The following is a 57,413-nucleotide window of genomic DNA, read 5'->3' on the forward strand; positions in this document are numbered from 1 at the left end:
CTCCAAAAATTAAAATATATCCCAATATTTCTATTGGTCTATAAATCAAAACTCTCCCCCTGTTAGATATTTTGTGTTCCTCCTTATCTGAGTCTCCGGCGTAATACTCTGTTGTATTCTCGTTTTTTATTGAAAAATTCCATTTATTTTGGTAATAAAAGCGGATTTCCCTGAACTCGGCCACCATAAAACGAATCACAAAGAACAAGTACATCAATAAAAGTACGACTTTCATAATTCATAAGCCCCATCCACGAACCGCGCCCCCGCTGCCCTCATCAGCCGACCAGTCGCCTCGATTTCAGTCATTTCAGTGCCTCTTAACGTCGACAAATACAGCTATATCAAAAATGCTTCCATCCTCTCTGGGACTTACGACGACTGAGGCACCCGACGGATATCGTCCCTCCTGATCCGAAAAGAAAGCCACAGAACAAAGTCCAGATCGCGTCTTCAAGCGCTGGCACAATACAAGCTCGTCAAAATTATCAGGATCTATATTATCGACCTTCTTCGAAATCTCACGAAATATGGCCCGCGCCATATGTTTCATTTCCGAGTTCTCGGAAATTGCATTCCAAGTTAGTTCTTCATACAGAAATATTGTTAATCCCTGTTGATTGCAATCTATCGATCTGTTTGCGCTTGAAGGGAGATTGCAAGCGTGTAGAAAATTCGCCATGCCGCCTTTAAGCGGCGGTATCTGGTCAGTTACCTTTGCCAGATCGCTAGCAACGGCAATTTGCGCGGTTCCGGCCAAGGTGGCAATCAACCCAAGCACCAATACCAATCTACACCACATACGCCTCACCCTCGAACCTCGCGACGCCGCGTTGATATTCCACACTGTCATCACATGGATAACCGGGTGGCATTCAGCGAATTCGGTCCATTGCCGGATGGCGGCCACCAGCTCCGCCTCGTCAAAATCCTCCGCCAGTATCTCATCCTTGTCCAAGGAATCGAGCGAACGGAACTGCAGCAGTCTTTCGCCATCGGCGAGGAGGCCATAGAGCGAGCCAATTGCAGAAACACAGCTTGGCAAATCGGGGAATGACAGGCCGGAGTCACCATCCTGCCCGCGAACAAGTGCCTCGATCTACATCACATCAGGCCTTTGTAGGAAATAGTACGTATCGGCAGTCGCAAGGTCAATCCGAACGCCCCAAAGCTCCTTTGGCGCTTGACCTTTTGCCCCCCCGCCCTTAACCGCCAGACAAACACAGGCGCCAGGAGGGCAAGCGATGAAGGTTCTGTTGATCGGATCGGGCGGACGGGAACATGCGCTGGCCTGGAAGATTGCGCAATCACCCTTGCTATCCAAGCTTTACGCCGCGCCCGGCAATCCCGGCATCGCCGATCATGCGGAACTGGTCGCTCTTGATATCGACAGCCACGATGCGGTCGTTTCCTTCTGCAAGGAGAACGACATAGATTTCGTCGTGGTCGGGCCGGAAGCGCCGCTGGTAGCGGGGTTGGCGGACAGCCTGAGGGCAGCGGGTATCGATACCTTCGGGCCATCGGCGGCGGCAGCCCAGCTTGAGGGTTCCAAGGGCTTCACCAAGGATGTCTGCGCCCGCTTCAATATTCCGACCGGCGCCTATCAACGCTTCAACAATGCGCCGAAGGCCAAGGCCTATATCCGCGCCCAAGGCGCGCCGATCGTGATCAAGGCGGATGGGCTTGCCGCCGGCAAGGGCGTGACCGTCGCCATGACGGTCGAGGAAGCGCTTGCGGCGATCGATGACTGTTTTGAAGGCGCCTTTGGCGCGGCCGGTGCGGAAGTGGTGGTCGAAGCCTATCTCGACGGCGAGGAGGCGAGCTTCTTCTGCCTCAGCGATGGCAAGACCCTTTTGCCGCTCGCGACCGCGCAGGACCACAAGCGCGTGGGCGATGGCGATACCGGGCCGAATACCGGCGGCATGGGCGCCTATTCGCCCGCTCCTGTGATGACGGCAGAGCTTGTCGAACGGACCATGAAAGAGATCATCGAGCCCACCATGCGCGGCATGGCGGAGATGGGCATGCCGTTTTCCGGCGTGTTCTTCGCCGGCCTGATGATCACCGCCAAGGGGCCGGAGCTGATCGAGTACAATGTGCGCTTCGGCGATCCGGAATGCCAGGTGCTGATGATGCGCCTGAAAAGCGATCTTCTGCCACTCTTGCATGCCGCGGCAACGGGCCGGCTGCATGAGGTCACGGCGGAATGGCATGACGATCCGGCGCTGACCGTGGTGCTCGCCTCCAAGGGTTATCCCGGGAATTACGCCAAGAATACCGCGATCGGCACGCTCCCGCCCGAGACCACAGGGGCCAAGGTGTTTCATGCCGGGACGGCGGTGAAGGACGGTCAGCTCGTGGCGACGGGCGGGCGGGTGCTGAATGCCACCGCGATGGGAGAGGATATCGCCGCGGCGCAGACTGCGGCCTATAAGCTGGTGGACGGCATTTCCTGGGATAACGGCTTCTGCCGCCGGGATATTGGCTGGCGGGCGCTTGCCCGCGGCGAATGACTTAAAAATCCTTGGTTACCGGGGTAAATCCGCCGATTCATTCAAATTTTACCGAGTGCCCTGACCGGATGGCAATAAACCTCCGCTAGTGTCTCCCCAATCGGTAGGGAGTCCAGCGGATGCGTGCCTTGATCTTGACCTCAGTAGCGCTGCTCGTCAGCGGACCGGCGATGGCCGGCTCCATCGAGACGATCGTTCCTGCGCCTGATACAGGCAACAGCATCGTGAAGGTCACCTGCGACACCTGCCCCCCGCCGAAGAGCAAAGAAGAGACTAGCGGCTACCGCGTGCCGAGCCTGCCGGCCGGCACGCAGCAGGTCGAAATCCGCGAAATCGACGGCAAGAAGAAGGTGGTGCGCACCGAGGCCTGGATGGGCGGCTCGCCTGTCAACTATGTGAGCTCGGCGCCGATCTGGCTGGACGACAAGGGCACCGCGCTTGCCGGCGCCAAGCGCCCCGAGGGCGGCGACGGCATCGACTTGAACGCCCAGACGAGCGCAGTCGACACATCCGACGCCAAACCCGTGATCGCGGCATCGGCCGGCTCGATTATCGATCCGCCGCCGCTTGATGTTTCCGGCTTCCAACTACGCCTGAACTGATCCCTTGCGGGCTCTGCCCCACACACTTCCCTGCCCCAAGCAGCCATACGATCCGGGCTGCCGGGCGATCCGCGAAGAGCGGAAGAAGCGCTCCGGCTAAACCCCGGGGCGCTGCCTTTTGGGGCAATCACGCAACATTACTGCGCCAATTAATAATGCCAAATGATTTATCTATTCGCATAGAATTGAAATTCATCAATTATGAACATGCGGCCAAACTAAAATATATGTTAGTTTTTACATATTTTATTGCAGTAGGCCGAATTTAATTCAATTTTTACTGGACTCACCTCCAGATATTGACAGGCATCGGATTTGCTTTGGCGCGTTATACGGCCCGAAGTCTCAAGATCACGAGATGCTCGGTGCATTATCTAGCCCTATGGCGAGGACTCATGAAGAACCTAAAAATTTCCCAGCAGTTGTTTATGCTGATAGGCGCACTTATGCTTGCATTTGTTGCAGTCACATATTTCCAGATCAGGTCTGCCGCCGATTCCATTTATGCGGAACGCTATGATATGCTTCGCACTCAGGTCGAAGCGGGCATGTCTACGATCAAGGCCATCGACGCCAAGGTAGCAACCGGAGAACTGACACCCGAGGCTGCCCGTCAGCAGGCATTTGCCATCCTTTCCAATGTTAAGTTTGAGCCCAACGGCTACCTCTTCGGCATCAGCTATGAGGCGACCACCGTCTTCCACCCGAATTCGAAGCAGGTCGGCGTGAACGCAAAGGGCCAGCCCGACAAGCGCGGCAACATGTTCCGCGAGGAGATGATTGAAAAGGGCCAGAAGGGCGGCGGGATCACGCGCTATTTCTGGGAAAAGCCCGGCGATACAAGCGGCGAAGTGTATGAAAAGGCCGTCTACAGCCTGGCCTACGAGCCCTGGAAGATGATCGTTGGAACCGGCGTTTACATCGACGACCTGCAGGTCAAGATCAATGCAATGATCTGGGACGCCGTTGCCCTGGGTGCTGCGGTCTTCGTGCTTGGCCTCGCAGCCGCATTCGTCGTCATCCGCGGCATCACCCGTCCGCTGGCGGCAATCCATCAGTCGCTGGAGGCGGTGGCGGATGAGAATGTCTCGATCGCCATTCCGCACACCGACATGGGCAATGAGGTCGGTCTGATGGCTAAGGCCACGGAAGCACTGCAGGAGAAGGTGCGCGAGCGCCATGCGCTGACCGAGCGCCAGGCGCAGCAGGAAGCCACCATCAATTCCGAACGGCAGCAGAACCTAAATCTGCAGCGGCAGGAAGCCGAGCAGCAGGCCCGCGTCGTCACCACCATCGGTGCCTCGCTTGCAGAACTTGCCCGCGGCGACCTCACCGTTCGCTGTGGCGATCTCGGTCCCAAGTACCAGGGCTTGCGCGACAACTTCAATGAGGCGCTGTCGCATCTGGAAGCTGCCATGTCCAAGGTCAATGCCAAGGGCATCGACATCTCCGGCTCCAAGGAAGAGATCCGTCGCGCCTCCAACGAGCTATCGCAGCGCACCGAACGCCAGGCCGCCAATCTCGAGGAAACCTCCGCAGCCCTTGACGAGCTCACCGTCGCAGTCCGCCAGACGGCAGACGGCGCGCAGGAGGCGGCAAAGCGTGTCATGACCGTCTCGACCGAAGCCTCCCGCTCCGACGCCGTCGTCGCCCAGGCGATCTCGGCGATGAGCGGCATCGAGCAGTCCTCGGCGGAAATCACCAAGATCATCGGGGTGATCGACGAGATCGCCTTCCAGACGAACCTCCTGGCGCTGAATGCCGGCGTCGAGGCCGCCCGTGCGGGCGAAAGCGGCAAGGGTTTTGCCGTTGTCGCCCAGGAAGTGCGCGAACTGGCCCAGCGCTCCGCCGCCGCGGCAAAGGAGATCAAGGAACAGATCTCCCGGTCCTCGGGTCAGGTTCAGAATGGCGTGCAATTGGTCGGTCAGGCCGGCGAAGCGCTGAAGCGTATCTCCGACCAGATCAAGGCTGCCAACGACATTGTCACCAAGATCGCCCATTCGGCAACCGAGCAGGACACCACGCTGCGCTCGATCTCGTCTTCGATGAACCAGCTGGACTCGGCCACCCAGCACAATGCCGCCATGGCGGAGGAAACCACCGCATCGGCGGAAGCGCTTGCCGCAGACACCGAGGACCTGCTCAACCTCATCCGTGGGTTCCGCGTCTCGGGCTCGGCCTCCAATCCCCTGGCCGGAATGGCGCAGAAAATGCGCATGGCCGGCTAAAGACGAAACTCGGTATTGAAACGCCGCCCGGAGTAATTCGGGCGGCGTTTTTGCGTCTACTGGTAGGACACAGACAACAACCCTGTGTAGTACCCACGTTGAAGTCTCGCGAATTGGAGCGCCGCAATATTTGAGATCGCTTAAATCTATCTAAATATTTCTCACTGAATATCACACTCAACAATCGGCACATGATGCGCCGGTCCATGAGCCTGATCTTCCCCTGGGCGTTCGACCGTTCGACAGACGAAAGCTAGTCCCGCCATGAAAAACCTTAAAGTATCAATCCAGCTTGCCATGCTGATCGGTGGATTGATGGCGGCATTCGCCGTGGCCACCTTCTTTGAAGTCCGCTCTTCCACTGCCACCATCTACCAGCAACGCTACGAACTGCTACGAACGCAGGTGGAAACGGCGATATCGGTCATGAAGGACTTCAACGATCGCGCCGTCGCCGGCGAATTCTCAGTCGATGAGGCCAAGACGCGGGCCTACGACATGCTCAACAAGCTGCGCTTCGAGCCGGATGGCTATTTCTACGGCTATGACTACGACGTCGTCCTGGTCTTTCACCCGACGTCAAAGGATGTGGGCAAGAGTAACAAGGGCAAGCCGGACTCCAATGGCTACGCCTATCGCGACGATCTTGTCCGTCTCGGACAGGCCGGCGGTGGCTTCGTGGAGTTCCTTGGCCCGAAGCCCGGCAAGGATCCGGAAGACCGGTCCTATCCGAAAGCCTCCTATGGCAAGGCCTTTGAACCCTGGAAGATCGTCGTGGCGACAGGCCTCTACACCGATGACCTGAAGGCCGAGGTTCGCAGCAGCATCATCAAGACGGTGAGCTGGTCGGTTGGCATCTTCGTGCTTGCACTGCTGGCAGCCTATGTCGTGGTGCGCAACATCACCAAGCCGCTGCAGGCCATCCACCAGTCGCTTGAAGCCGTCGCTGACGAAAATGTCGAGATGGACATTCCGCATGTCGACATGAAGAACGAAATCGGCCTGATGGCCAAGGCAACCAAGAGCCTGCAGAACAAGGTGCGCGAACGCCACGCGCTGTCCGCCCGCCAGGAAGAGCAGCAGCGCGAACTGGACAACGAGCGGAGCCAGAATGCCGAGGCGCAGCTAGCAGAAGCCCGGCAACAGGCCAATGTCGTCTCTACCATCGGCATGGCGCTGGAAAAGCTGGCGCATGGCGACCTGACAGTTCGCTGCGCCGATCTCGGCTCCAAATATGCGGGCCTACGTGACAACTTCAACGAGGCTCTGTCCAGGCTCGAACAGGCCATGACCCGGGTCAGCCTCAAGGGCAATGACATTGCCGTCAGCAAGGAAGAAATCCGCCGCGCGTCAGGCGATCTGGCGCAGCGCACGGAGCGCCAGGCCGCCAGCCTGGAGGAGACCTCCGCCGCACTGGATCAGTTGACCGTTGCGGTTCGCCAGACGGCCGATGGCGCCAAGCAGGCGGCCGGCCAGGTCAAGTCGGTCAGCGTCGAAGCACGCGAAAGCGATGTGATCGTTGAGCGCGCCATCTCGGCCATGAGCGGCATCGAACAGTCCTCCGCGGAAATCTCCAAGATCATCGGAGTCATCGACGAGATCGCCTTCCAGACGAACCTTCTGGCGCTGAATGCCGGCGTCGAGGCGGCCCGCGCGGGCGAAAGCGGCAAGGGCTTTGCCGTCGTCGCCCAGGAAGTGCGCGAGCTGGCCCAGCGTTCGGCCGCCGCCGCCAAGGAGATCAAGGAGCAGATCGCCCGGTCCTCCGCGCAGGTCGATCAGGGTGTCCAACTCGTCGGCCAGACCGGGGAAGCGCTGAAGCGCATCTCCGACCAGATCGAAAAGGCCAATGACGTGGTCTCCAAGATCGCCCATAGCGCCCAGGAGCAGGACACCACCCTGCGGTCGATCTCGTCGTCCATGAACCAGTTGGACACCGCGACCCAGCAGAATGCCGCCATGGCCGAGGAAACCACGGCATCCGCGGAAGTGCTGGCCAACGACACCGGCGACCTGCTCGACCTCATCCGCGGCTTCAAGGTCTCGGATGGACAAGCCGGAGGCTTGGCTGGCATGGCGCAGAAGATGCGCATGGCCGGGTAAGGCTTCACCCTTCACCAACGGAATATTTCAAACGCCGGGTGCAGAGCCCGGCGTTTGATTTTTGGGCGGATCTCTATTGGGCGGCTGCGACGACTGCGGCCAGCGCCTCGACCTCCCGGTCCGAATAGACCCGGATTCCAGCGGCTCGCATCAGGGCCGCGGTCACTCCAGCGCCGGGATGGCGTCTTGAGGAAAAGCTGCCGTCATAGATGAAGCCGGAACCGCAGGACGGGCTGCCATCAATCAGCAGGGCGAAGCCGCAGTCATGGCCCCGGGCGAAGGCAACAGCCCGCTCGGCGCCGGCGATGAATTCGGCGGTGACATCGCCGCCCGTGATCTCCAGCACGCGCGCACGGCCGGCCAGCACATCCTCGCCCGTCAGGCCCAGTTCCACCTCTGCCGGCGGACGCGGCGTCGGCAAGCCGCCGGCTTGCTCGGGACAGAAGGCAATCAATCGATCCTCCGCCATCCATTTGTCGATCGCGGGATGGTGCAACGGCTTGCCCTTGCCGTCATAGCGGACGGGGCGGCCAAGCAGACAGGCACTGATGAGGATTTTGGCGGGCATCAATCGAACCTGAGATGGCGGAGCATGTCACTTTTTTCGTGCAGGATGCGGATGATTTCGACGCCTTTGCCAGCGGCCGGCTTATAGAAAATCAAGTGATGTCCGACCCGGTAACGCCTGTAGCCGGCCGTGACACCATGCCCACGTTGCGCCATTGACGGATTGTCGGCGAGCAGTTCAAACGCGTCAAACAAATCGTCAATGTATCTGTCGGCTTGAGCTGAGGACCAATTCTCAAAGGTGTATCGCCAGATCTGTTCAATATCGGCTTCCGCCAGCGGACTGAGCCGATAGAATTTCATCGCCCATATCGCTCGCGCATGAGGGCCTTGAACTCTTCTCGATCGATGTGGCGAGGCTCGCCGCTCTCTTCCCCTTCCAGCAGCGCCTGGCGAAGGGGCTCATATTTCGCCCGCTCTTCTTCCAAAAGGCGAAGGCTTGCCTCAACGACCTCTTGGGCCGAGGCGAAGCGACCGCTTTCGATCTCGGCATCGATAATGCTGTTGAAAGGCTCACCCAGGGTAATCTGGAGCGGCTTGTTCATGGGCGATGGCTCCGGTCAATCACGATCGGCACGATATCACAAGGCCCGGGAACCGCCAAATGCATGGCGGCACCCCGCACTGGCTGGGGTGCCGTATTGCCAAGCTTACCCCGTAATCTTGGAGAAGTCCGCAACCGTTGCCGTCGCCTCGCGAATGGCCTTGAGCAGAGCCAGGCGGTTGGCGCGGATGGCAGCGTCCTCATCATTGACCAGAACGTCCTCGAAGAACTTGTCCACCGGACCGCGCAGCTTCGACAGCGCCTGCATGGCCGAGCGGAAGTCTTCGCCGGCAACGGCATCGGCCGCAGCCTTCGTCGCCTCGGTGACGGCGGCATAGAGCGCCTTTTCCGCATCCAGCGTCAGCAGTTCCGGCGAAACGCCATCGGCGACGACGGTACCCTTCTTCTCCTCGGCGGCGAGCAATTGGGTGGCGCGCTTCGTGCCGGCGAGCAGGTTCTTGCCATCCTCGTCCGTGATGAAGGCGGTCAGCGCTTCGGCGCGGCGGGCGACCATCAGCAGGTCATCGGCCTCGGGCGTCAGCACGGCATCAATGATGTCGTGACGGGCGCCCTGATCGCGCAGATAGACCTTCAGGCGGTCGTGGAAGAAGGAGAGGAGGTCGGGATCCCTGGCCACCGATGACAGTCCAATCCGAATGCCCTTCTCCAGAATCATCCGCACCACACCCAGCGCCGCACGCCTTAGCGCATAGGGATCCTTCGAACCGGTCGGCTTCTCGTCGATGGCCCAGAAGCCGACGAGCGTGTCGAGCTTGTCGGCGAGCGCCACCGTCAGGCCGACCTTGTCCTGCGGCAGGCGGTCGGAGGGGCCGTTCGGCTTCCAGTGGTCCTCGATAGCGGCGGCGACGGACGCGTCTTCGCCCTGCAGAAGCGCGTAGCGGCGGCCCATCAGGCCCTGCAGTTCGGGGAACTCACCGACGGCTTCGGTACGCAGGTCGGCCTTGGCCAGGACCACGGCACGGTCGACCAGAGCGGCATCGGCGCCGATGACAGGCGCCAGTTCTTTCGCCAGCGCGCGGATGCGGGCGACGCGTTCGCCCTGGCTGCCGAGCTTGGCGTGGAAGGTGACATTGAGCGCATCGAGCTTTGCCATGCGCTGGTCGAGCGGCTTCTTCAGGTCGAGGCCGAATTTCTGGGCGGAGGCCTCCAGCGTTTCCAGATCCGGCAGGTTGCCCTGGTCGCGGGTCCAGAAATGCTTGGCATCTGACAGGCGGGCGCGCACCACCTTACCATTGCCATGCATGATCTCCTTGCCGCCATCCTTGGCCTCGATGTTCGAGATCAGGATGAAATGGTTGGAGAGACCGTCAGTGGCACCGGCTGGCCGGGTGACGAAGCATTTCTGGTTGGTCTTGATGGTCAGCCTGATGATCTCGGCCGGGATTGCCAGATACTCTTCCTCGAAGGTGCCTAGCAGCACGTTGGGATACTCGACGAGGCCGGAGACCTCTTCCAGCAGGCCCTCGTCTTCGACAAGTTCCAGCCCGTTGGCGAATGCAAGATTGGCGGCATCCTGGGCGATGATCTGCTTGCGGCGTTCGGCATCGAGGATGACGCGCGCCTTTTCAAGGCTCATCACGTAATCATCGAAGCGACGCACGGTGATGGCTTCGGGCGCATGGAAGCGATGGCCGTAGGTGACATTGCCGGCCGTGATGCCGTCGATCTCGAAGGGGATGACCACCGTCTCGTCATGTTCCGACCCGAAGGTGCAGACGATGGATTGCAGCGGGCGTACCCAGCGCAGGCTCTCCGAGCCCCGGCCCTCGATCCCGCCATAGCTAGCGCCTTTCGGCATGGAGGCCGCTCCCGAGCGCATCGATTTCGGCCAGGGGAAGGACCTGATGATGCCCGGCATCACATCCCGGATGATTTCCTCGGCGGCACGACCTGGCTTTTCGATATAGGCGACATAGAAATCGCCCTTCTTCGGATCGGTCTTGACCGTCGCCTGCTCGATCGAGGTGAGGCCTGCACCGCGCAGGAAGCCGTCGATCGCCTGTTGCGGCGCCGATACGGCCGGCCCCTTCTTTTCCTCGCGGGTATCGGCCGAGCGCGCGGTGAGCCCCCGGATATCGAGCGTCAGCCGGCGCGGCGTCCAATATTCCCGCGCGCCCTCATAGGTGAGGCCAGCCTCGACCAGCGCATCGGTGACCATCTTCTTGAGATCGCCGGCAGCCTTGCGCTGCATGCGTGCGGGAATTTCCTCGGAGCGAAGTTCAAGCAGAAGATCAGGCATTGTCATTCTCCGCAGCCCGCATGCTCACTGCTGTTTTGCACGTCCTCGCGCCTGCGGCGCTGCGGGCGCGCGGCGTGGCAGGAATTTCCTCAGAGCGAAGTTCGAGCAGAAGATCGGGCATGGAGAACTGACTTTTCGCTGGTTGCGTTAGGTTCGGGCGGACTTAGCAAGCCCGGGACAAAAAGTCATCCATGCTGTGAACGAAAAGGTAGTGTCAATCGACGGGAGGCTATGTGCGGGGCATCACCGAAATTGCCTCCAGTTCTTTCGCCTTCGCGGCCGCGCCGATTTTCAGGTCGTAACTGGTCTGGAGATTCATCCAGAACTGGGGCGACATATCGAAAAAACGGGCGAGTCTGAGCGCCGTGTCCGGGGTCATTGCGGTCTGTTCTGCCACAAGCCGCTCGATACGCGTGCGCGGAACATTCAGCTTTCTGGCGAGCGTACCTGCACTGAGGTCCAGGGGACCAAGAAACTCATCTCTGAGCACTTCGCCTGGATGAACAGGCGGCAACGCAACAACCATGTCCTATTCTTCCTTTGCTCTTCAGTGGTGGTAATCGACGATTTCGACCCGTTCGGCACCACCAGCGCTCCAAACGAAACATATTCGCCATTGGTCATTGATCCGGATCGAATGCTGCCCCTCGCGATCACCCTTCAGGGCTTCGAGCCGGTTTCCCGGCGGTCGCGTCAAGTCAACCAGGGTTATGGCGCTGTCAATCATCGCCAGTTTCACAACCGCCCTCCTGACCAGATCAGCGGGAAAGCCCTTCGGCGTCTTACCCTGGGCAACGAGTTCGGTTCGGGCATCGACATATGAGCGGATCATTCCAACCTCATATCGCTAAGGAATGTATCATCTCACGATACAGAATTCAATAACGACCCGCTCTCCTCTACCAGCCGCCTCCGCCGCCGCCACCGCCGCCACCGCCGGAAAATCCGCCGCCGGAGGAGAAGCCTGATGAGGAACTCTTCGGCGGCGGTGGAATGGTGGAGGCGATGGTTGAGGCCATGGAGGAGGAGAAGCCGCCGATGCGATCGCCGAATCCGCCGGAACTATCGCCGTGATACCAGGACGGCTGGTAGGCTGCTGCGGCGGCACCGGCGGCGGCCGTGGCGAGCCAGGTTTCGAAGGTGCGGGTCCAGGGCTTTTCCACGCCAAGGGCCACGGCATAGGGCAAGAGCTTTTCGAAATGCTGCGGCGACATGGTGGGCGCCTCGCGCATGTTCATGCGGTCCTTTTCGGCCAGCGTCATATAGATGCGCAGCCCTTCGATGCCATCCATCAGCTTGCGGCCGAGCGGGGTCGGCGCGTCCATCAGGAAATAGAACAGCGCGTTGATCAAGACGATGCCGCCCAGGGCCGCGGCGATCGGCAGGTCTTCCGGCTGCATCTCGGTAAAGACGACGATGAGGATGCCACCCAGCACGGCAATGGCGATGAAGGCCATGAAGGCGAGTGCGACGATCGCCAGAATGCGCATGATCAGTGACGACCCGCGCTGCAATCCGCGGCCGACCTTGACCGCGAAGCTGCCGAGAAACACCGAAACGAAGGCCATGACGCCGAAAATCGGAAAGATATCCTCGCCGTAATTGCCGAAGGCAAACAGCGCGAGCAGAACGACGATGCTGAGCGCCACGCCGCCGACGATATAGCCGGCATTGCCGCGGTAATATTTGCCGCGATGCTCCTTCTCGATCGCCTCGCGAAAGGCCTGGCCGACGCGCTGCACCCGGGTGCCGTTAGCCTTGTCGATGGTGAGGCTGTCTCCCGACCCGCCGATGGCGGCCAGCAGATTGGCTTGGCCCGAGGGCAGTTTCTCCGCCAGCGCCTTGTCGGTTCGCCGCAGCACGATGGACTGCTTGAAGTCATCCAGAACGATATAGCCCTTGACCGCGAGATCGAGCGCCGAGGCCGAAAGGGCCGTCCAGCCCTGACCGGAAAAGCCCTTGTTGTCGATATAATTGACCAAAGCGGGCGAGATACCATCAGGCGGATCCCAGCGCGGCACGATGATGCCGGACGCGGGATCGCGCCCGACATTGCGCCAGGCGGCAAAATAGAACAGGAAGACCAGGACCAGCCCGCCCACGCCGATCAGAACGCCGGCATGGTCACGCAGCCACCACCACCGCGTCTGGTCGCTGGAGGGAGCGGCGACCGCGCCCTTGGGCAGGCCGACCACGATGGTCAGCCCCTCACCCGGGCCTAGGCGCCGCGTGGTTTCGACATACGCGTCGCCCTGGCGCGACGAGATAACAGCGTCCGACCCCGTGTCACCAAAGGCACCGGTGAAGGCCGCCGTGCGGGTCGCGGAAACGCCTTCGGGCAGCATCACCCTCGCGCTGACCTTGTTGATCGGGAACAGCCAGCCATTGCCCGTGACGTTCCAGTACAGTTCGTCGTGATCATCGAAATAGCGGATCTGCCGCGAGGTCGCATAGGTCAGGCGGTAGGTGTGCAGGCCGGAGGACAACATCACCTCGGCCGAACCGGCATAGATGCGCACGCCGCCGGAAATGCTCTCGGTGTGATATGGCTCCGAGGCGCCATCACGCTCCACCGAAAGCAGTTCGAAATCGACCTTGACGCGCCGGCCGTCAGCATCCTCGGCATAAAGCGGAAAATCCCGGAAGATGCCGCGCTTGATGTCATTGCCCTCGGCATTGACGGTGATGGTTTCCGTCACCAGCAGCGAGGCATCCGGCTTGACCTCGATATCGGCGTGATAGGCGCTGATGACCTCCTCGGCCCCGGCACTGCCGGCCACGACAAAAGCGAGGAAGACAGCCGTGAAAAGACCGAGGAGAGATTTCATCCTGACTATCCCTGGGTGAAATTGACGCCGAGCGAGCCGAGTGCATCCCAATAGGCCGGGTAGGTCTTGCCGACGCAATCCGGGTCGAGAATGGTGATGTCCGCGATCTTCAACCCGGCAAGCGCAAAGCTCATGGCGATGCGGTGATCTGCAAACGTGTCGATTTCGGCGGACAGGCTCTGGCAGGCAAGAGCGGGGTCGGCATGGACGATCAGATCATCGCCCTGCTCTTCCGCCAGGCCTTCTCGGATATTGTTCAAGCCGGTCGACAGCGCCCGGATGCGGTCGCACTCCTTCACCCGGAGATTGGCGATGCCGACGAAGCGCACCGGCCTGTTGTTGAAAGCCGCCAGCACCGCGATGGTCGGGATCGCATCCTGCATCTGGCTGCCGTCGATCACCTCGGGCATGTCGGGAAAGGCCGCGATGACATCATAGGCCTTGGCATCGGGCTGGGTGAAGGCCTTGGCCGGCGTGCCGATATCGATCGTGCCGCCCGTCAACACTTCGGCGCCCCAGAGATAGGTGGCGGCCGAAGCATCCGGTTCGATATGGAAATCGGCAGCGGTGTAGCCGGTCGGCTCGACGCGCCACGTAGCGGGATCGAGCTGCTCGACCCTGGCGCCAAAGGCGCGCATGGCATCCAGCGTCAGGTCGACATAGCCGCGGGCACCGATCTCCGTTCCGGTTAGGGCGATGTCGAGGCCGGTTTTCGCCAGCGGCGCCGCCATCAGGAGCGCCGAGACATACTGGCTCGAAAGGCCGGCATCGATCTCGACCCGGCCGCTGCCGAAATGACCCTTGCCATGGATCGTGACCGGCGGGCAACCCGATGGCGCCTCGGCATCGATGCCGAGCGATTTCAACGCCGCCACCAGCGGGCCGATCGGCCGCTTGCGCATATGCTCGTCGCCATCCACAACGACAGTGCCGTTGATGCTGGCCACGGCCGCGGTCAGGAAGCGGGTCGCCGTGCCGGCATTGCCGAGGAAAAGCGGCGCCTCCGGCGGCCAGAGCTTGCCGGTGCCGGTGACCACGAAGGTGGTTGCGTCAGGCTCTTCCACCACCACGCCCATGGCGCGCAAGGCTTCCGCCATGTAGCGGGTGTCATCGCTTTTGAGCGCGCCGGTCAGGCGGCTGGTGCCTTGCGACAGGGCTGCAAGCAACAGCACGCGGTTGGTGATCGACTTGGAGCCGGGTGGGCTTACCTTGCCGACAAGCGGATGGGCGGGCGGCAGAATGGTCAGTTTCTTGGTCATGCACTCAAATCTCTGGATATCAGGCGGTGCGCCTCGGGCATGGGCGCCTTGCCAGCACCGGGCCTTAGAATTTCACCGTGGGGACGGCGCGGTCGGCATCATTGGCGATCTCGAAATAGCCGGCCTTTGAGAAGCCGAAGTTGCGGGCCACCAGGTTGGAGGGAAAGCTGTCGACCTTCACATTCAGGTCACGGGCCGCACCATTATAGTATCGGCGTGACATCTGGATCTCGCCTTCAATGGTTTCCAGCGATTTCTGCAGGTCGAGGAAGCCCTGATTGGCCTTCAGGTCGGGATAGGCCTCGGCCAGCGCCATCACGCGACCGAGCGCCTGGCCGAGCAGGCCTTCGGCCTCCGCACGGCCCTGGATATCGCCCGCCGGCACGCCCTGGGCGCGGTTGCGCAGGTTGATGACGTTTTCCAGCGTCTCCTTCTCGTGGGACGCATAGCCCTTGACGGTCTCGATCAGGTTCGGAACCAGGTCGGCGCGACGCTTCAACTGCACGTCGATGCCGGACCAGGCCTCCTCGGTCATCTGCCGCGATTTCACGAGACCGTTGTAGACGACAATGGCATAGACCGCGAGGACGGCGAGAATGGCAAGCGCAATATACATCAGCACGCTCCGGGCAAGGGATTGGAACAGCGCGACATTATGCGCTCAGCGCGGGAATGTCATCCTGGGGTGAGCACAGTCCCGGTAATAATCCGAAGGCGACTTCTTTGCCGCGTCACGACCAATATGGGGAGTAGCAAAGGCGTCAATTTGGCATCTGCGGATATTTCAGGCTTGCCCCTTGCCACGCTGGTTCGTACGGGGCCCCACCAGAAACGGCAAGGCACGCGTGCCAATGGTCCGTCCATTGCCGGTCGACGCCCAATGCAATGGCCATCGGGAGAAACCGCTCATAGGTATCGGCAGACATTTCTCGCGCAAGCAGCTCTGGCTTTTTCTGCAACACATCGCGGCAAAGCAGGACTTGTCTCCTGATATTTTTCTGCTTTGCCGACGGCCTCCCCAAGATTAACAGCCATGCACCTGCGGCCAAAACAGTCAAATAGGATAACAACCACGGAATTTTCAGACCGAAAACCGGTATGTGTTCCACAATATAAATGCCAAAAACTGCCATGCCCACAGGATACCCAATGCCCAGGCATAGAGCGGATTTCCAATCGCTAACTTGGAAGCCAGCCGCTATCGGCTGAAAAGGCATCATGAGCACGCTCAATAAAAGCAGACAAAACAACCAGCCAGAAAGCAATATAGAAAGATAACCTCCCCAATATCCTGCAAATGTCGATATAAAAAACAGAATAAAAACGACCGTCAAAAGCTGTTGAAGAGGCACTACGCTACGCCGTCCATTCTGCTGGTATTCCATCACGATTTCAGATTTAAAGAGATCCAGCATTTGAACCATTATGGTTCCGAACTGCAGAGGCTGCTTCGTCTTGTTCTTTCTAACGAGTGGACGCAGCGCGATTCTAACTGACGCTGCCATCATAAATCTTGCAGCGCGTGACGCCCTCTTTCCCGTTGGCAGGACTTCGAGACCGTCCTGCGCCTCCATCAACTGCCCATAGCCTCTTATCGCCAACCAATAGATCGACGCCTTGAAGGCCTGCCTCATCTCCGCAGGAGAATTGCCAAACACGAGAAATGCCGCCAAACCGGGGGATACGTGGTCCACAAGCCCAGGATCGAACTCTGCCGGATCGATCACCCTCGCCCGCCACAGAGTATGAAAGATCACGCCTGAATAGAGCAGAACAATTGCAACACCTGCACCACTTAGCACCACAATCAGATGATCCTGGAGCCACCATCCAACCAAGCTGAACAGCGAATGTGAGACATCGAACGTGTTGGCAGTAAACTCCACTTCGAGGCTCGCCATTTGGCTCACCAGCGCATTTGGTACCACGGAGATGGTGAAGAGACGCGGAGATCGTTCGATAACCTTGGTTGGCATCAGGGGTAGTCCTGATGCCAAAATCTTCCCATCAGCGGGAAATCGAAACGTTATGGTCTTGAGGCCGTCGATGCCGATTATGCTACTCAGATAGGCTGGCAGATTCAGAACCTGCTTTCCATCCCGTTCTTCGAGCAACCTGTCCAGCCTATAGGAAAGGCGAAAGACGTTGCTCCCCCTTGGCAAGTCCGTGGAACAACGCCTGCAATGCTCGTGACCGACATAGATGGTCCGGCCATCCCAGCTGCGCCTGTTCGTGTAGTAACCGTCACCACCTTGGTGCACCGCTTCCAGCAGTTCAAAGCCACGCTTGCGGCGCCAGCCCGCCTGATCGACGAAGGCAAGCGGGACGTCAAAAAAGACGCCGCCATAGTTGGTGTCGTCTTTGACCAGCAAAGTCAGTTCTTCGGAAACAACCGCCGATCCATCCGCCGCGACGTCAACGGTGGCCCGGAATTCGGTTATCGACAATCCAGTGGTGTCATTGCAGCCGGCAAGCAGGAAGCAGACAATGGAAACTAGGACCGCACGCAGGTTCACCATAGGCCAAACCAGAGACATCGCCGCTTCGAGGCGCTGACTGTCGCGAGACATCGTCACGTTGTTCAAGTGCCGATACCGCGCAGCCGTCAGTTCTTGTGATAGATCATGCAATAGAGCCGCAGGCCTGTCCGCTTTCGCTCGAACACCGTATGACTCACAAGCTTGTAGCCCATGGACTTCCAGAATTCCTGGTTTTCCTGAAGATTGACCCAGCCGTCGAGCCGCCATCCCGTCCTTTTGATGTTCGGGGCATAGGTAAGCCTGACATACGCGCTGTTGATGTCCAGATCCATCTTGCCGCTGTCTTTGCATTCCATGCGGGTGACGATCATGCCTTCTGCGGCGATCTTCAGGGTATAGCTATGAACGTCGCTTCCTATCATCCAATCCGACGTTCCGGCAAAGGCTGGGTTGCTGGCGCACAGCCCTACCGCCAGCGCCAGAAATAGTTTTACACCTTTAAAATACATCATGAAATCAGCCCCTCAACCCATTCGAAAACTATAGGCCAGCCCAAGTGAGCCAGGCAAAGGTGTCCGGCATGCATAACCAGAATTGTTTATGCGCCGATCGCCGCCGGACCGATTGATCGGATCGGGGCGCCAGCGCCCCCGTCCCCTCAACGGCAACTTCCGCCAGCGAACCGTCAGTCCTTATGAAAAAGGACGCAATAAAGCCTCAAGCCGGTCTTCTCACGGCGGAACATCGTGTGCTGCACGAGCTTATAGCCCTGCCGCTCGTATTTGCGCTGGATTTCCGGCAGGTTAGGCCACCCGGTAAACAGCCAGCCGATTTTTTTGGGGTTCTTTTCGTAGGTCAGCCGTACGAGCGCACTGTCATAGTCCAGCGAGACCTTGCCACTATCCTTGCATTCTATGCGCGTGATCAGCACGCCTTCCTTGCCAAGTTTATTATTAGCAAAGCGGAACGAATCGTAACCGTTCATCCAATCCGATGTTTCGGCAAAAGCCGCAGGCGCCAGGAAAAGCCCAGCCGCCAGGATCGACAATAGTTTCAAGCTATTAAACGTCTTCAAGAAATGCCCCTCCAAGTGTCTCCCTCTTTTGTATGCCAGAAGAGAAAACAACCGCCAAGGGGCAAACTCAACCTGAGGTCACCTATTCAGACGGGCAGGGCAAAGTGACCGGAACGGTTCACGCCGCCTTGCCGAAATTCACGCCGCCGGCGTCGGTCATCAGGAAGGCTTCGCCGCAGGCCTTGGCCAGGGTTCGGACGCGCAGGATGTAGCTCTGGCGCTCGGTGACCGAGATCACGCCACGCGCGTCGAGCAGGTTGAACACATGGCTTGCCTTGATGCACTGGTCGTAAGCCGGGAAGACGCATTTGTGCAGGCGCTGATTGTCGTTTTCGCCAGGCGCGCCGGCGGCCAGCAATGCCTGGCACTCTTTCTCCGCATCGATGAAATGGCGATGCAGCATCTCGGTGTTGGCGAATTCGAAGTTGTGGCGGGAATATTCCTGCTCGGCCTGCAGGAAAACCTCGCCATAGGAGATCTTCTCCTCGCCTTCGCGACCGTTGAAGTTCAGGTCGTAGACATTGTCGACGCCCTGGACATACATGGCCAGGCGCTCGAGACCATAGGTGAGTTCGCCGGCGACCGGCGAGCATTCGATGCCGCAGACCTGCTGGAAATAGGTGAACTGGCTCACCTCCATGCCGTCGCACCAGCACTCCCAGCCGAGACCCCAGGCGCCGAGCGTCGGGCTTTCCCAATCGTCCTCGACGAAGCGGATATCGTGGAGAAGCGGATCGAGACCGATGGCGGCCAGCGAGCCGAGGTAGAGTTCCTGCAGGTTCGACGGGTTCGGCTTCAGGATGACCTGATACTGGTAGTAATGCTGCAAGCGGTTGGGGTTTTCGCCATAGCGACCATCCGAGGGACGGCGCGAGGGCTGGACATAGGCGGCCTTCCAGGGTTTTGGTCCAAGCGCGCGCAGCGTGGTGGCCGGATGGAAGGTGCCGGCGCCGACCTCCATGTCATAGGGTTGCAACACGGCACAACCCTTGTCGGCCCAGTAGTTATGCAGCGTCAGGATCAGCGCCTGGAACGAGCGCTTCGGGTCCATATGGGGTGCAAGGCTGGTCGTGATCATGGGCAGCTTCCGCGTAATCGACATCGATTGAGGCCGTCTGGTGCCATGGAGCGCCCTGAGGGTCAAGACATGATGACCTGCCATCGGGCGTGAAAGCGGAGCATTGCCCGGCTGTCATTGCGCCAAATGCCCAGTCAGGACTTCGCCCAATGCCGAGACCGGTCATGGCGCGATCTGTTAGGCCATGGCGGTTTGTCGACGGCTGTTCGTGCTGAGGATGCAGGACTGCCAGTTAAAACGGGTCCATGACCGGAGCGCGACGGGGTCTGATGCTATTATTGTTCGGACGAAGGGCGAATGGCGAGCCGACGCCTGCCGAAGAGAAGCCCGACGATCGCTATTTCAATGCGCCGTGCTGCCGCAACTGCGGCAAGGAACTGACCACGCCCTACTGCGCCCATTGCGGCCAGAAGAAACCGTCGCGCCTTGGCCTGCCCGATCTTGGTGCGGAAGCCTGGGACAAGATCCGCTGGTTCGAGGGAGAGATCGTCAAGGGGGCGCTGAAGGTGTCGCTACGGCCCGGCGTCGTTGCCCGCGAATATGTGTTCGGCGCGCGCAAGAAGAACATCCATCCGCTCAAGCTGTTCCTGACCGGGGTGGTGGTGTTGCTCCTGGTGCTGGCCCAGACCAGCTACCTGACGTCCTCCAGCAAGACGGTCAGCAAGGCGCTGGCCATGGTGCAGGACTATTCCAAGTGGTCGTTCTCTCTCGGCATCCTCGCCATCCTCACGGCCTCCCTGGCCGTGTTCTCCTTCCGGAGAGCCTTCAACATCGTCGAGCATCTCGTTCTGGCGACCTATACGCATTTCGCGGTGATCCTGGCCAATGTCATCAACATCTCGCCGCTGATCATCTGGGGCGGGACCGAAGCCGTGATCGCCCATCGCGCCCGCTCGGCCTTCTACATGACCTGGATCGAAGGGCTGATCGTGTTCGTGGCCTTCGTGCAATTCTTCCGCATCGACCTCAGGCGCCGCTGGTGGCTGCCGCTTGCTGCGGCCGTGATCTTCACCCTCGTCAAGAAGGGTCTTGTCTACCTCTACGCACGAGCGGTGATCCGCATCGTGATGTCGCAACTTTCATGACGTTTTCAAGAAGGAGGATGCATCCATGCCGTTCGGCAAACCTCGAAACGCAGCAAATGCCAGGGTCGGAATTTTGGCAACCATTAGCGGCCTGGCACTTCCCCTGGCCTTGGCGGTCGGGCCCTCCCATGCGCTTGATCGACCGCGTGATGTCGGCCGCATGACGCTTTTCCCACAGCGAAACGCTGAGACGCTGGAATATTGCGCCGATCTTGCCACCGATTTGCGTCGCCACGAGCAGGGTATCGAACTCGCCCAGGTCTCCACGCCACCCAAGCTGGAGACCGAAAGCGAGGAGCAGTTGGCAGCGGAATTGAGCGACCTGCTGCAGGCCTGCTCTTATGACGGCTCGGCCATCAAGGTCTCCGCGCGTTCCCTCGGTGGAGCCAGCAGTTCGGATGGCGCCGCGGTGGTGAAGGCGATCATGCGCTTCACCGGACTGCCGCAGAATTTCAAGGTGATCGAAGGCCCCGTACCGAATGCCGCGGCCCTGATCATCAGGGGGCCGGAAGGCCTGCCCCAGCGGGTGATCGCCTATAATGTCGGCTTCATGGATCGGGTCAGGCAGGCGACCGAAAACAACGACTGGGCCAGCATCTCGATCATGGCACATGAGATCGGTCATCATCTGTCCGGGCACACCCTGATGCCGGGCGGCAGCCAGCCGCCGATCGAACTGGAGGCCGACAAATTCTCGGGCTTCGTGCTGCAGAAGATGGGCGCCCAACTGCAGGATGCCCAGAAGGCCATTTCCACACTGGTGCCGGAAGGTGACGGGCCGACCCATCCCGGTCGCGGCAAACGTCTCGTGGCCATATCCCAGGGTTGGACCGAATCATGCGAGCAGGCCGGCCAGAACTGCGACGGCGTGGCGGTCGAGACCGCGAGAACCGAACCCTCGACACAGGCAAGCCCAGCGACGCCGGCCCCGGCCAGCCCCTCCCCGCCGGCCGAACAGAACACCGCCGCGCTGCCGACGCTTTCGCCCTCGCCGGCAGCCGATGGCGGGGATCAGCCGGCTCCGATCGTCCGGGCAGGCCAGATCGACCGCCTGCCGGTTCCGGACCCTGAGGCCACGCCGGCGAAGTTCGACCGGTTTGTCTATGACGAGATCGGCATTCTCGATCCGGCAGCCAAGGAAAACCTTTCCAGGCTGAGCTTCGACTTCGCGGCAGAGCACAATGTCGAGATCGTCACCATCTTTGCCGAGAGCCTCCATGGACTCTCTGTCGAAGATTATGCCTACCAGATGCTGCGCCAACTCAGGGTCGGCAAGATGGATGTCGGCAATGGTGCTGTCATCGTGGTGGCACCGAACGAGAATGTCGGCGGCTATGCGCTTGGCACCGGGCTGCATGTCGCCATGGGCGAGCAGGCGAGCGAAATCCAGAGTGGCCTTGAGACCCACCTGATGCTGGCCAAGGTGAATGCCAAGAATGCCGCCTCGGCCGACCTGGTGTTCACGGCGGTCGAAAGCCTGATGGAGGAGGCCGCATTGTATGACTGGGCGGTTCGCTTCCAGTCCTTCGACGAACTGCTGGCCAAGGATGCGGCCGATACCCAGGCCCTCAACCAGAGCGGCGGCAGCTACGACCCCCGGAATGACGCCGTGCGGCAGAAGCTGCTGCGCATCGCCGCGCGCGTGACCACGCACACTCCCCAACGGGGCGGTAATGCACCTTATGTCGAAGAGGGCACCGAAAGGCTGGTTGGACCGGCCATGCAGGTGGAAATGCCGGGAGGGCGTATCGCCATGGTCTATGTCCATGACCGAATCCAGCAGTTAATGACGGCGGACCTGCGAGAGGGCCAGGCCTATTCCATGATTGTCCGCGAAATCTTCTTTTCTGGAGATACGCCCCAGCTTGCGCTCGTCAGCTACGACCTGATCGGCCCCTGATGGGCGTCATTCGTGTTGACCGGGCACGCGCCGCCATGTCGACGGCGTCTGTCCGGTCACGACGCGGAAACTGCGATTGAAGGTGGAAAGATCGGCAAAACCGCAGGCGAAGGCGATGTCGGCAAGACTGCGTCCGGCGCAGCGCGGATCGGCGATCAAGGCTATCGCCCGCTCCACGCGGCGGCGGCGCAGTTCATCGGAAAAGCTCGTGCCCATGCCCTCGAAAAGCATCTGGACATAGCGCCGGGAAATGCCCATCGCCTGGGCGAGGCGCGTCAGATCCACAGCAGGATCGGCGAGCTTCCTGTCAAGGAGCTGGTCGAGCTCACGGCGCCGAACGGCGCGAACCGCCTCCTCGGAATGCTCGGCCTGGTCACGACCGGGCTGCAACATAAGTCCGGCGAGATCGAGCAGATGATTGCCAACCTGGTGCGCCATTTCGGGCGAGACCGGCGCCTGACATGCGAGAAAACGCACATAGTTGCTGAGAAAGACATAGCCTGGGTCGTCGGGGGCAATCGCTCTCAGCGCCTGATCATCAGCGCGGCGCACCCGGTCGCGCAGTTTCTCCGCCGGAATTGCCAGGGAATAGGTCTCGCCGACGCCGTCATCTGGACGTTGCTGCAGGAGATAGGGGCTGTTGCCCGCCACCAACCGCGTACCGCCGCCCTCGAAATGATGCTCGCGGCCGGCCTGGTCCAGGGTGTAGGTTCCGCCGAAATGCAGCGGTAGGACGAAAAACTCATGAGCGTCCTGGCTAATATCGGCGCGGCTTCGGCTGACCGCCACGGGCGTTGTGCGCGAGCTTGCGACAGCAATGTCGCCGAATAGCGAAAACGAGGCACTGAGATGCCGGGGGCCATCTCCCAGCGGGCGAACGGTGACCTTGAAGCCGCGGGCGGCGCAGTCCATCTCCAGCGCACGGCACGCGGCATCGCCGTCCAAGAGGGCGCCACGGGAGGCCGTCACATCACCGTTTCCTTGCGCTGCGGATTGAGACAGCGGATCGCGTGGCATGCGGGCCTACCCCCGTCATTCGTCCTCCCGCTTGACGCGGTATTCGCCGGTCTTGGGATCCTGCACCAGCGTGTCGATTGCCCCGGTCTGGCGCTCGCGCTCTGCCTTCCTCGTTTTGGCCGCCAGCTTTTCGGCATCACCGACGAAGCGGCGATAGAGCAGCCAGCTGCCACCGACCAGGATCAGCAGAAATATCAGTTGGGCCATCGGCCTCTCTTTCCCCTCTTGAGCATGATGCCTTGAGGTGTCTGCGTTCTGCGCTCGGCACCATGCTCTTCTTTTTTTGATTCCAGACCCACTTCAGATTTCAGAGTCGATCCGACCTGATTTCATCCGGCTCTGGTGGTTTCTAGCGGACGCTTTCGCCTTTTGGTCGTTGAGCCTGCTCGTGCGTCAGAGTCCGTAGCGGCCCCACAATGCCTTTTCTTCCAGGGTCTCGGCAAGACCCGATGCGGCTGCCGCGACCATGTGGTCGGCGCTCAAGCCCATCGAGGCTGATACGCCGGGGATGCGCTTGCCGAACAGGGTCTTGGCGCCGCCGACGAGTTCCAGCCGCGCATCCTTGCCATAGCGCTCCTTGACCACTTGGCGCAGGTTGCCTAAGCCATCGACGAGGCCGAGTTCCAGTCCGCGCTGTCCCGTCCAGAACAGGCCGGAAAACAGCGTGGGATCGTCGGCGAGCTTGGCGGCGCGTCGCGACTTCACCATGTCGATGAAGATGCGGTGGATCTCGACCTGCAGCGACTTCAGGTATTCGATGTCGCCTTCCTTTTCCGGCTGGAAGGGGTCGAGGATGACCTTGTTGTCGCCCGAGGTATAGACGCGGCGCTCGACGCCGATCTTGCGCAGAAGCTCCGGAAAGCCGAAGCCGCCCGAGACGACGCCGATGGAACCGACGATCGAGGTGGCATCGGCGATGATCTCGTCACCGGCAAGGGCGATCATATAGCCGCCAGAGGCCGCGACGTCCTCGACGAAGACCAGCACCCGCTTGTCCTTTTCGGCCGCCAGCGCCCGGATGCGATCATAGATCATGCGCGACTGCACCGGCGAACCGCCAGGCGAATTGATCATCAGGGCAACTGCCGGGGCGTTCTTGTAGGAGAACGCCTTTTCCAATTGCGAGGCGACATTGGCGAGATTGAGCGCCGGCTTGAACTGGCTGCCACCCGACATGATCGCCCCATGCAGCCTGACGACCGGGATCGTCGTGCCTTCCTTGCGAAAGCGTTTGGGCAACAGTCGCTTCAAGAGCGGCGGCATCAGCGTCTCCTTGTCTGTGTATCTTGCAGGCTGATGTATGTATTCGCAGCGAAAACACAAGGTTCAGGCGCAGGATAGCCGTCCCGGCGACCACTTCAGCGTGCGGAGTCGAACGCCGTCCCGGTGTCAGCGGCCTTTGCGGGCATAGGCTGCGCGGCCATTGTTGAGATCATCAACATCGGCGGAGAAGCGATGACTTGAGGGATCGTCGTGCATGACCAGAGGGGACCTCAATGACAGTCTCGACCGGGAACCCTTGATGGCGGTGAGCAGAATGCGCACGGCGCTTTCTCCAGGACGCGGATGCACCGGGGTGATCTCGATTGCGCCGAAGCGCTTGCCGCAGGCGGCTATGATCTCGGCGATCGATTCGGGACGGGCGATGAGCGAAAGCTGGCCGCCGGGCAGCATGATGGCCCCGGCGGTGCGGATCCAGCTTTCGAACAGGTTCTCTGTCATGGCGTGGGCCGATGCCTTGAGACCGTCAGGCGTCACCCTGTCCCGCGCATCATTGAAGGGCGGGTTCATGATCACATGATGGAAGGCATCGTCGGCAAGACCGGCCGCCCGCCTGGCATTGCCGGTGAGCGAGGCATCCGCCTCAACCACATCAACGCGTCCATGGAGGGCTGCGTTCTGTGGAAGCGCGGCGCTGCGGCGGGCATAGGTGGCCATCTCAGCCGATAGCTCGAAGAGAGTCACCTCAGCCTGTGGCAATCGGGCGGCCACGGCAAGCCCCGCCGCACCCGCACCGGCCCCGAGATCGGCGACCCGGATCGGCCTCTGGTCGTCCACCAGCGCCGCCAGCAACATGGCGTCCATGCCGGCGCGATGGCCCCTGCCCCGGGGCTGGAGCAGATGGAAGGCGCCGCGATGAAAGGCGTCGAGCGTTTCGTCCACGGCCGGGTTCGCGAGTTCGATATCAGCGTCGTTCGTCACGCAATTCCTCACCAAGGCCCGCGTCGCGCAGAATGGCACGGGCTTCGTCCGCCCGCTCGGCATCCACAAGAAGCCGGCGCGGCAGCATGCCCAGCGAGCCTTCCAGGATGCTCATCGATTGATCGGCCACGAGGCATGAAATGCCGGCATCCTTCAAAAGGCTCTGCGCAAAAGACAAAAGCACGGCATCATTTGCGCGAATAAGCTCATACATTTTTGTGAAACCCTGCCAATTTCGTGGAGCGAGACAATTCGCCTCTTGCCGCGCCTGCCTGCCCTTTTTATGGTCAACGCTCAGAACTCAACAGGAGCAGGCAGCGTTGGGCGTCGTCATACCGCTTGAGGAAAATAAAAACAAACATGCTTCGGTCAAGCCGCTGGTCGACTTGACGAAGCCAGGCATGGAGCGCGTCAACCAGTTGATCCTCTCCAAGGCCGGCTCCGATGTGCAGATGATTCCGGAAGTGGCCAATCACCTGATTTCTTCAGGTGGAAAGCGTCTCCGGCCGATGCTGACCTTGGCATCCGCGGCCCTTTTCGACTACCAGGGCGATGCCGATGTGAAGCTGGCGACCAGCGTGGAATTCATGCACACCGCCACGCTTTTGCATGATGACGTTGTGGACGAAAGCGATCTTCGCCGCGGCAAATCCACCGCGCGGATGATTTGGGGCAACCAGGCCAGCGTGCTGGTGGGCGATTTCCTGCTGGGCCAGGCCTTCCGCATGATGGTGGATGTGGGCTCGCTTGAAGCGCTCGACGTTCTGTCGACCGCCGCGACCGTGATTGCCGAAGGCGAAGTGCTGCAGCTTTCCGTCGCCAAGAACATGGAGACGACGGAAGACGACTATCTGCAGGTGATCCGCGCCAAGACCGCGGCGCTGTTTGCCGCCGCCGCAGAGGTTGGCCCGATCGTCGCCAAGGCCGACAAAGCCGGGCGCAATGCCCTGAAATCCTACGGCATGAATCTCGGCCTCGCATTCCAGCTGGTCGATGACGCACTCGATTACGGTGGCAAATCCGCCGATCTGGGCAAGAATACCGGCGACGACTTCCGCGAGGGAAAGATCACGCTTCCGGTCATCCTGTCCTATCGCCGGGGAACGCCGGCCGAACGTGCCTTCTGGCGCGAGGCGATCGAGGGAGGCAAGTCGGATGATGCGCAGCTCGAAAAGGCCATGGGGCTGATCACCAAGTATAGCGGCCTGTCGGACACCATCGCGCGTGCCGTTCACTATGGCGAAATGGCACGCGACGCCTTGGCACCGCTGCCCGAAAGCGACTGGAAGGCCGCCTTGATGGAAGTGATCGATTTCTGCATAGAGCGCGCCAACTGACAGGCTTCAGCGGGCAACGACGACGGACAGAGCTCGGTCTGCCGACCGAGCCTCGTCACTTGCCCGCTGCATGGTTTCTGAACCGACGCTGAATGAAATGTCCGCCGGGGGATTTCCTTGCGGTGGTGCTTTAAAAAAGCCATTCTATTGGTGAATCGGTCTTGCAGGTGATTTAAGAGGGCTCTGCGGGTCCAGGCTCCTTTTGTGAAAGGCTTCTTCATGCGGCTGAAAACTGCCACTCGCTTCATGGCCGGCTCGGCTATCGCTCTCCTGATGGCGCTGCCGCTGAGCGGCATGGCGCGGGCCGAGACGCCAGCTACCACAGACAAGCCGGCGGAAGAGTTCCAGACGGATTATCCCTCCACCTTCTCGGGCGCATTTCTCGCAGCCCGCACGGCCGAGGTGGACCGCGACTTCAAAAATGCGATCGGTCTCTACAAGCGCGCGCTCGCTTTCCAGCCGGGTGACGTGGATATCCGCCAGCGTCTGATGCTGGCCCTGTTCATGGATGGGCAGTTCGAAGAGGGCGTGAAATACGCCAACGAATTGAAGAACGATCCGGCCGTCGAGCGGGTCACGGCAATCGCGCGCGGGTTGAACGCGATCCGCAACCGCGAATTCAATGCCGCTGAAAAGATCCTGACCTATAAAGGGCCGAACGATCTGGATCGGCTGACCAATTCGCTGCTGACCGCCTGGGCGCGCTTCGGGGCTGGAAAGTCCAAGGAAGCGATCAGCATGGTCGAGAAGCTGGATGGTCCGGCCTGGTACAGCATCTTCAAGCGCTACAATGCCGGCACGATGGCCGCTCTGGCCGGTGACATCGACACCGCACGCCGCAACCTGAACGAGGCGGTGACCGACCGCGAAGGCGGGGCGACCGCGCCCGACACCTTCATGCGCGCCGTCATGGCGCTGGCATCGCTGGAAGCGACCCAGGGCAACAAGCAGAAGGCGCTGGACACGATCTCCGCCGGCGATCTGCTGATCAACAACTATGCGCCCTTCAAGCAGCTTCGCCAGCAGGTCGAGGAAGGCAAGGCGCCAGACCTCAAGGTGGCAGGCCCGGCGGAAGGGGCGGCCGGCGTGCTGTTCTCCATCGGCGGCGCGCTTAACCGGCAGGGCGCCGAAGACACCGTCATGCTGTATCTGCAGCTTGCCCATGCGCTGGATCCCAAGAGCGCCGATACGCTGATCCTGCTCGGCGGCATTGCCGAAAACAGCGAACAGGCTGAGCGGGCAATCGAGTTCTACAAGAAGGTGCCGCAGGATTCGCCGATGCGTCGGGTTTCCGAGCTGCAGCTTGGCCTGACGCTGGCGCAGACCGGCAAGATCGAGGAAGCTAAGGAGCATCTGAAGGGGCTGATCGCCTCCGACCCGAGCGACATCCGCAGCTATCTCGCCTATGGCAGCGTTCTTTCCGATGCCAAGGACTACGCCGCCATGGCTGATAACTACGACAAGGCGGTCGAGGTGATCGGGCAGCGGCCGACGCAGGGCCACTGGTCGATCTTCTTCCAGCGCGGCATTGCCTATGAGCGACTGAAGAAGTGGGACCAAGCCGAGCCGAATTTCCGCAAGGCGCTGGAGCTCAATCCGGACCAGCCGCAGGTGCTGAACTATCTAGGCTATTCCTGGGTCGACATGAACCGGAACCTGGAGGAAGGCCTCGACATGATCCGCAAGGCGGTCGAGCTGCGGCCCGACGACGGATACATCGTCGATTCGCTGGGATGGGCCTATTATCGCCTCGGCCGTTTCGACGAAGCAGTGACCGAGCTGGAACGGGCGATCGAGCTCAGGGCCGGCGATGCCACCATCAACGACCATCTGGGCGATGCCTATTGGCGCGTGGGGCGCAAGCTGGAAGCCGTCTATCAGTGGAAGCGGGCGCTGATCTCCAAGCCCGAGGAAACGGAAAAGCCGAAGATCGAGGCCAAGATCTTGAACGGCCTGCCGGAGCTGGAACCGGAAAGCACGGCTCGCGCCAAGCCTGCGGAACAGCCTGTCGTGGAGCCCACGGCGCCGGATACCGACAAGAAATCCTGACGCCATGGAGCTGGTGATGGAGCGCTGCGACGATCGGCTGAGCGAGATCGCCGCGGCAAAGATCAATCTTGCGCTGCATGTGGTCGGCCGGCGTGAGGATGGCTACCATCTCCTTGATAGTCTGGTGACCTTTGCCAGCACCAGCGGCGACCGGCTGAGCTTTGCCGCCGCCGATCAGGACGGGTTTTCGCTGTCTGGACGGTTCGGACATCTGCTTTCCGCCGACGATCCCGGCAATCTGGTGCTGAAGGCCCGGGATGGGCTGCGGCTTATCCTTCAGGGGCGTGGGCTTGCTGCTCCGCCGGTGCATATTCATCTCGAAAAGAACCTGCCGGTTGCCGCCGGGATCGGCGGCGGATCGGCCGATGCGGCGGCGACGCTGCGGGGCCTGGCGCGCCTGTGGAACGCGCCGGCCGATCTTGCGGGCATGGACCAGCTCGCGCTCAAGCTTGGCGCCGACGTGCCCATGTGCCTTCGCTCGCGCCCGCTGCATGCGCGCGGGATCGGCGAGGAAATCGAGGAACTGGCGCTGCCGCGTCTGGCGCTGGTGCTGGCCAATCCGCTGGTCGCCGTCTCGACGCCCGATATCTTTCGACGCCTGACACGCAAGGACAATCCGCCGATTGAAACTGCGCCCGTAGGCGGTGACAGCGCCGCCTGGCTCGGCTATCTCGGCCGCCTGCGCAACGACCTGGAAGCGCCGGCCCGCAGCGTTCTGGGCGCGATCAATGAGATTTCGATGCTGTTGTCGCAGCAGGGCGCGCAACTGGTGCGCATGTCCGGCTCAGGCGCCACCTGTTTCGGCATCTATGCCGATCTGGAGCGAGCCAAGGCGGCGGTGCAAACGCTGTCGCGCCTGAGACCCAACTGGTATTTCGAAGCCACCGAAACATACGAGGGAGCCACGGCATGAATCGCATCGACGAGAGCAGGCCCTTCGTGCCGCTCGGCATTGCCGTGCTCACCATTTCCGACACGAGGACGCTGGCCGACGACAAGTCAGGCGATACGCTGGCCGCGCGAATCGAGGACGCCGGCCACAAGCTGATCGAGCGTGCGATCATTCCGGACGACCGCGCCCGGATCTACGACACCGTCCATGCCTGGACGCTGGCCGAAGATATTGACGTGGTGATCACCACGGGTGGCACCGGCTTTACCGGTCGCGACGTGACGCCGGAAGCGCTGGAGCCGCTGTTCGAAAAGCGCATGGACGGATTCTCGGAGGTGTTTCACCGTATTTCCTATGACAAGATCGGCACGTCCACGATCCAGTCCCGCGCCACGGGCGGGGTGGCCAATGCTACCTTCATCTTCGTGCTGCCGGGCTCGCCCGGTGCTTGCAAGGATGCCTGGGACGGCATCCTGAAGCCGCAGTTGGATTATCGTCACATGCCCTGCAATTTCGTGGAGATCATGCCGCGCCTGGACGAGCACCTCAAGCGCAAGGGCTGATTTTGGCGCAGCGCATCAGGCCGTTGCGCGGCGCGCGACCCAGGACGGGATGATCTCGGTTGTGAGCCGACGTGGCTTGTGCGAGCGCGCGATATCGCCAAGCGACATGCCGGAATTCACGGTCGCGACCGCTTCGCGCTTCGGCAGAAGAAACCCATGCTCGAGCGGCGGCACCTTGCGAAGCATACGCTGGTAAAGCGGCCTGCGATGATGGCGCGATTCGGTAAAGCGGGCGGGCTGCTTGCCAAGGGTGATGTATTCACCCACTTCCTCGATCCAGCCCTGCTGCAGCCGCGCACCCGGCTCCACCAGCATCAACCACTCGCCGCGAGCCCCCCGAAGGATGTCCTTGATGTCCCACTTGCCGTAATATCGGCAGCCGGCGGCATCCGCCACGCTTGAGGTGCCATCGCTGGATCCGTGGTCCAGAACGACCACATCGCCGACAAGCCCCTCCACCGCACCGGCCACTAGGAAAGAAAGCGTATGCGCCAGTTCCGCTTCGTGGTCCCGGCATTCCATCATGACTGTCAACATCATCCATGATTATCGCATTGCACAAGAATTTGCCATAAGCAGATTTTGTAATTTGTTCTTGCATTGTTCTCATTTTGGCGCTAGGAATTTAGTCATCGAAACGGGGCGGACATGCCTCGACGGGAGTTCCAAGATGAACGAGCTGTCACTTCTGGGACAGGCTGCATTCCAGCCTGCCAATACGGCTGATATTGCCGACGCACTGGTTGCGGGATCGGGCATGCGGGTGGACATCCAGCGTCGCCGCGGTCGCGGGGCCGGAATGAACCCCAGCGGTCGGTTCGAGCCGACCGAGCGCGTGGTCTTCGATGACGGCTGGACCACCTTGGAGGACATGCCGCCCTTCAAGACCGAGGTGCAGGTGGAGCGTCCGCGCAGCGTCATTACCCGCAACGAGTCGCCCGACATTCCCTTTGATCGCTCGGTCAATCCCTATCGCGGCTGCGAGCATGGCTGCATCTATTGTTTTGCCCGTCCAACGCACAGCTATATGGGCCTTTCGGCAGGCCTGGACTTCGAGGCAAAGCTCTTTGCCAAGCCCGAGGCGCCGAAGCTTCTGGCGCGGGAACTGGCAAAGCCCGGCTACAAGCCGCGGACCATCGCCATCGGAACCAATACCGACCCATACCAGCCGATCGAGCGGGAATGGCGCATCATGCGGCAGATCCTGGAGGTCCTTGACGCGGCCAATCACCCCGTGGCGATCGTCACAAAGTCGGCTCTGGTGCTGCGGGATCTCGACATCCTCGCCTCCATGGCGGAGCGAGGGCTGGCCAAGGTCGGCCTGTCGGTGACAACGCTCGACCGCAAGCTGGCGCGCACCATGGAGCCCCGTGCGTCCACGCCAACGAAGCGGCTGGAAGCGATCAAGGCACTCTCCGAGGCCGGTATACCCACGAGCGTGCTGGTCTCGCCGATCATTCCGGCCCTGAACGATCATGAGATCGAGCGGGTTCTGGATGCGGCCAAGGCCGCCGGCGCCACCGAGGCCAGCTATGTGCTGCTGCGGCTGCCGCTGGAGGTGAGCCCGCTGTTTCGCGATTGGCTGCTGCAGCACTATCCGGACCGCTACCGCCACGTGATGTCGCTGGTCCGCTCCATGCGCGGCGGCAAGGACTATGACGCGGAATTCGGCAAGCGCATGAAAGGCGCTGGTCCCTATGCCTGGCAGATCGGTCGTCGGTTCGAAATGGCGACGAAGCGGCTGGGCCTGGTGCGACGCGGTATCCAGATGCGGGACGATCTGTTCGTGCCGCCGGATGGTGGCGGCGTGCAGCTTTCGCTGCTGTAGTCCAGTAGCACCCTTACGACGATATACGCGTTCAGCGCCTGCGGCCTGACCTGACAGGTTCAGCGAGGCGTGACGATTGAACGAAATTCCGGCGCGGCCCCATCCGCCGCCTCGCGCCGGATTGGTCCCTGGAGCCGCATCGAAGCCGCCGCCGCCCTGGCTGCTTCGAACCGGGGACTTGCAGGAAGTCGGTGCGGCGTGCGAGGTCATGCCCCATGAAAGCTCGCACGCCACCCGATTCTCCAGCGCTTTTCGACCTGTCACTGGCAGGTCCGGATTTCTCTCTCGAACTTGCAGCACAGCGCGAAGGCTATTGGCCGGTTGCGGGAACCGACGAGGCCGGCAGGGGACCGCTCGCCGGTCCAGTCGTTGCCGCCGCGGTGATCCTCGATCCCGATGCGATTCCCGCTGGTCTCAACGATTCCAAGAAGCTGACGGCGCAGAGGCGCGAGGAATTGTTCGAACTGATCCTTGGCAGCGCCCAAGTCTCGATTGCCTCATCCAGCGCACGCCATATCGATGTCAGGGATATCCGCAAGGCGAGCCTCGATGCCATGCGTCGCGCTGTGGCAGGCCTTGAAATTCAGCCGGCTATGGTCCTGGCCGACGGGCGCGACGTACCTGACGGACTGCCCTGCCGCGGCAAGGCTGTCATCAAGGGCGATGCCCGATCCGTATCGATCGCCGCAGCCTCGATCGTCGCCAAGGTCACCCGCGACCGGATGATGGCACGGGCCGCACTCACCTTGCCGGGCTACGGCTTCGAGATCCATGCCGGCTACGGCACGACACGCCATCGTGCCGCCATCGAAGCACTCGGGCCCTGCCTCTTGCATCGGATCAGCTTTCGGACGTTCCGGACGAATGAAGCTGAGGATTCTGCCTAAGCGGTCGCTGCAAACGGCAGCGATCGGCGAACGAAACTCCAGACAACAAAAAAGCCGGTCGAAACCGGCTTTTTCAAACTTAAATATCCGAAAGCGCGCTCAATTGAGGCGGGTCTTCACTTCGCTGACGGCATTGCGGAACAGGTTTTCCTGAACGGCGGCATCGGTCTTGGCGGCCAGCAGCTTTTCGGCGGCGGCGATGGCGAGATCAACGGCGGCGGAGCGAACGGCATTGACGGCCTCGTCTTCCGCCTGCTTGATCTTCTGCTCGGAGAGAGCCGTGCGACGAGCGACGAATTCCTCGGTCTTTGCCTTGGCTTCGGCCGTCAATGCGGCGGCTTCACGCTCGGCAGCAGCAACGATGCTGGCGGCCTCGGCTTCGGCTTCCTTGCGCTTGCGCTGGTATTCGGCCAGCACATGCTGGGCCTCTTCGCGCAGGCGCTTGGCTTCGGCCAGTTCGGAGGCGATCTTGTCGGCGCGCTCGTCCAGCGACTTGGCCACCATGCCCGGCACCTTGAGGTAAACCAGAAGGGCCAGGAAGATGATGAGGCCGACGAGGGCGAAGAATGATGCGTCAAATGCCATGATCAGTTCCCCTTGACCTGCACGGAGGTTACGGCAGCGCTGATGTCAGCCTTGGTGACCTTGCCGCCGATCAGCTGCTCGACAATCGCAGAGACGGTTTCGCCGGCGATTTCATCGACATCGGCAAATGCCTTGGCCTTGATTTCGGCAATGCTTGCCGATGCCTTTGCCAGCTTGTCGGAGAGTTCGGCTTCGATGGCGGCGCGCTCGGCATCGGCCTTGGCCTTTGCGCTGTCGCGGGCAGCGGTTGCGATCTGCCCGGCCTTGGCCCTGGCAGCGCTCAATTCTTTTTCATAAGTCTCGATGGCAGCGTCAGCCTCAGACTTCAGCCGTGCGGCTTCGTCGAGGTCCTGAGCGATCCGATCGTGACGGTTTTCAAGGATACCGCCGACACGCGGAACGATAACCTTCTGCATGAGCATGTAGAAGACGCCAAAGGTCAGAACCAGCCACAGGAGCTGCGACGGAAAGGTCGTCGTATCGAAGGGCGGGAAAACATCACTGTGCCCGGCTTCATGGGCCACGCCGGTTTCCGTATGGGTCTGGCCTTCTGCCGGTGTTGCGGCAAAAGCGGGGGTCACGAACATGCTCGCCTCCAGGTGAAATGCAATTCTAGAAAAACGGCGCACCCCGAGGGCGCGCCGTCAATCCGATCCCGGCTGTTATCAGACAGCGAACAGGAGGAGGAGAGCGATGAGCAGCGAGAAGATGCCCAGAGCTTCCGTAACGGCGAAGCCGAATACCAGACGGCCGAACTGACTGTCAGCGGCAGACGGGTTGCGCAGGGCGCCCGACAGGTAGTTGCCGAAGATGTTGCCCAGGCCGAGAGCCGTACCGGCCATGCCAAAGCAAGCCAAACCTGCGCCGATGTACTTTGCTGCTTCCGCTTCCATGTATGAACTCCTTCGAATGGTTGTTGCGGCGATGACTGACGTCGCAAGACGCCAAATCGGTATCCTTAGTGCCCGCCGGGGTGAATTGCGTCATTGAGGTACATGCACGTCAGTACCGCAAAGACGTAAGCCTGCAGGAAGGCAACCAGGAACTCGAGACCCGTCAGGGCGACGGTCATGATGAGAGGCAGGATCGCGCCGCCAACACCGAGCGCGCCCAGCGCTCCAAGCGAGGTGACGAAGCCGGCGAAGACCTTCAGCGTGATGTGGCCGGCCAGAAGGTTGGCGAACAGACGCACGGACAGCGAGATCGGACGCGACAGGAAGGAAATGATTTCGATCGGCACGACCAGAAGCAGAAGCACGCCCGGCACGCCCGACGGCACGAAGAGCTTCAGGAAATGCAGGCCGTGCTTCATGAAGCCATAAACCAGCACGGTTCCGATGACGAACAGAGCCAGGGCGAAAGTCACGATGATCTGGCTGGTGATGGTGAAGAAATACGGCACCATGCCCAGGAGGTTCGCCGTCAGCACGAACATGAACAGCGAGAAGACCATGGGGAAGAATTTCATGCCGTGGCTGCCCGCACCCTCGCGCAGCATCGACGCAATGAACTCATAGGACATCTCGGCGACCGACTGTGCGCGGGTCGGGATCAGGCCGCGGCTCGACGTGGAGAAGTAGAGGAATGCCGAAGCGCAGGCGACGGTTGCCACCATGAACAGCGATGCATTGGTGAACGAGAAATCAATCCCGCCAATTTCGATCGGAACAATCTTGTTTACCACGAACTGGTGGATCGGATCGTTTGCCACGTGCTGTTCTCTCTCGCTCTCACCGCCAGCGGCGGATGTCTTTCCGTCTTACGATCTGCACCGAAACGAGGCGCAGACATTCATTCCTTATCACCCGGTTGCCGATCCGCCGGATGCGGAGAGGCGACCTTACCGGCTGCCCTCAACACATTCAGCACCCCTGCGCAGAATCCCAGCAGCAGGAAGACGACCAGCCCCCAAGGCGACGTAGATAAAAAACGGTCGAAAAGATAGCCCAGAATTGCGCCGACAATGATTGCCGAGAGGAATTCACTGGAAAGTTTCATTGCCTCTGCATATCCCTGACGGGATTTCTCGGCGCGTGCTTCCCCAGCCTCATTCAACTCGGCCTCGTTGCGCCTCTGGGACAGCTGAGCCCCCAGTCGCTTGCGGCGGTCTTCGAGACTTTCTTCCCGGTCATCCGACATCATACCCTCCGTCCGATACCGCGCGGACCCCAAATTGGCCCCTCGCGGACATGCAAACGGCTCGGAATTTCCATCGTCCGGCCCGTTCTGAAGTCGGCCGCACCATAATTTTGAGTGCACGTATAGTCAAGGCGGAGAACAGCCTTGTTTCACCACAAATTAACCGCGGAAAATCATAGACTTAGCCGAAACCGTCCGATTTTGTCGCAGGCTCGTCCGCCGAATGTTGCTGAAGCGGAGGCTGGATGGCGGGTGGAATCCCCTTTCTAGCTCCAGCCGCCGCCATGGGTGCGGTAGAACAGGTGCAGGCCGATGCGGCCCACCTTGACCATGGTGCGGGCCCAGGCCGGACGCACATAGGCGGCGTGATAATGGGTCGCGGACCCCACTTCCTTCAGCCAGATCTTGCCGGCGGTGACGGCCAATGCGACTTCGCGGGCCATCTTCCAATGCTCTTCCGAGCGCACCCGGTCGCGGATATTGTCGCAGGCAAAGGAGAACTGGCAGCGATTGCGCCAGTCTTCGTTCTGGTAGACGACGTCGCAGATAGTGTCGGGATAGGACGGATTGCGCACCCGGTTCAGGATCACCTGGGCAACAGCCGCCTGCCCTTTCAGGCTCTCGCCGCGGGCTTCGAAATAGATGCCGGATGCCAGGCACTGCTGTTCCCGCGGCGAAAACACCGAAGGCGGCAGGACGCTTGCGGCCCAGGCATGATCCTTCGGCCCGATCTCCGGCTTGAACCGACCCGCGTCCGGTTCAGGCTTCAGGATGGCATCGAAGGGCGAAACCTGGGCGAAATCCGGCGCCGGCGGTGCATAGGCGGTGGCGAGCACATCAGGTCTCGTATTTGTGACGAGATCCGCCAGCATCGGCGAAACGGACGCCGCAGCAGGCTTTTCCTTTTTCTTGAAGAAGAAGCCGGCAAGCTGGATGTTCTTTTCCTTCTCCGGCTTGATGAAGGCGGTCTGCTCCTTGCGGCTGGCGCGGGGCAGCATCTGGCTGGCCTTCTGCTTGATCTGGCCGGCCGTGAACTCCCGCGGTGGCAACATGGGCTCTACGGACACGACGCGTCCCTTTTTGTCGCGCCTGTTGACGCGGTCCTCGTCAGGCGAACTGTTTTTGTTGTTCTCGCCCTCGACAAAGGCAACGCGGCGACCGTCCGGTAGGGTCATGCCGGCGCCTCCGGCCACGGCCTTGGACGGCGAGGCCTCGGCAAAAGCCAGTTCGGCCTGGTGGATGGAGCCGGCGGGCGAGTCGGTCAGCACCATGCGCCAGTTTTCCGACGGGCGGTCGAGGCCTGCGATGAGGCCGGCCAGATCGGCATGGGCTGAGACGGAGGGGAAAGCCAACCAGGCTGCCATGCCGAACATCAGGGGAGACAGGGCTTTGTCGGCACGGGGCACAAGACTGCTACGCAAACGCTGCTTCGAACGCAAAACCGGATACTCCATGCAACACGGACTGATCCGGCGACTATCGCGCGTTAACCTTTATCGCTGGTTAACATATGAGCGAGAGATCACGCAGCATGCGATGCATCAGGCCGAAATTCGGCCGATGTGCACATCAGGCGTTCCCGTGCTGCGTCGTTTTGGCGCAGCCTCGGTTGGCGCCATGACCGTCAGATGATCACGTGCGAACCCAGTTCCACGACTCGGTTTGTCGGCAGTCGGAAATAGTCCGAGGGGTCTGCGGCGGCATTGGCGAGCGAAATGAAAAGCCGGTCCTGCCAATAGGGCATGCCGGATTTCGCGTCCGGCACCAGCTTGCGGCGGCCGAGGTAGAAGGAGGTCGACATGATGTCGAACTTCAGCCCGCCTCGCCGGAGCTTGGCCAGTGCCTGGGACACATTCTGGTTTTCCATGAAGCCGAAGCGGATCTCCACCCGACTGAAGCGCTCCGAAAGGCTTTCGATGACGAAGCGCTCGTCCTCGCTGGCGCGTGGCCTGTTGACCGTCTTGACCGTCAGGATGACGTTGCGCTCGTGAAGCACATGATTGTGCTTGAGATTGTGCAGCAGGGCGGCGGGCGCTGTCTGCGGGTCGCTGGTCAGGAAGATCGCGGTGCCCGGAACCTGAACCGGCGCATGGTCGCTCTTGCGCTCGATCGAGGTGATGAAGGACTGCAGCGGAATATCGGCGTGACGGGTCTTTTCGAACAGGATCGCCGTGCCGCGGCGCCAGGTGATCATCACAACAGTGAACCCACCGGCAAACAGCACGGGAATATAGCCGCCATCGTGGATCTTCAGTAGATTTGCGCCGAGAAAGACCATTTCCAGCGCCAGTAGCGGCAGAAGCATGGCCATGGACAACAGAACCGACCAGCGCCAGCGGCTGCGGATGAACTGATAGGCCATGATGGTGGTGACGACCATCGCGCCGGTGACGGAAATGCCATAGGCGGTGGCGAGGCCTTCCGAGCTCTGGAACACCAGCACCAGTGTCATGACGCCGAACAGCAGCAGGGTGTTGACCGAGGGCAGGTAGATCTGCCCGGTATTGGTTTCCGACGTGAACAGGATCTCCATGCGCGGCAGGAAACCGAGATGAATGCCCTGGCGCACCAGCGAAAAGGCACCCGTGATGACCGCCTGGCTGGCAATGATGGTCGCACAGGTCGCGAGGATGACGATCGGCAGCAGCGCCCATTCCGGAAACATCAGGTAGAAGGGGTCGGACGCGGCTTCCGGATGCTTGAGGACCAGGGCGCCCTGCCCCAGGTAGTTCAGCACCAGTGCCGGGAAGACGAGGACGAACCAGGCCCACTGGATAGGGCGGCGGCCGAAATGGCCGAGGTCGGCATAAAGCGCTTCGGCGCCGGTGACGGTCAGGAAGACGGCTCCCAGCACGACGATGCCGAGAAAGCCTTCGCGCAGCAGGAACGTCACGCCATACCACGGATTGAGTGCGGCGAAGATGCCGAAATCGTCCGAAATATGCAGCAGCCCCCCGGCTGCCATGGCCAGGAACCAGACGGCGGTGATCGGCCCGAAGAATTTCGCGACCGCGGCCGTGCCATGGGATTGCATGGCGAAGACGCCGATCAGGATGACGACGGCGATCGGAACGATGTAGTCAGCCGATTGCGGGGCGACCAGTTTCAGGCCTTCCACAGCCGACAGCACCGACAGCGCCGGGGTGATCATGGCATCGCCCAGAAACAGGGCGGCGCCGACAAGCCCCATGACGGTCAGGATGGTGGTGTAACGACCGGCCGACTTCATGAGGAGCGCGAGCAATGACAGGGTTCCGCCCTCGCCGTCATTGTCGGCGCGCAGCAGGAACAGGACGTATTTGAGCGTGACGATGATCGTCAGTGCCCAGATCATCAGCGAGATCAGGCCGATGATTTCGGCCCGCTCGATCCCGTCATGGCCAATCGGTTTCAGTGCCTCGCGAAAGGCATAGAGGGGGCTGGTGCCGATATCGCCATAGACGACGCCGACCGAGCCGAGCGCCATGAAGAACAAGTTGCGGAATTTGCTGCCCTGTTCGGGCACGGCGCCGCTTTCTGATTGCATAGGGTCACAGGCTCGTCAGAGCCAGCCTTTCCAGCGAAAGAACAAGAAGGGGAAGATTGCCGACAGAAGCATGGCCATCAATGCCATGGGATAGCCGAAGTTCCAGCCGAGTTCCGGCATGACCTGAAAGTTCATGCCATAGATCGAGGCCACCAGGGTAGGCGGCAGGAACACCACTGACGCGATTGAGAATATCTTGATGATGGCGTTCTGCTCGACGCTGATGAGGCCGAGCGAAGCATCCAGCATGAAGGTAATGTTGTTCGACACGAAGGCCGCGTGTTCCGAGAGCGATTGAATATCACGCACGACGATCTGGCAGAGATCCTCCGCTTCCCGATCCTTCTTGATGTTCGGCAGGGAGGAGAGGAAGGTGACCAGACGCGACAGCGTGACCAGGCTGTCGCGCGTCTTGCTGACCAGACGGTGATGACTTGAGATATCGAGCAGCTTTCCCTCGAGATACCGCGGAGGGCGCCGCTTTGCCGCCTGATGGTCGACAAACACGTCCCTCGACAAGGCATCCACGCGATTGACCGCCAGTTCCAGGATTTCCGCCGTTCGGTCGACGATGGTTTCCAAGAGGCGGGACATCAGTTCGGCGCCGGTGGTATATTTGCCCGGCATGCGCAGCAGGCTGCCGCTGAACAGCGCAAAGGCCCTTGGCTCGCTATAGCGGATGGTGACAAGCCGGTTGCCCGTCAAAACGAAGGCAACGTCGGCGAGTTCGGGAAAGCCCTTTTCGACATGACAGACGAGGGATGCCGTCATGAAAACGGTGTCGCCTTCGACATAGAGCCGGCTCGACGGCTCGATATCCTTCAGGTCTTCCCGGGTCGGGAGTTGCACCCCAAGCAGCCGCTCAGCCATGTGCTCCTCATCCAGATCAGGACTGATGAGGTCGATCCAGATGATATCGTCGCCAAAGTTGAACGGCGTTTCCGCCGGCTGGAGTATCTCCGCGCTGCCGTCGATACGGTACGCCCTAATCAAGCACTAGCTCCTTGGCGACCAGATTTAGCTCAACATTCCGGCCTTCATTTGCGATCAAATAGCACCACTGGCTAAAATCGCAACTGTCATCGCAAGGAACCCCGCGCTTGGGCCCGACCTAAACAGGACGGATGTCGACACGACGAGGCCCTGAGGCGTTACTCGAAGACGATGGTCGGCGCGGCGCGGGAAGACTTGGCGCCAACCTGCTCCCATACTTTCCGAGCGATCTCGCGATAGGCAAGCGTCTGCGCGCCTGAGGGATCCGAGACGACGACCGGCGTCCCGGCGTCGGAATTTTCGCGGATCGCGATCGTCAACGGCACTTCGCCGAGGAAGGGCACGCCGAGCTTTTCGGCCTCTGCCCGCGCGCCGCCATGGCCGAAGATGTCGTAGCGGTTGCCGGTGTCGGGCGCGATGAAATAGCTCATGTTCTCGACGATGCCGAGCAGCGGCACCTCCACCTTCTTGAACATGTTGATGCCCTTGCGGGCATCGATCAAGGCGAGGTCCTGCGGCGTCGAGACGATGACGGCGCCGGTCAACGGCACCTGCTGGGCCATTGTGAGCTGGGCGTCACCGGTGCCCGGCGGCATGTCGACCACCAGCACGTCGAGGTCGCCCCAGGCGACTTCCCGCAGCATCTGCATCAGCGCCGATTGCACCATGGGGCCGCGCCAGATCATGGCGGTGCCCTCGTCCACCAGGAAACCCATGGACATGGCCTTGATGCCATAATTTTCCATGGGCACGATGATGCGGTTTTCGATCTGCTGCGGACGGCCTGATATGCCAAGCAGACGCGGCATCGAGGGACCATAGACATCGGCATCGAGAATGCCGACCTTCAGCCCATTGGCCTTCAGCGCCAGTGCCAGGTTGACCGCCGTGGTCGATTTGCCGACGCCGCCCTTGCCCGAGGCCACCGCAATAATTGCCGAAATGGCCGGCACGCCGGTTTTTCCCGGACGTTGGCCTGATGGCGCCGGCTGAGGCGCGTGGGAATGGCCTGCATGGCTGTGGCCGGCATGGGAATGCGGTGCTGGCGCGGGCTTCGGATTTGGCGTTCCCGCCTTCTTTTCCGCCGTCAGGGAGACCAGTGCTCCTTTGATGCCCGGCATTGCCTTCACGGCCCGCTCGGCTGCCTGCCGCAAGGGTTCCAGCTTGTCGGCCCTATCTGCCGGCACGGTGATCGAAAAGTAAGCCTTGCCATCGGAAATGAAGATGTCGCTGACCATGCCCAAGTCCACGATATTGCTTTCCAGATCCGGGCCGCGCACCGTCTTCAGCGTTTCGAGAACACGTTCGCGCGTCACGTCAGTCATGATGTCCCTCATCGGCTTTTGTCACAGCCTAGATAGTGGAGCGCCATGCGTTCGCCAAACGGAAAATGCTTGTCCTTGCGACGCCTTCAGGCCGTTGCGACAAATCGCTCGACCGCCATGGCGCTTGCACGCTCTGCAAAGGCGTTGCCGATGCCGATCAGAACAGGTTCATCGACACCGATGCGCTGCATCGCGTCGGGCAGGTCCGCCAGGCTGCCCTGCCAGCGCGTCTCATTGGCACGGGTGACGGCGGCCATGACGACCACGGGGGTGTCGTCGCTCATGCCATGATCGACAAGGGCGCGGCGAATGCGCGCCGCCATGCGCCCGCCCATGTAGAAGACCGTCGTGACCGAGGGATCGGCAAGGCTCTTCCAGTCCGTATTGGCCGGGAGATCGCCATGCCTGGAATGGCCCGTCACGAAGCGCACCGATTGCGCATGGTCGCGATGGGTGAGCGATATACCCAGCCGCGACGCCATGGCGCTGGCTGCGGTGATGCCGGGGACGACATCGACCGGAATGCCCTCGGCTTCCAGCCGGGCGATCTCCTCGCCGGCCCGGCCGAAGATCATGGGATCACCGGATTTGAGCCGCACCACGCGCTTGCCGGCCTTGGCGAGCGATACCATCATGTCGTTGATATCCTGCTGCTTGCAGCTTGTCCTACCGCCGCGCTTGCCGACAAGCATGCGCCTGGCTTCACGGCGGGCAAGCTCCAACACCTCGGCCGAAACCAGGTCATCGAACAGGATGACATCGGCCTGCTGCAGGGCGCGCACGGCCTTCAGCGTAAGCAGCTCGGCATCCCCAGGCCCCGCACCAACAAGGGTGACGCGGCCGCACACGGGCGCTCCGGCAAGGCGCGTGGCCTCGGCCAGGAGCGCCCGCTCGGTGCCCTCCTCCGGCACATGGTTTCCTGCAAAGGTGCGATCGACGAAGCGCTCCCAGAAGACACGCCGCGCATTGCCCGGGGTCAATAGCTCGTTGACGCGCTCGCGCAGGGCTTGAGCGAGTTCCGCCCATTGTTTCAAGGCCGGCGGCAGCAGCGTTTCGATCCGCCGACGGATGGCCTGGGCGAGGATCGGCGCTGCGCCATCGGTGGAGATCGCCACGATGACCGGCGACCGATTGACGATGGATCCGAACTGGAACTGGCAGAAGGCCGGCTTGTCGATGACGTTCACGGGCACGCCGGCAGCACGGGCGGCATCGAAAAAGGCGCGCGCCTCGGCCTCGGTGTCGCAATCGGCAAGGGCCAGAGCAGCACCGTGGAAGATGCCGAGATGCCAGGGGTGGGGGTGGTGGGTGATGGCGGGGATAAGCGGTGCGGTACCGGCGGTTATCGCTTCAGATCGAGACCCCCCCTCTGTCCTGCCGGACATCTCCCCCTCAAGGGGGGAGATCGGCTGAGCCATGGCCGGCATCGCTCCGTAATGGCAGCCGCCAGAAGCTACAGATGCGGCAGTGGCGATAGGACTGCCAATATCGGGGATAGTAAGGGACCGATCACGTCGCCGCGATTCGATCTCCCCCCTTGAGGGGGGTGAGGCATGGTCGGCGAAGCCGAGCAATCGATCCAGTGAATCGATTGCAATGCCGAACGCCGGCAGGACAGAGGGGGGTTCCGGGGCATCCACCCCTTCCTTAACGGGCAGGACAGAGGGGGGTATAGCAGCACGAAGCATCCCCCGCATCACATCCGAAAGCTGATCCTCCACGCAATACACATGCACATCCGCCCCACAGGCCGCCAGCAGTTCCGCCTTCCAGGCCGCGCCGTCCGAGCCGCCTGCCACCACGACACGTTTTCCCGCCAGCGACCAGAACACCGGCAGCTTGGCGAGCGGCGCCATGCGAGCGGGTGCGGTGGGGCGGGCGCCCGGTTCATTCAGCGGCAGCGACTTGGCATCCATCGATGATCCCCCTGATTTCGGCGCGGCAGGAGCCGCAATTGGTTCCGGCTGACAAAGTTGTGCCGATCGCCTCCACCGTGCGGCAGCCGCCATGGACGGCGGCGACGATCTGGTTGATGCCGATGGAAAAGCAGGAGCAGACGGTCGCGCCCGGATCCGGCCTGCCAGCGCCCGGACGTCCCGCAACCACGGCAAAGCGGGTGCGGGCATCGTTGTGGGGCTCGGTCAGCTGGCTGATGGCCCAGTTGCGCGAGACCGCGACAGGCGTTGCCGCGACAAACAAGGCGAGCAGCAGCCTATCCCCGGCGAAGAAGGCGATTCGGCTATCTCCGCTGACGCGGTCGCTATAGCCAAGGCTTTCGGCATCGGCAGGAAGGGTGAACCGCTCACGGCACCATCCCTCGATATCATCGAGTGGGCTGTCGAAGGCAATCTCGACCCGCCAGCCGCCGTCCGCCTTGGCGAGTGCCCAATAGGCCGCGTCTAGGCCACGGGGTTTGACGGCACTGATCGCGAAACCATAGCTCGCCGCCGCAAAGCGTGCCGCCCTGACCGCCGCATGCTTGGAGGCCGGCTGGCCGGAGACCGGATCGGTGATACCGGGCACCAACGTATCGACACGGGCACGGGCCGAATATTCGTCGGTCCAGTGCATCGGCACGAACAGAGATCCGCGCGCCTGCCGACGGGTCAGCAATGCACGGACGATGATGGCGCCGGTCGGGCTTTCGATCTCGACAAGGTCGGCATCGGCGATCCCGAGCGCCATGGCATCATCAGGATGGATTTCTACCAGGGGTTCGGCGAGATGGCCTGACAGGCGGGCGCTTTTGCCGGTGCGGGTCAGCGTGTGCCAATGGTCCCGGACACGACCGGTGTTGAGCAGGAGGGGATAATCGGGAGTGATGCGTTGCGGCACCTCGGCCTTGACCGCGACGAAGCGCCCCTTGCCATCGGGGTGGTAGAAGCGGCCATCGGCAAAGAACCTGACCTCGCCGGGACCAGCGCCCGCCGGCTGGGGCCACTGGAACGGGGCCAAGGCGGCATAGGCCGACTGGTCGATGTCGGCATAGGCACCGATATCGAAATCCCTGCTACCGCTGTTTTCGAAGCCCGACAGGGCCGCATGTTCGGCGAAGATTTCGGCTGGGCTGGTGAAAGCGAAGGCATCGGCAAAACCCATGCGCCGACCGACCTCGGCCAGTTGCCACCAGTCTGGACGCGCTTCGCCGGGCGCGGGCAGGAATGCCCGCTGGCGGGAGATGCGGCGTTCGGAATTTGTGACGGTGCCGTCCTTCTCGCCCCAGCCGGTCGCGGGCAGGAGCACATGGCCAAGCCGCGTGGTGTCGGTATCGGCGATGATGTCCGACACGACGACGAAGGGACAGGCCGCGATTGCCGCCTTGACCGCATCCGCATCTGGCATGGAGACGACAGGGTTGGTGGACATGATCCACAGCGCCTTGATGCGGCCATCGGCCACCGCCTTGAACATGTCGACGGCCTTGAGACCCGGCCGGTCGGCGATGGCAGGCGACTGCCAGAAGCGCTGGACGCGATCGCGATGCTCGGGATTTTCGATGTTCATATGGGCGGCAAGCATGTTGGCGAGACCACCCGTCTCGCGGCCGCCCATGGCATTGGGCTGTCCGGTCAGCGAAAACGGCCCCATGCCGGGACGGCCGATGCGGCCGGTCGCCAGGTGGCAGTTCAGGATGGCATTGACCTTGTCTGACCCGACCGAGGACTGGTTGACGCCCTGACTGTAGCAGGTGACGACCTTGGGCGTGCGGGCAAACAGTGCATAGAAGTCGATGAGCTGCTGCCATGACAAGCCCGTTGCAGCAATGAGGTCCGCCGGATTTAGCGCGCGCGCCGATGCCACGGCTTCTGCAAATCCATGAGTGTTGGCACTGATGTAAGCCTCATCGGTAGCGCCGCTATCCGCAAGATGGGCGAGCAGGCCGTTGAACAAGGCCGTATCCCCATCCGCACGCACCGCCAGATGCATGTCGGCGATATCGCAGGTCATGGTGCGGCGCGGATCGATCACGACGACCTTCATCTCCGGTCGCGCCTGTTTTGCCGCCGCGATGCGCTGATAGAGCACCGGATGGCACCATGCGAGATTGGAGCCTGTCAGCACGATCAGGTCAGCCAGTTCCAGGTCCTCATAGGTGCCAGGCACCGTGTCGGACCCGAAGGCGCGGCGATGGCCCGCGACGGACGATGCCATGCAGAGCCTGGAATTGGTGTCGATATTGGCCGATCCGATGAAGCCCTTCATCAGCTTGTTGGCCACGTAATAGTCCTCGGTCAGCAGCTGGCCGGAGACATAGAAGGCCACCGCGTCAGGCCCATGCTCCCTAATGGCAGTCGAGAACCGATGGGCAACGAGATCAAGCGCTTCATCCCAGCCGGCAGTGGCGCCGTTGATCCTTGGCGTCAGCAGCCGACCGTCCAGATCGATGGTCTCCGCCAGCGCCGAGCCCTTGGAGCAAAGGCGACCGAAATTGGCAGGATGATCCGGATCACCCTTCACCGAAACGCTACCATCATCTTTGACCGTCGCGATGACACCGCAGCCGACACCACAATAGGGACAGGTGGTTTTGGTGTCAGTGGACATGAGCTTGCCCTCGTGCAATTTTTCCGCGAATGCCGGGGCCTATCGGGATGACACCTAAAGCCGGGACTTGTCGAAGACGCGCGCAGTGAGTATATATATACACACGGGAGAGGGCTGTGATCGAACGCGATAGTCGAAAGATCATCCAGCGTCTGAAGGATGAAGGCTTCGACCTGGTTTCCGTCAGTGGCTCGCACCACAAGCTGCGGCGGGACGGCAAGACCGTGATCGTGCCCCATCCGAAAAAGGACCTGCCGGTGGGCACGGCGCGTGCCATCGCCAAGCAGGCCGGATGGATCAAATAGGGACCTGACCGATGCGCCACTACATCGCCCTTGTGCATAAGGATGCCGACAGCGCGTTCGGCGTGACCTTTCCAGACATCGAAGGCGTGTTTTCCGCCGCGGACGAGGAAGGCGATCTTATCACCAACGCCATCCAGGCCCTGCGCCTTTGGGCGGAAGATGATGCCCTGCCCGATCCGTCGCCGATCGAGGCGATCCTCAACAGGGCGGATATCCGCGACGAGCTCGCGGCCGGCGCCTTTCTTGTTCGAATTCCGCTGATCGAGGACGACAGCAGGGTCGTCAGGGCCAATGTCACATTCGAGGCTGGAACGCTGAAGGCGATCGACGAGGCGGCCGCCAAACGTGGTCTCACCCGCTCTGCCTTTTTGGCCAGCTGCGCGCGGAAGGAAATCGAAGCGGTCGGTTGAGAAAATAGTCCCTGCTGGCCTGTTCTTTAAGGGACGGTTGCATGCTCCGGAACCCCCCTCTGTCCTGCCGGACATCTCCCCCTCAAGGTGGGAGATCGACTCGCGGCAGCGCCCTGCGGTTTGCAGGCGACTTAGTCCTTGGCTTAGGGGGAAGAATGGGTGGGACCACGCCTCTAGCTGATCTCCCCCCTTGAGGGGGAGATGCCTGGCAAGGCAGAGGGGGGTGCTATCGCGAGTCTGGAGCGGCACCGAAAAACAGACCATCCGCCCTACTCCGCTGCCTGCAGCATGGCCTCGAGCGCGATCGACAGCTGGCCGTCGATGTTGCGGATCGGGATGGTGCGGACCTCCCCTTCATCGGCGCCCAGCGCCTTGCCGGTTTCCAGCGAGATGACCCAGTTGTGCAACGGGCAGGTGACCGAGGTACCGTGGACGATGCCCTGGGTCAGCGGGCCGCCCTTGTGCGGGCAGTGATCTTCGATGGCGAAGACTTCATTGTCGGCGGTGCGGAAGACGCCGATCTTGCCCTGCGGTGTCTTCACGCAGCGGGCTCCCCGCAGTGGGATGTCGTCGATGGTGCCGATTGCGATCCAGTTCATGGGTGTGTTCCTTGTTTTTCTAAGGCGCTTCAGCGTGGCCACCCTCCCCTCGAGAGGGAGGGTCGGACCTTAGGCCCGGGACGGGGTGACGGCGGCGCGCAACAAGGTCACCCCGCCCGCGCGTTCCGCGCGACCTCCCCCCTCAAGGGGGAGGTGGTTACTCCGCCGCAGCCTGGTAGCCGATCGTTGCCATGGGCTTGAACTCGTGCCTGTCCTTGCCCGAGACCCGCTCCGACCAGGGGTCCACCTGCGCGAATTTCTGCGAGAAGACGAAGCGGTCGAAATAGCCCTTGCGCTTGGCCTCATCGGTCATGATCTGCCGGCGGATCTCATCCAGGCCGATGCGCTTGGCCCATTTGTAGATGCGCTCGAGATAGCGGGCCTGCTCGCGATACATCTGCGTCAGTGCGACGATGTATTCGAGCGCCTCATCTTCCGTTTTCACCAGGCCCAGTATTTCGGTGCCCTTGATGTCGAGGCCCGCGGCGCCGGCGAAGTGGATCTCAAAGCCGGAGTCCACACAGATCACGCCGATATCCTTGCAGGTCGCTTCCGCGCAGTTGCGTGGACAGCCTGACACCGCGAGCTTGAGCTTGGCCGGCGTCCAGGAACCCCACATGAATTTTTCCAGGCGGATGCCAAGTCCGGTCGAATCCTGCGTGCCGAAGCGGCACCAGTCGGAGCCGACACAGGTCTTCACCGTGCGCAGGCCCTTGGCATAGGCTTGCCCTGAGACGAAGCCGGCCTTGCCCAGATCGGCCCAGACGGCGGGCAGGTCTTCCTTTTCGATGCCGAGCAGGTCGATGCGCTGGCCGCCCGTGACCTTCACCATCGGGATTTCAAACTTGTCGACCACATCGGCAATGGCGCGAAGCTCGGCCGCACTCGTCACGCCGCCCCACATGCGTGGCACGACGGAATAGGTGCCGTCCTTCTGGATATTGGCGTGGACGCGTTCGTTGATGTAGCGAGACTGGTAGTCATCGGCATATTCGTCCGGCCAGTCGCAGACGAGGTAATAATTGAGCGCCGGGCGGCATTTGGCGCAGCCGCAGGAGGTCTTCCATTCCAGCTCCTGCATCACGGCCGGAATGGTCTTCAGGCCCTTGGCCTTGATCAGGCGGCGCACGTCGTCATGGCCAAGCTCGGTGCAGGTGCACATCGGCGTGACGGCGGCCGGGTTATAGGCATCGCCCAGGGTCAGCGCCATCAGCTGCTCGACCAGGCCGGTGCAATTGCCGCAGGAGGCGGATGCCTTGGTATGGGCGCGCACACCGTCCAGCGTGGTCAGGCCCTTGCCCGTGATGGTGGACGTGATCTTGCCCTTGCAGACGCCGTTGCAGCCGCAGATTTCCGCATCATCCGGCAAGGCTGCAACGGCCGCCATAGGGTCCAGCGGGCTGCCCCCCTGATAGGCCTGGCCGAAAATCAAGGTTTCGCGCATGTCCCTGATGTCGACGCCCTTCTTCATCAGGTCGAAGAACCAGGAGCCGTCGGAGGTTTCTCCGTAAAGGACCGCGCCGATGATCCGGTTTTCCCTAAGGATCAGCCGCTTGTAGACGCCGGCTGTCGCGTCGCGCAGCACGATCTCCTCGCGGCCCTCGCCTTCGGCAAAATCGCCGGCGGAGAAGAGGTTGATGCCGGTGACCTTAAGCTTCGTATTGACGACAGAGCCGTGATATTCGGCATGGCCGCCGGTCAGGCGATCGGCCAGCACGCGGGCCGCCTCGTAGAGCGGCGCGACAAGGCCGTAGCAAGTGCCGCGATGTTCGGCGCATTCGCCGAGCGCGAAAATGTTCGGGTCCGAAGTCATCATGCCGTCATCGACGACGATGCCCCTGTTGACGGCAACACCGGCTTCTTTCGCCAGGGCAGACGCGGGCCGGATGCCGACAGCCATGACGACCATGTCGCCCTGGATGATGCGGCCGTCTTCCAGCTCGATGCCTTCGACCTTTTCGGTGCCGAGGATCTGTTTGGTATTGGCCTTGGTGATGATGTCGATGCCGCGTTCGGTCAGCGCCTTTTCCAGCAGATAGGCCGCGGCCGGATCCAGCTGGCGTTCCATGATGGTCGGCATGAGGTGGATGACGGTGACCTCCATGCCCTGGCGCTTCAGCCCATAAGCGGCTTCCAGGCCCAGCAGGCCGGCCCCGATGACGATGGCCCTGCCCTTGCCTTCTGCGATGGCCAGCATCTTCTCGACATCGTCGAGATCGCGATAGGCCAGCACGCCCGGCAGTTGATGGCCGGGAACGGGGATGATGAAGGGCAGCGAACCGGTGGCGATCACCAGCTTGTCATAGGTGACGGTGATGCCATTGGCCGCGGTAACCGTCTTGTTCTGCCGGTCGATCCCGGTGACCTTGGCGCCCTTGTGCAGGGTGATGCCATGGGCCGCATACCAGTCGTCATCGTGGATGACGATATCCTCATAGGCCTTTTCGCCCGAAAGGACCGGCGAGAGCATGATGCGGTCGTAATTGACGCGGGGCTCGGCGTTGAAGATGGTGACGTCGTAGAGACCCGGCGCATTTTCGAACAGCTCTTCCAGCATGCGGCCGGGGGCCATGCCATTGCCGATGATGACGAGTTTTTCAGCCATAGATCTTACTCCGCGGCTTCCACGAAGCGGTGACGTTCGTAGAGGAACTTCAGCACGGCTTCGCGGGATTTGAGGTAGGTGCGGTCGGAGGCGAGCGCGATCCGGTCGCGCGGGCGGGGGATCGGCACGTCGAGCACTTCGCCGATGCGGGCGGCCGGGCCATTGGTCATCATGACGATACGGTCCGAGAGCAGCACGGCCTCGTCCACATCATGGGTGATCATGATCATGGTATTGCCGAGCCGGGCATGGATTTCCATCACCGCATCCTGCAGATGGGCGCGGGTTAGCGCATCCAGTGCGCCAAAGGGCTCGTCCAGCAGCAGGATCTTCGGCTCCATGGCCAGCGCCCGGGCGATGCCGACACGCTGCTTCATGCCGCCGGAGATTTCGGCGGGGCGCTTGTCCTTGGCGTGACCCATCTGCACCAGGTCGAGGTTGCGCATCACCCAGTCGTGGCGCTCGGCCCTTGACTTGCTGGAGCCGAAGACCTTGGAGACGGCGAGGTTGACGTTTTCGTAGACTGTCAGCCAGGGCAGCAGCGAATGGTTCTGGAACACCACGGCTCGTTCCGGCCCCGGTGCATTGACCTCGCGGTTTTCGAGCAGCACGGCGCCGGCGGAAACCCTGGTCAGCCCGGAGATCAGGTTCAGCAGCGTGGACTTGCCGCAGCCGGAATGGCCGATGATGGAGACAAATTCGCCCTGGTCGATGGTGAGGTTGATATCCTTCAGGACCTCGGCGCGCTGGCCGCCCCGGTCGAAATGCTTGTCGATATGGTCGAGCTTCAGATAAGCGGTCATGGTCATCTCTCCTGTTTGTCGCAATTTCCGGACGGAAAACCGCTTCACACTTTTCCTGGAATTGCTTCAGTTCGCTGCCGTGCCGCGGGTGATGAAACCGCCGACGGCTGCCACCAGCTTGTCCAGCGCGAAGCCGACGACGCCGATGTAGGCGAGCGCCACGATGATGTCGGACAGGCGCGACGAGTTCCACGCGTCCCAGATGAAGAAGCCGATGCCGACGCCGCCGGTCAGCATCTCAGCCGCGACGATGGCGAGCCAGGACAGGCCGACACCGATCCTGAGGCCGGTGAAGATGTAGGGCGCTGCCGAAGGCAGCATGATCTTCCAGAAGAACTCGATCTGATTGAGCCTCAGCACCTGGGCGACGTTGCGATAATCCTGCGGGATGTTGCGCACGCCGACCGCGGTGTTGATGATCACCGGCCAGATCGAGGTAATGAAGATCACGAAGATCGCCGAGGGGTTGCTATCCTGGAAGGCGGCGAGCGACAGCGGCAGCCAGGCAAGCGGCGGCACGGTGCGCAGGATCTGGAAGATCGGGTCGAGACCCCGCATGGCCCAGACAGACTGGCCGACCACGGCGCCAACGAGCACGCCGATCACGGCAGCGAGGCCGAAGCCATAGGCAACCCGCTCCAGCGACACCAGCACCCGCCAGGCCAGCCCAATATCCTGGGAGCCGAAGTCGAAGAAGGGGTAGGCGATCAGGTCATAGCTGTCGATGAAGACCTGGCTCGGCGGCGGCAGGCTGGAACCGGCCTGCGAACAGGTGATCTGCCAGATGGCCAGCAGCCCCACCAGCACGACAAGCGGCGGCAGGACATTGCGGACGATAGCGGAGGCGATCTTGCGGGCATCGAAACGGCGTGCCGGGCGGGTGGCGATATGCACGATCTGGCCCTGCGATGTCGGCACCGGCGCGACGGCGACTTTCTGCGTTCGTGCTGTTGCGGGCATTGATTGATCCTCTTGGGTGGTCATTTGTTGGTATCGAGACCCTCCCCTTGAGGGGGAGGGTCGGACCGCAGGTCCGGGGTGGGGTGACGGCCGCGTGTGCCAGGATCACCCCCACCCGCGCGTTCCGCGCGACCTCCCCCCTCAAGGGGGAGGTGGAACCCGTCGGGGTCTTTCCTACGACGCGGCCTTGATCGACAGGCTGTCGAGATAGGCGGAGGGGTTTTCGGGGTCGAAGACCTTGCCGTCGAAGAAGGTTTCCGGCCCGCGCGAGGTCGAGGCGGGAATGTCGGCGGCGGCGACGCCGAGATCGGCAGCGGCGGCGCGCCAGAGGTCTTCGCGGTTGACCTGGTCCACCAGTGCCTTGATGTCAGTATCCGGTGCGAACTTGCCCCAGCGGATATTTTCGGCCAGGAACCAGCTATCATGGCTCTTGAAGGGATAGGAGGCGTGATCCTTCCAGAACTTCATGTAGAGGTCGGTGCCGGTGACGAGGCGACCGTTGCCGTAGTTGATGTCGCCCTTCAGTCGGCCGACGACATCCTTCGGGGGAACGTTGAACCACTGGCGCTTGCCGAGGATGGTCGACATTTCCTCCTTGTTGTCCATGCTCTCGCACCACATCTGCGCCTCCATGACGGCCATCAGGATGGCCTTGGCGGCATTCGGGTTCTTCTCGACCCAGTCGGCGCGCATGCCGAGCGCCTTTTCCGGATGGCCCTTCCAGATCTCGCCCGTCGTGCAGGCAGTGAAGCCGATGCCCTGGTTCACCAACTGCTCGTTCCAGGGTTCGCCGACACAGAAGACATCCATGTTGCCGACCTTCATGTTGGCCACCATCTGCGGCGGCGGAACGACGATGGTCGATACATCCTTGTCGGGGTCGATGCCGCCGGCGGCAAGCCAGTAGCGGATCCAGAGATCATGCGTGCCGCCGGGGAAGGTCATCGCCGCGCTGACTTCCTTGCCGGAGGCCTTCTTTTTGGCAAAGGCTTCCTTCAGCTTCGATGCATCGAGCTGCACACCGGTCTCGGCATATTCCTTGGCGACCGAAATGCCCTGGCTGTCGGTATTGAGGCGCGCCAGGATCGACATCGGCACCGGCACGTTGTTCTGGGTCACCTTGCCGGTGTGCATCAGGTAGGGCATGGGGGTGAGGATATGGGCACCGTCGATCCCGTTTGAGGCGCCGCCGAGCACGAGGTTGTCGCGCGTGGCGCCCCAGGACGCCTGCTTCAGAACCTCGACATCAGGCATGCCGTGCTTTTCGAACAGGCCCTTCTCCTTGGCGATGACGAGGGCTGCCGCATCGGTCAGCGCGATGAAGCCGAGCTTGGCGCCGGTCACTTCCGGCGTTGCGACGGCCGCATAGGCGCCGGATGGCAGGAGCGTGCGAGCCGCCAGGACGATGGCGGCAGTCGATGCTGTCTTTTTTAGGAATTCGCGGCGTGTGCCAACAGGGGCGGCGGTGAAATCGGTCTTCATCTGCTTTTCTCCATCGTTGCGGCAATCGGTGTTGCGGTCGGAGCCAGGGGGGAGAAACAAAAAAAGCCGCCGTCAGAAACAGCTTGTCCGATTGACGGACGCTGAAACCGAGCGGCGGCTTTGCCTTGTGGGCGCCCTTCGTTGGACGCGCCTTATATGTAGTCCCCTCTGGACTTGCCAATTAACATGCACAAATCATGCCAGATGCGCAATATCTTTTATTTTCATTTATTTTCAAAGATATACTGCAGTTGCTCATATATTGAGCAGCCGCAGCATCGTATCGTGATGCCTGCATTTTATGCGGCGCACAATTTTTGAGCCGCAACCTGTCCGCCTTTTAAGCGAGGCGCTGTGCAGTGATGTAATCGTCAAGGCGGTCCGGATCGAAGATGCGACCATCGAAGAAGCCGTCCGGCCCCAGCATCAAGCGCCCGACCGTGGCGCCGATATATTGCGGCGTGGAGAGAGCGCCCTCCACCTTGAGATTGGCGCCCGGCATGGGCGCAAAGATCGGCTTCAGGGCCTGCCTGTAGATATCAGGCCGGTAGGAATCCCGCGCGATCAGGCTGTTTTCCTGGGAATGGGTGCAATGGCCCCAGCGGACCATCTGGCTGTAGAACCACAGCGCGTGGCTCTGCCATGGGAAATGCGCGGCCTTATGGTCGAGCACGAAGAAATCGTCGACATCGACGGCAACCCCGGGCGCGGCGATGATGTGGCCTGTCAGTTCCGGCAACAACAGGCGTCCCTCGACGCCCAGATACTGGCGGGCGGCCATGATGCCGGCCAGTTCCTCGATATTCTCGGTATTGCCGCACCACTGGGCGGCCCGGTAGCACGCCCGCAGCAGGGCATCGAGCGCCGGGCGGTTGGCATCGGCCCAGCGTTTCGAAACGCCGAGCACCTTTTCCGGGCTGTTGCGCCAGATCTTGGCCTTAACGGTGACGATGCGGCCGATATCCCGGTCGACCGAGACGGTGTTCCAGGGGTCGCCGACGCAGTAGCCGTCGATGCGGTCCATCATCAGCGCATCCGGCATCAGCGGCGGCGGAACGGCAACGATCTCCACATCCTGGTCGGGCAGGATGCCGCAAGCCGCCAGCCAGTAGCGCAGTTCGTAGTTATGACCGGAATGGAAATGCACCACGGCAAACCGCAGCTGCGGCTGGCCCAGACGCCGCCGGTTGGCCACGACAGCCTTCAAGGCGGCGCCGGCCCGGTGGGGATCAAGATCCTGGCTCATGCCCTCACCCAGCATCTCGTCATAGAGCGCGTTGGATACTGTGATGGCATTGCCGCCGAGATTGAGGGCCATCGGCGTGATGAGCGGCGTGGAAAGCGGCGAGAGGCCGAGATTGGAGGCAATCGGCATCGGCGCCAGCATATGCGCCGCCTGGAAATGGCCGACGGCGATACGGTCGCGAATATTGGCCCAGGATGTCTCCCGCACCAGCGTCAGATCCAGCCCTTCATCGCTGGCAAAGCCTTTTTCCGCCGCGACGACCACCACGGCGCTGTCGAAGAGAGGCATGAAACCGAGGGTGACGTCCATGCGTTCGGTCATGCTCAGTCCTCCAGCAGGCCGGCGGCCAGAACCAGGCTCTGGGCGATTTCGGCGATCTTGCGGTTCTGTTTCATGGCGGTCGAGCGCAGCAGCTTGTAGGCCTCGTCCTCGGTGATTTTCTTGGATTTCATGAGGATGCCCTTGGCGCGCTCCACGAGCTTGCGGTTCTCCAGCTCGGAACGGGCCTCCTCAAGCTCGCGAGCCATGCGCGAATAGGCATTGAAACGGCTGATCGCCATGTCGAGGATGGGCTTCACGCGCTCCTGGCGCAGGCCATCGACCACATAGGCGGAAACACCGGCCTCGACCGCCGCAGCGATCATGCCCTGGTCCGAACGGTCGACGAACATGGCGATTGGTCGCTTCACGGTGCGCGATAGCTGGAACATGCTCTCAAGCATGTCGCGGTTCGGATTCTCCAGCGAAATGACGATGACGTCGGGAGACAGCCGCTCGATCTGGCGGGCAACGCCGAGCACGTCGCGAATGATCGTCACATTGGTATGGCCGGCCGCATGCAGGCCCGCCTCGATGATCGAGGCGCGCAGGGCATTTTCATCGATGACAAGGATTGTCAGATCGGAGGGCGTCATGGCCAATACATTGCCGAAAAGCCATCGCCCTGCAATGCCATTATGCCGCAGCCGCCAAGGCGGCTACTTGATCAGGCCGATGCGCAGCGCCTTGGCCACGGCCTGGGTGCGATTGACGGTGTCGAGTTTCTTGGTCGCCCGATTGAGGTAGTGGTTGATCGTGTGTTCCGAAAGCCCCAGGATTTCGGCGATTTCGACGCTGGTCTTTCCGGCTGCCGTCCAGTTCAGACAATCGATTTCCCGCTCGGTCAGCGTGTCGGTCGACTTGTTGTCAAGGTCGCGGATTTCCGCAAGCCGGTTGTAGACGTGGCTGGAAATGAAGCTCAGCTGCATCATTTCCAGGAAGGTGAAGGCGTCCCGGTCTCCGGAGAAAGACACCGCCCCGCGGCTGCCCGAGGCGTCGTGCACCGGAAAATAGGCACCACGGGGCAGGTTGAACCGCTCGAATAGCGCACGCGCCGGCGATTCCGTCCGGTCGGCGCGCTGATAAAAGCCAACGCTAACATTGTATGCAAACGGGGTGGTGGCAGCCCGCAACCGCTGAATGACAGGGCTGTCGGACAGAAGCGCAATCTTGTCGTAGCTCGAAAGCAGTTCGGCCGGCCAGTTGGTGATGATGGAATTGCTGGACAGGTCGAGCGATGTGGCAGGCGGTATGTTGAGAACCATGAAGGCGCGGGCGCCGCAGGCCTCGGTGATCCGTTTCATCAATCTGAAAACATCGAACTGCGTCTTGAAGGTGGCCAGCTCGGCGATCGTGTCGTGGATGAATGCCGTGGTCACGGCGCTTTCAAAGGTGGTCATCGTTTGCTTTTCTTAGGCAAGGCCGCGATCCCAAATGTGTCACCAGATCAGTCAATCGCTTCGTTAATTGCATATAGTCCAATACATGAGTTCAGCGGTATGATTTTTTTGATCATAACCCCCTCAACCCGCTAAAATTGGCGTCAACGCGTCACCCCGTGGGTGAGCGCGTGCAATGGCTGAAACAATTCTCGGTTTAGCAACAGTACATAAACAACGGTAAGTGAATCGAAAAACGAATTTTTTGGAAACTCCCCAAAAAATAATGGGTGCTCTGGGCATGACCATAGACGCACAAAGGCCGACTCGTCCAGCTTTCATACAGCCTCCAAGCAGGTTTGACAGGATCAAACGCCATTTGTGGCGGGATGCGAGCAGTTCGCGTTTCACGCGATAGCTCGCACAACGAGTCCGCGCAAAATGTTCCGTATCAGGATAAAAATAAATGCCCACATTTCTCGGGAACGATGCCGTTGCCGGTGCATTTTCTCCTCGAACCGACGGACCGGGACGACCAAACGAAGCCTCGGCACCGTCATCTCAGCAACCACGATGAAAGGTAGGACTACCATGAACAAGACGCTGAAAACCCTCGCTGCCGCCGTACTGCTCGGCTCCACCGCACTTGCACCGATGGCAATGGCGCAGACCGGCACGACGACCAATCCGTCTGCACCGGCCATGGATGCCCCTGCTGCAACGGCTCCGTCCGCACAGTCGCCGGCGATGAATGACGCCGCTCCTGCCGCCAAGCCGATGACGCCTGTTGCCGGTGACAGCGCTGCCGCTTCCGGCACCTATTTGACCGAACAGTCGGAAACCCAGATTTCCGCCAACACCTATATCGGCCAGAACGTCTATAACGCCGCTGACGAAGA

The 57,413-nt window shown here is 61.3% G+C and carries 54 protein-coding genes (1 of these 54 running past the window's edge); 15 read left to right on the plus strand and 39 right to left on the minus strand.

Annotation, left to right across the window (positions count from 1 at the left end; translation table 11 throughout):
- Positions 1-310 precede the first annotated feature (310 nt).
- Complete coding sequence (locus tag B9A97_RS14535) at positions 311-1,045, minus strand: hypothetical protein (RefSeq protein WP_084366068.1); 735 nt, start codon at positions 1,043-1,045, stop codon at positions 311-313.
- Positions 1,046-1,244: 199 nt separating this feature from the next.
- On the opposite strand from B9A97_RS14535, the gene purD reads away from it, so the two are divergent.
- From purD to B9A97_RS14555, 4 genes are all read left to right on the plus strand, one after another.
- Positions 1,245-2,513 carry a phosphoribosylamine--glycine ligase gene (gene purD / locus B9A97_RS14540; protein WP_084366069.1) on the plus strand — a complete coding sequence of 423 codons (1,269 nt, stop codon included), beginning with the start codon at positions 1,245-1,247 and terminating at the stop codon, positions 2,511-2,513.
- A gap of 119 nt (positions 2,514-2,632) precedes the next feature.
- On the plus strand, positions 2,633-3,115 hold the full coding sequence (locus tag B9A97_RS14545) for a plant virulence effector HPE1-like domain-containing protein (protein WP_084366070.1): 483 nt from the start codon (positions 2,633-2,635) through the stop codon (positions 3,113-3,115).
- A gap of 395 nt (positions 3,116-3,510) precedes the next feature.
- Positions 3,511-5,343, plus strand: a complete 1,833-nt coding sequence (locus tag B9A97_RS14550) for a methyl-accepting chemotaxis protein (protein ID WP_084366071.1) — start codon at positions 3,511-3,513, stop codon at positions 5,341-5,343.
- Positions 5,344-5,607: 264 nt separating this feature from the next.
- Positions 5,608-7,443: a methyl-accepting chemotaxis protein gene (locus B9A97_RS14555; RefSeq protein WP_084366072.1), complete on the plus strand. Its 1,836-nt coding sequence runs from the start codon at positions 5,608-5,610 to the stop codon at positions 7,441-7,443.
- A gap of 73 nt (positions 7,444-7,516) precedes the next feature.
- Here the strand turns inward: B9A97_RS14555 and B9A97_RS14560 are convergent, their stop codons facing one another.
- The 13 genes from B9A97_RS14560 to B9A97_RS14620 form a co-directional block, all read right to left on the minus strand.
- Positions 7,517-8,011 carry a 2-thiouracil desulfurase family protein gene (locus B9A97_RS14560; protein WP_084366073.1) on the minus strand — a complete coding sequence of 165 codons (495 nt, stop codon included), beginning with the start codon at positions 8,009-8,011 and terminating at the stop codon, positions 7,517-7,519.
- Complete coding sequence (locus B9A97_RS14565) at positions 8,011-8,313, minus strand: type II toxin-antitoxin system RelE/ParE family toxin (RefSeq protein ID WP_084366074.1); 303 nt, start codon at positions 8,311-8,313, stop codon at positions 8,011-8,013. Before B9A97_RS14565 ends, B9A97_RS14560 begins: the two co-directional genes overlap by 1 nt.
- The gene (locus B9A97_RS14570) at positions 8,310-8,555 is read right to left on the minus strand and encodes a type II toxin-antitoxin system ParD family antitoxin (protein WP_084366075.1); all 246 of its coding nucleotides are present in this window, start codon (positions 8,553-8,555) and stop codon (positions 8,310-8,312) included. The genes B9A97_RS14565 and B9A97_RS14570 overlap by 4 nt, the downstream gene beginning before the upstream one ends.
- A 105-nt stretch (positions 8,556-8,660) precedes the next feature.
- On the minus strand, positions 8,661-10,814 hold the full coding sequence (glyS, locus tag B9A97_RS14575; protein WP_084366076.1) for a glycine--tRNA ligase subunit beta: 2,154 nt from the start codon (positions 10,812-10,814) through the stop codon (positions 8,661-8,663).
- Between the two features lie 229 nt (positions 10,815-11,043).
- Complete coding sequence (locus tag B9A97_RS14580) at positions 11,044-11,340, minus strand: HigA family addiction module antitoxin (RefSeq protein ID WP_084366077.1); 297 nt, start codon at positions 11,338-11,340, stop codon at positions 11,044-11,046.
- Between the two features lie 21 nt (positions 11,341-11,361).
- Positions 11,362-11,646: a type II toxin-antitoxin system RelE/ParE family toxin gene (locus B9A97_RS14585; protein WP_084366078.1), complete on the minus strand. Its 285-nt coding sequence runs from the start codon at positions 11,644-11,646 to the stop codon at positions 11,362-11,364.
- Between the two features lie 67 nt (positions 11,647-11,713).
- Positions 11,714-13,642: a DUF2207 domain-containing protein gene (locus B9A97_RS14590; RefSeq protein ID WP_084366079.1), complete on the minus strand. Its 1,929-nt coding sequence runs from the start codon at positions 13,640-13,642 to the stop codon at positions 11,714-11,716.
- Positions 13,643-13,647: 5 nt separating this feature from the next.
- Complete coding sequence (locus B9A97_RS14595; RefSeq protein WP_084366080.1) at positions 13,648-14,901, minus strand: 3-phosphoshikimate 1-carboxyvinyltransferase; 1,254 nt, start codon at positions 14,899-14,901, stop codon at positions 13,648-13,650.
- Between the two features lie 64 nt (positions 14,902-14,965).
- Positions 14,966-15,517, minus strand: a complete 552-nt coding sequence (locus B9A97_RS14600) for a LemA family protein (RefSeq protein WP_084366081.1) — start codon at positions 15,515-15,517, stop codon at positions 14,966-14,968.
- 145 nt (positions 15,518-15,662) lie between these two features.
- Positions 15,663-17,477 carry a DUF2207 domain-containing protein gene (locus tag B9A97_RS14605; protein ID WP_244564234.1) on the minus strand — a complete coding sequence of 605 codons (1,815 nt, stop codon included), beginning with the start codon at positions 17,475-17,477 and terminating at the stop codon, positions 15,663-15,665.
- Between the two features lie 29 nt (positions 17,478-17,506).
- Positions 17,507-17,893, minus strand: coding sequence for a hypothetical protein (locus B9A97_RS29800; protein ID WP_179145291.1), 387 nt, complete (start codon positions 17,891-17,893; stop codon positions 17,507-17,509).
- Positions 17,894-18,066: 173 nt separating this feature from the next.
- On the minus strand, positions 18,067-18,456 hold the full coding sequence (locus B9A97_RS14615; protein ID WP_143530469.1) for a hypothetical protein: 390 nt from the start codon (positions 18,454-18,456) through the stop codon (positions 18,067-18,069).
- A 118-nt stretch (positions 18,457-18,574) separates the two neighbouring features.
- Complete coding sequence (locus B9A97_RS14620) at positions 18,575-19,507, minus strand: glycine--tRNA ligase subunit alpha (RefSeq protein WP_084366138.1); 933 nt, start codon at positions 19,505-19,507, stop codon at positions 18,575-18,577.
- 296 nt (positions 19,508-19,803) lie between these two features.
- Here B9A97_RS14620 and B9A97_RS14625 point away from each other — a divergent pair, with 296 nt between their 5' ends.
- Positions 19,804-20,619 carry a DUF3667 domain-containing protein gene (locus tag B9A97_RS14625; RefSeq protein ID WP_179145292.1) on the plus strand — a complete coding sequence of 272 codons (816 nt, stop codon included), beginning with the start codon at positions 19,804-19,806 and terminating at the stop codon, positions 20,617-20,619.
- Between the two features lie 73 nt (positions 20,620-20,692).
- Positions 20,693-22,519, plus strand: coding sequence for a TPM domain-containing protein (locus B9A97_RS14630; RefSeq protein WP_143530473.1), 1,827 nt, complete (start codon positions 20,693-20,695; stop codon positions 22,517-22,519).
- A gap of 6 nt (positions 22,520-22,525) precedes the next feature.
- Here the strand turns inward: B9A97_RS14630 and B9A97_RS14635 are convergent, their stop codons facing one another.
- The 5 genes from B9A97_RS14635 to B9A97_RS14655 form a co-directional block, all read right to left on the minus strand.
- On the minus strand, positions 22,526-23,488 hold the full coding sequence (locus B9A97_RS14635) for a helix-turn-helix domain-containing protein (protein WP_179145293.1): 963 nt from the start codon (positions 23,486-23,488) through the stop codon (positions 22,526-22,528).
- 63 nt (positions 23,489-23,551) lie between these two features.
- Entirely contained in the window at positions 23,552-23,743 is a 192-nt protein-coding gene (locus B9A97_RS14640) for a hypothetical protein (protein WP_084366088.1), read from the minus strand.
- Between the two features lie 186 nt (positions 23,744-23,929).
- Positions 23,930-24,799: a S49 family peptidase gene (locus B9A97_RS14645; RefSeq protein WP_084366089.1), complete on the minus strand. Its 870-nt coding sequence runs from the start codon at positions 24,797-24,799 to the stop codon at positions 23,930-23,932.
- 126 nt (positions 24,800-24,925) lie between these two features.
- Positions 24,926-25,738, minus strand: a complete 813-nt coding sequence (locus B9A97_RS14650) for a tRNA1(Val) (adenine(37)-N6)-methyltransferase (protein ID WP_244564230.1) — start codon at positions 25,736-25,738, stop codon at positions 24,926-24,928.
- Positions 25,722-25,952: a putative signal transducing protein gene (locus tag B9A97_RS14655; RefSeq protein WP_084366091.1), complete on the minus strand. Its 231-nt coding sequence runs from the start codon at positions 25,950-25,952 to the stop codon at positions 25,722-25,724. Before B9A97_RS14655 ends, B9A97_RS14650 begins: the two co-directional genes overlap by 17 nt.
- A 106-nt stretch (positions 25,953-26,058) precedes the next feature.
- Here B9A97_RS14655 and B9A97_RS14660 point away from each other — a divergent pair, with 106 nt between their 5' ends.
- From B9A97_RS14660 to moaB, 4 genes are all read left to right on the plus strand, one after another.
- Positions 26,059-27,075 (plus strand): polyprenyl synthetase family protein, encoded by a 1,017-nt coding sequence (locus B9A97_RS14660; protein ID WP_084366092.1) that lies wholly within the window; start codon positions 26,059-26,061, stop codon positions 27,073-27,075.
- 219 nt (positions 27,076-27,294) lie between these two features.
- Positions 27,295-29,124: a tetratricopeptide repeat protein gene (locus B9A97_RS14665; RefSeq protein WP_084366093.1), complete on the plus strand. Its 1,830-nt coding sequence runs from the start codon at positions 27,295-27,297 to the stop codon at positions 29,122-29,124.
- Between the two features lie 4 nt (positions 29,125-29,128).
- A complete protein-coding gene (locus B9A97_RS14670; protein WP_084366094.1) occupies positions 29,129-30,037 on the plus strand; it encodes a 4-(cytidine 5'-diphospho)-2-C-methyl-D-erythritol kinase in 909 nt (302 codons plus the stop codon).
- Entirely contained in the window at positions 30,034-30,579 is a 546-nt protein-coding gene (gene moaB, locus B9A97_RS14675) for a molybdenum cofactor biosynthesis protein B (RefSeq protein WP_084366095.1), read from the plus strand. Before B9A97_RS14670 ends, moaB begins: the two co-directional genes overlap by 4 nt.
- A gap of 15 nt (positions 30,580-30,594) precedes the next feature.
- Here moaB and B9A97_RS14680 read toward each other — a convergent pair whose 3' ends face one another.
- Entirely contained in the window at positions 30,595-31,116 is a 522-nt protein-coding gene (locus B9A97_RS14680) for a glycosyltransferase family protein (RefSeq protein ID WP_084366139.1), read from the minus strand.
- Between the two features lie 133 nt (positions 31,117-31,249).
- Between B9A97_RS14680 and B9A97_RS14685 the strand changes: the two genes are divergently transcribed.
- Positions 31,250-32,407, plus strand: coding sequence for a PA0069 family radical SAM protein (locus tag B9A97_RS14685; RefSeq protein ID WP_084366096.1), 1,158 nt, complete (start codon positions 31,250-31,252; stop codon positions 32,405-32,407).
- A gap of 215 nt (positions 32,408-32,622) precedes the next feature.
- The gene (locus B9A97_RS14690; protein WP_084366097.1) at positions 32,623-33,294 is read left to right on the plus strand and encodes a ribonuclease HII; all 672 of its coding nucleotides are present in this window, start codon (positions 32,623-32,625) and stop codon (positions 33,292-33,294) included.
- Between the two features lie 99 nt (positions 33,295-33,393).
- Here the strand turns inward: B9A97_RS14690 and B9A97_RS14695 are convergent, their stop codons facing one another.
- From B9A97_RS14695 to B9A97_RS14745, 11 genes are all read right to left on the minus strand, one after another.
- Entirely contained in the window at positions 33,394-33,879 is a 486-nt protein-coding gene (locus B9A97_RS14695; RefSeq protein ID WP_084366098.1) for a F0F1 ATP synthase subunit B, read from the minus strand.
- Positions 33,880-33,881: 2 nt separating this feature from the next.
- Positions 33,882-34,466 (minus strand): F0F1 ATP synthase subunit B, encoded by a 585-nt coding sequence (locus tag B9A97_RS14700; protein WP_084366099.1) that lies wholly within the window; start codon positions 34,464-34,466, stop codon positions 33,882-33,884.
- 78 nt (positions 34,467-34,544) lie between these two features.
- Positions 34,545-34,772, minus strand: coding sequence for a F0F1 ATP synthase subunit C (locus B9A97_RS14705; protein ID WP_006466154.1), 228 nt, complete (start codon positions 34,770-34,772; stop codon positions 34,545-34,547).
- A 65-nt stretch (positions 34,773-34,837) separates the two neighbouring features.
- On the minus strand, positions 34,838-35,590 hold the full coding sequence (locus B9A97_RS14710; RefSeq protein ID WP_084366100.1) for a F0F1 ATP synthase subunit A: 753 nt from the start codon (positions 35,588-35,590) through the stop codon (positions 34,838-34,840).
- A gap of 80 nt (positions 35,591-35,670) precedes the next feature.
- Entirely contained in the window at positions 35,671-36,018 is a 348-nt protein-coding gene (locus B9A97_RS14715) for an AtpZ/AtpI family protein (RefSeq protein WP_084366101.1), read from the minus strand.
- 266 nt (positions 36,019-36,284) lie between these two features.
- A complete protein-coding gene (locus B9A97_RS14720; RefSeq protein ID WP_244564235.1) occupies positions 36,285-37,391 on the minus strand; it encodes a cell wall hydrolase in 1,107 nt (368 codons plus the stop codon).
- Positions 37,392-37,642: 251 nt separating this feature from the next.
- A complete protein-coding gene (locus B9A97_RS14725) occupies positions 37,643-39,544 on the minus strand; it encodes a potassium transporter Kup (protein WP_084366103.1) in 1,902 nt (633 codons plus the stop codon).
- Between the two features lie 15 nt (positions 39,545-39,559).
- On the minus strand, positions 39,560-40,519 hold the full coding sequence (locus B9A97_RS14730) for a magnesium transporter CorA family protein (RefSeq protein ID WP_244564236.1): 960 nt from the start codon (positions 40,517-40,519) through the stop codon (positions 39,560-39,562).
- A gap of 176 nt (positions 40,520-40,695) precedes the next feature.
- Positions 40,696-41,862: an iron-sulfur cluster carrier protein ApbC gene (apbC, locus tag B9A97_RS14735; RefSeq protein WP_084366105.1), complete on the minus strand. Its 1,167-nt coding sequence runs from the start codon at positions 41,860-41,862 to the stop codon at positions 40,696-40,698.
- Positions 41,863-41,948: 86 nt separating this feature from the next.
- On the minus strand, positions 41,949-43,718 hold the full coding sequence (gene cysG, locus B9A97_RS14740) for a siroheme synthase CysG (protein ID WP_084366140.1): 1,770 nt from the start codon (positions 43,716-43,718) through the stop codon (positions 41,949-41,951).
- A 31-nt stretch (positions 43,719-43,749) separates the two neighbouring features.
- Positions 43,750-46,407, minus strand: a complete 2,658-nt coding sequence (locus tag B9A97_RS14745) for a nitrate reductase (RefSeq protein WP_084366141.1) — start codon at positions 46,405-46,407, stop codon at positions 43,750-43,752.
- 119 nt (positions 46,408-46,526) lie between these two features.
- On the opposite strand from B9A97_RS14745, the gene B9A97_RS14750 reads away from it, so the two are divergent.
- Positions 46,527-46,712: a type II toxin-antitoxin system HicA family toxin gene (locus B9A97_RS14750; RefSeq protein WP_084366142.1), complete on the plus strand. Its 186-nt coding sequence runs from the start codon at positions 46,527-46,529 to the stop codon at positions 46,710-46,712.
- Between the two features lie 11 nt (positions 46,713-46,723).
- The gene (locus B9A97_RS14755) at positions 46,724-47,122 is read left to right on the plus strand and encodes a type II toxin-antitoxin system HicB family antitoxin (protein ID WP_084366106.1); all 399 of its coding nucleotides are present in this window, start codon (positions 46,724-46,726) and stop codon (positions 47,120-47,122) included.
- 269 nt (positions 47,123-47,391) lie between these two features.
- On the opposite strand, the gene nirD is transcribed toward B9A97_RS14755, so the two are convergent.
- The 8 genes from nirD to B9A97_RS14795 form a co-directional block, all read right to left on the minus strand.
- Positions 47,392-47,721, minus strand: coding sequence for a nitrite reductase small subunit NirD (gene nirD / locus B9A97_RS14760; protein WP_084366107.1), 330 nt, complete (start codon positions 47,719-47,721; stop codon positions 47,392-47,394).
- Between the two features lie 157 nt (positions 47,722-47,878).
- Positions 47,879-50,326 (minus strand): nitrite reductase large subunit NirB, encoded by a 2,448-nt coding sequence (gene nirB / locus B9A97_RS14765; protein ID WP_084366108.1) that lies wholly within the window; start codon positions 50,324-50,326, stop codon positions 47,879-47,881.
- Positions 50,327-50,331: 5 nt separating this feature from the next.
- The gene (locus tag B9A97_RS14770; RefSeq protein ID WP_084366109.1) at positions 50,332-51,129 is read right to left on the minus strand and encodes an ABC transporter ATP-binding protein; all 798 of its coding nucleotides are present in this window, start codon (positions 51,127-51,129) and stop codon (positions 50,332-50,334) included.
- A gap of 66 nt (positions 51,130-51,195) precedes the next feature.
- Positions 51,196-52,089, minus strand: coding sequence for a nitrate ABC transporter permease (ntrB, locus tag B9A97_RS14775; RefSeq protein ID WP_084366110.1), 894 nt, complete (start codon positions 52,087-52,089; stop codon positions 51,196-51,198).
- Positions 52,090-52,263: 174 nt separating this feature from the next.
- On the minus strand, positions 52,264-53,571 hold the full coding sequence (locus tag B9A97_RS14780) for a CmpA/NrtA family ABC transporter substrate-binding protein (RefSeq protein WP_084366111.1): 1,308 nt from the start codon (positions 53,569-53,571) through the stop codon (positions 52,264-52,266).
- Positions 53,572-53,911: 340 nt separating this feature from the next.
- Positions 53,912-55,138 (minus strand): CmpA/NrtA family ABC transporter substrate-binding protein, encoded by a 1,227-nt coding sequence (locus B9A97_RS14785; RefSeq protein ID WP_084366112.1) that lies wholly within the window; start codon positions 55,136-55,138, stop codon positions 53,912-53,914.
- Positions 55,139-55,140: 2 nt separating this feature from the next.
- Positions 55,141-55,731, minus strand: a complete 591-nt coding sequence (locus B9A97_RS14790) for an ANTAR domain-containing response regulator (protein ID WP_084366113.1) — start codon at positions 55,729-55,731, stop codon at positions 55,141-55,143.
- A 63-nt stretch (positions 55,732-55,794) separates the two neighbouring features.
- Positions 55,795-56,535 carry a LuxR family transcriptional regulator gene (locus B9A97_RS14795; protein ID WP_084366114.1) on the minus strand — a complete coding sequence of 247 codons (741 nt, stop codon included), beginning with the start codon at positions 56,533-56,535 and terminating at the stop codon, positions 55,795-55,797.
- A gap of 570 nt (positions 56,536-57,105) precedes the next feature.
- Between B9A97_RS14795 and B9A97_RS14805 the strand changes: the two genes are divergently transcribed.
- Positions 57,106-57,413, plus strand: partial view of a PRC-barrel domain-containing protein gene (locus tag B9A97_RS14805; protein WP_084366116.1) — the start only. The gene runs 310 nt beyond the window's last position; the window shows 308 of its 618 coding nt (coding positions 1-308); it begins with the start codon at positions 57,106-57,108; its stop codon lies beyond the right edge, outside the window.

Origin of the sequence: Rhizobium sp. RU36D (genome assembly GCF_900176345.1) — a bacterium.
Lineage (GTDB): Bacteria > Pseudomonadota > Alphaproteobacteria > Rhizobiales > Rhizobiaceae > Allorhizobium.

Excerpts from the sequence above, each read along its gene's own strand:
- purD (WP_084366069.1), top strand. The coding sequence starts at position 1,245 with ATGAAGGTTCTGTTGATCGGATCGGGCGGACGGGAACATGCGCTGGCC.
- B9A97_RS14545 (WP_084366070.1), top strand. The coding sequence starts at position 2,633 with ATGCGTGCCTTGATCTTGACCTCAGTAGCGCTGCTCGTCAGCGGACCG.
- B9A97_RS14550 (WP_084366071.1), top strand. The coding sequence starts at position 3,511 with ATGAAGAACCTAAAAATTTCCCAGCAGTTGTTTATGCTGATAGGCGCA.
- B9A97_RS14555 (WP_084366072.1), top strand. The coding sequence starts at position 5,608 with ATGAAAAACCTTAAAGTATCAATCCAGCTTGCCATGCTGATCGGTGGA.
- B9A97_RS14560 (WP_084366073.1), bottom strand. The coding sequence starts at position 8,011 with ATGCCCGCCAAAATCCTCATCAGTGCCTGTCTGCTTGGCCGCCCCGTC.
- B9A97_RS14565 (WP_084366074.1), bottom strand. The coding sequence starts at position 8,313 with ATGAAATTCTATCGGCTCAGTCCGCTGGCGGAAGCCGATATTGAACAG.
- B9A97_RS14570 (WP_084366075.1), bottom strand. The coding sequence starts at position 8,555 with ATGAACAAGCCGCTCCAGATTACCCTGGGTGAGCCTTTCAACAGCATT.
- glyS (WP_084366076.1), bottom strand. The coding sequence starts at position 10,814 with ATGCCTGATCTTCTGCTTGAACTTCGCTCCGAGGAAATTCCCGCACGC.
- B9A97_RS14580 (WP_084366077.1), bottom strand. The coding sequence starts at position 11,340 with ATGGTTGTTGCGTTGCCGCCTGTTCATCCAGGCGAAGTGCTCAGAGAT.
- B9A97_RS14585 (WP_084366078.1), bottom strand. The coding sequence starts at position 11,646 with ATGATCCGCTCATATGTCGATGCCCGAACCGAACTCGTTGCCCAGGGT.
- B9A97_RS14590 (WP_084366079.1), bottom strand. The coding sequence starts at position 13,642 with ATGAAATCTCTCCTCGGTCTTTTCACGGCTGTCTTCCTCGCTTTTGTC.
- B9A97_RS14595 (WP_084366080.1), bottom strand. The coding sequence starts at position 14,901 with ATGACCAAGAAACTGACCATTCTGCCGCCCGCCCATCCGCTTGTCGGC.
- B9A97_RS14600 (WP_084366081.1), bottom strand. The coding sequence starts at position 15,517 with ATGTATATTGCGCTTGCCATTCTCGCCGTCCTCGCGGTCTATGCCATT.
- B9A97_RS29800 (WP_179145291.1), bottom strand. The coding sequence starts at position 17,893 with ATGATGTATTTTAAAGGTGTAAAACTATTTCTGGCGCTGGCGGTAGGG.
- B9A97_RS14620 (WP_084366138.1), bottom strand. The coding sequence starts at position 19,507 with ATGGACCCGAAGCGCTCGTTCCAGGCGCTGATCCTGACGCTGCATAAC.
- B9A97_RS14625 (WP_179145292.1), top strand. The coding sequence starts at position 19,804 with ATGCTATTATTGTTCGGACGAAGGGCGAATGGCGAGCCGACGCCTGCC.
- B9A97_RS14640 (WP_084366088.1), bottom strand. The coding sequence starts at position 23,743 with ATGGCCCAACTGATATTTCTGCTGATCCTGGTCGGTGGCAGCTGGCTG.
- B9A97_RS14645 (WP_084366089.1), bottom strand. The coding sequence starts at position 24,799 with ATGCCGCCGCTCTTGAAGCGACTGTTGCCCAAACGCTTTCGCAAGGAA.
- B9A97_RS14655 (WP_084366091.1), bottom strand. The coding sequence starts at position 25,952 with ATGTATGAGCTTATTCGCGCAAATGATGCCGTGCTTTTGTCTTTTGCG.
- B9A97_RS14665 (WP_084366093.1), top strand. The coding sequence starts at position 27,295 with ATGCGGCTGAAAACTGCCACTCGCTTCATGGCCGGCTCGGCTATCGCT.
- B9A97_RS14670 (WP_084366094.1), top strand. The coding sequence starts at position 29,129 with ATGGAGCTGGTGATGGAGCGCTGCGACGATCGGCTGAGCGAGATCGCC.
- moaB (WP_084366095.1), top strand. The coding sequence starts at position 30,034 with ATGAATCGCATCGACGAGAGCAGGCCCTTCGTGCCGCTCGGCATTGCC.
- B9A97_RS14680 (WP_084366139.1), bottom strand. The coding sequence starts at position 31,116 with ATGTTGACAGTCATGATGGAATGCCGGGACCACGAAGCGGAACTGGCG.
- B9A97_RS14685 (WP_084366096.1), top strand. The coding sequence starts at position 31,250 with ATGAACGAGCTGTCACTTCTGGGACAGGCTGCATTCCAGCCTGCCAAT.
- B9A97_RS14690 (WP_084366097.1), top strand. The coding sequence starts at position 32,623 with ATGAAAGCTCGCACGCCACCCGATTCTCCAGCGCTTTTCGACCTGTCA.
- B9A97_RS14695 (WP_084366098.1), bottom strand. The coding sequence starts at position 33,879 with ATGGCATTTGACGCATCATTCTTCGCCCTCGTCGGCCTCATCATCTTC.
- B9A97_RS14700 (WP_084366099.1), bottom strand. The coding sequence starts at position 34,466 with ATGTTCGTGACCCCCGCTTTTGCCGCAACACCGGCAGAAGGCCAGACC.
- B9A97_RS14705 (WP_006466154.1), bottom strand. The coding sequence starts at position 34,772 with ATGGAAGCGGAAGCAGCAAAGTACATCGGCGCAGGTTTGGCTTGCTTT.
- B9A97_RS14715 (WP_084366101.1), bottom strand. The coding sequence starts at position 36,018 with ATGTCGGATGACCGGGAAGAAAGTCTCGAAGACCGCCGCAAGCGACTG.
- B9A97_RS14720 (WP_244564235.1), bottom strand. The coding sequence starts at position 37,391 with ATGTTCGGCATGGCAGCCTGGTTGGCTTTCCCCTCCGTCTCAGCCCAT.
- B9A97_RS14725 (WP_084366103.1), bottom strand. The coding sequence starts at position 39,544 with ATGCAATCAGAAAGCGGCGCCGTGCCCGAACAGGGCAGCAAATTCCGC.
- apbC (WP_084366105.1), bottom strand. The coding sequence starts at position 41,862 with ATGACTGACGTGACGCGCGAACGTGTTCTCGAAACGCTGAAGACGGTG.
- cysG (WP_084366140.1), bottom strand. The coding sequence starts at position 43,718 with ATGGCGCCGCTCGCCAAGCTGCCGGTGTTCTGGTCGCTGGCGGGAAAA.
- B9A97_RS14745 (WP_084366141.1), bottom strand. The coding sequence starts at position 46,407 with ATGTCCACTGACACCAAAACCACCTGTCCCTATTGTGGTGTCGGCTGC.
- B9A97_RS14755 (WP_084366106.1), top strand. The coding sequence starts at position 46,724 with ATGCGCCACTACATCGCCCTTGTGCATAAGGATGCCGACAGCGCGTTC.
- nirD (WP_084366107.1), bottom strand. The coding sequence starts at position 47,721 with ATGAACTGGATCGCAATCGGCACCATCGACGACATCCCACTGCGGGGA.
- nirB (WP_084366108.1), bottom strand. The coding sequence starts at position 50,326 with ATGGCTGAAAAACTCGTCATCATCGGCAATGGCATGGCCCCCGGCCGC.
- B9A97_RS14770 (WP_084366109.1), bottom strand. The coding sequence starts at position 51,129 with ATGACCGCTTATCTGAAGCTCGACCATATCGACAAGCATTTCGACCGG.
- ntrB (WP_084366110.1), bottom strand. The coding sequence starts at position 52,089 with ATGCCCGCAACAGCACGAACGCAGAAAGTCGCCGTCGCGCCGGTGCCG.
- B9A97_RS14780 (WP_084366111.1), bottom strand. The coding sequence starts at position 53,571 with ATGAAGACCGATTTCACCGCCGCCCCTGTTGGCACACGCCGCGAATTC.
- B9A97_RS14785 (WP_084366112.1), bottom strand. The coding sequence starts at position 55,138 with ATGACCGAACGCATGGACGTCACCCTCGGTTTCATGCCTCTCTTCGAC.
- B9A97_RS14790 (WP_084366113.1), bottom strand. The coding sequence starts at position 55,731 with ATGACGCCCTCCGATCTGACAATCCTTGTCATCGATGAAAATGCCCTG.
- B9A97_RS14795 (WP_084366114.1), bottom strand. The coding sequence starts at position 56,535 with ATGACCACCTTTGAAAGCGCCGTGACCACGGCATTCATCCACGACACG.